The sequence below is a fragment of the Ramlibacter aurantiacus genome (assembly GCF_016722895.1).
Classification (GTDB): domain Bacteria; phylum Pseudomonadota; class Gammaproteobacteria; order Burkholderiales; family Burkholderiaceae_C; genus Ramlibacter; species Ramlibacter aurantiacus.
Genome location: NZ_JAEQNA010000005.1, coordinates 1 through 54,696 on the forward strand (window position 1 = coordinate 1; position 54,696 = coordinate 54,696).

At 70.8% G+C, this 54,696-nt stretch carries 56 protein-coding genes (1 of these 56 only partly in view); 36 read left to right on the forward strand and 20 right to left on the reverse strand.

Going from position 1 to position 54,696, the window contains the following annotated elements; all coding sequences use genetic code 11:
- The first annotated feature begins 231 nt into the window (after positions 1-231).
- The 7 genes from motA to JI739_RS13880 all read left to right on the forward strand — a co-directional run bounded on the left by motA (position 232) and on the right by JI739_RS13880 (position 8,341).
- A complete protein-coding gene (gene motA / locus JI739_RS13850) occupies positions 232-1,095 on the forward strand; it encodes a flagellar motor stator protein MotA (RefSeq protein WP_201684520.1) in 864 nt (287 codons plus the stop codon).
- A 14-nt stretch (positions 1,096-1,109) separates the two neighbouring features.
- Positions 1,110-2,114 carry a flagellar motor protein MotB gene (gene motB, locus JI739_RS13855; protein ID WP_201684521.1) on the forward strand — a complete coding sequence of 335 codons (1,005 nt, stop codon included), beginning with the start codon at positions 1,110-1,112 and terminating at the stop codon, positions 2,112-2,114.
- A gap of 107 nt (positions 2,115-2,221) precedes the next feature.
- A complete protein-coding gene (locus JI739_RS13860) occupies positions 2,222-3,355 on the forward strand; it encodes an EscU/YscU/HrcU family type III secretion system export apparatus switch protein (protein ID WP_201684522.1) in 1,134 nt (377 codons plus the stop codon).
- A complete protein-coding gene (flhA, locus tag JI739_RS13865; protein WP_201684523.1) occupies positions 3,352-5,421 on the forward strand; it encodes a flagellar biosynthesis protein FlhA in 2,070 nt (689 codons plus the stop codon). The genes JI739_RS13860 and flhA overlap by 4 nt, the downstream gene beginning before the upstream one ends.
- Positions 5,418-6,860, forward strand: a complete 1,443-nt coding sequence (flhF, locus tag JI739_RS13870; protein WP_201684524.1) for a flagellar biosynthesis GTPase FlhF — start codon at positions 5,418-5,420, stop codon at positions 6,858-6,860. The genes flhA and flhF overlap by 4 nt, the downstream gene beginning before the upstream one ends.
- The gene (locus JI739_RS13875) at positions 6,853-7,587 is read left to right on the forward strand and encodes a MinD/ParA family ATP-binding protein (RefSeq protein WP_201684525.1); all 735 of its coding nucleotides are present in this window, start codon (positions 6,853-6,855) and stop codon (positions 7,585-7,587) included. Before flhF ends, JI739_RS13875 begins: the two co-directional genes overlap by 8 nt.
- Before the next feature lie 37 nt (positions 7,588-7,624).
- On the forward strand, positions 7,625-8,341 hold the full coding sequence (locus tag JI739_RS13880) for an RNA polymerase sigma factor FliA (protein ID WP_201684526.1): 717 nt from the start codon (positions 7,625-7,627) through the stop codon (positions 8,339-8,341).
- 1,290 nt (positions 8,342-9,631) lie between these two features.
- Here JI739_RS13880 and flhC read toward each other — a convergent pair.
- Together flhC and flhD are read right to left on the reverse strand one after the other, a co-directional pair.
- Positions 9,632-10,168, reverse strand: coding sequence for a flagellar transcriptional regulator FlhC (flhC, locus tag JI739_RS13885; RefSeq protein WP_201684527.1), 537 nt, complete (start codon positions 10,166-10,168; stop codon positions 9,632-9,634).
- Positions 10,169-10,190: 22 nt separating this feature from the next.
- Positions 10,191-10,529 (reverse strand): flagellar transcriptional regulator FlhD, encoded by a 339-nt coding sequence (gene flhD, locus JI739_RS13890; protein WP_201684528.1) that lies wholly within the window; start codon positions 10,527-10,529, stop codon positions 10,191-10,193.
- Between the two features lie 265 nt (positions 10,530-10,794).
- Here flhD and JI739_RS13895 point away from each other — a divergent pair, with 265 nt between their 5' ends.
- The 4 genes from JI739_RS13895 (at position 10,795) to JI739_RS13910 (ending at position 14,311) form a co-directional block, all read left to right on the forward strand.
- Positions 10,795-11,934, forward strand: a complete 1,140-nt coding sequence (locus JI739_RS13895) for a flagellin (protein WP_201684529.1) — start codon at positions 10,795-10,797, stop codon at positions 11,932-11,934.
- Between the two features lie 132 nt (positions 11,935-12,066).
- Complete coding sequence (gene fliD, locus JI739_RS13900; RefSeq protein ID WP_201684530.1) at positions 12,067-13,500, forward strand: flagellar filament capping protein FliD; 1,434 nt, start codon at positions 12,067-12,069, stop codon at positions 13,498-13,500.
- Between the two features lie 59 nt (positions 13,501-13,559).
- The gene (gene fliS / locus JI739_RS13905) at positions 13,560-13,979 is read left to right on the forward strand and encodes a flagellar export chaperone FliS (RefSeq protein WP_201684531.1); all 420 of its coding nucleotides are present in this window, start codon (positions 13,560-13,562) and stop codon (positions 13,977-13,979) included.
- The gene (locus JI739_RS13910; RefSeq protein WP_236589635.1) at positions 13,976-14,311 is read left to right on the forward strand and encodes a flagellar protein FliT; all 336 of its coding nucleotides are present in this window, start codon (positions 13,976-13,978) and stop codon (positions 14,309-14,311) included. Before fliS ends, JI739_RS13910 begins: the two co-directional genes overlap by 4 nt.
- Positions 14,312-14,372: 61 nt before the next feature.
- Here JI739_RS13910 and fliE read toward each other — a convergent pair whose 3' ends face one another.
- A complete protein-coding gene (fliE, locus tag JI739_RS13915; RefSeq protein ID WP_201684532.1) occupies positions 14,373-14,717 on the reverse strand; it encodes a flagellar hook-basal body complex protein FliE in 345 nt (114 codons plus the stop codon).
- A 159-nt stretch (positions 14,718-14,876) separates the two neighbouring features.
- On the opposite strand from fliE, the gene fliF reads away from it, so the two are divergent.
- The 15 genes from fliF to JI739_RS13990 all read left to right on the forward strand — a co-directional run bounded on the left by fliF (position 14,877) and on the right by JI739_RS13990 (position 28,064).
- Entirely contained in the window at positions 14,877-16,592 is a 1,716-nt protein-coding gene (fliF, locus tag JI739_RS13920) for a flagellar basal-body MS-ring/collar protein FliF (RefSeq protein ID WP_201684533.1), read from the forward strand.
- A 96-nt stretch (positions 16,593-16,688) separates the two neighbouring features.
- Positions 16,689-17,696, forward strand: a complete 1,008-nt coding sequence (fliG, locus tag JI739_RS13925; protein WP_201684534.1) for a flagellar motor switch protein FliG — start codon at positions 16,689-16,691, stop codon at positions 17,694-17,696.
- Complete coding sequence (locus JI739_RS24470) at positions 17,677-18,393, forward strand: flagellar assembly protein FliH (RefSeq protein ID WP_201684535.1); 717 nt, start codon at positions 17,677-17,679, stop codon at positions 18,391-18,393. The genes fliG and JI739_RS24470 overlap by 20 nt, the downstream gene beginning before the upstream one ends.
- A complete protein-coding gene (fliI, locus tag JI739_RS13935) occupies positions 18,390-19,775 on the forward strand; it encodes a flagellar protein export ATPase FliI (RefSeq protein WP_435531611.1) in 1,386 nt (461 codons plus the stop codon). Before JI739_RS24470 ends, fliI begins: the two co-directional genes overlap by 4 nt.
- A 14-nt stretch (positions 19,776-19,789) precedes the next feature.
- Complete coding sequence (gene fliJ / locus JI739_RS13940) at positions 19,790-20,239, forward strand: flagellar export protein FliJ (protein ID WP_201684536.1); 450 nt, start codon at positions 19,790-19,792, stop codon at positions 20,237-20,239.
- The gene (locus JI739_RS13945; RefSeq protein WP_201684537.1) at positions 20,239-21,801 is read left to right on the forward strand and encodes a flagellar hook-length control protein FliK; all 1,563 of its coding nucleotides are present in this window, start codon (positions 20,239-20,241) and stop codon (positions 21,799-21,801) included. The genes fliJ and JI739_RS13945 overlap by 1 nt, the downstream gene beginning before the upstream one ends.
- Positions 21,802-21,883: 82 nt before the next feature.
- Positions 21,884-22,414, forward strand: a complete 531-nt coding sequence (locus JI739_RS13950) for a flagellar basal body-associated FliL family protein (RefSeq protein ID WP_201684538.1) — start codon at positions 21,884-21,886, stop codon at positions 22,412-22,414.
- A gap of 14 nt (positions 22,415-22,428) precedes the next feature.
- Positions 22,429-23,433, forward strand: coding sequence for a flagellar motor switch protein FliM (locus JI739_RS13955; protein WP_201684539.1), 1,005 nt, complete (start codon positions 22,429-22,431; stop codon positions 23,431-23,433).
- 14 nt (positions 23,434-23,447) lie between these two features.
- Positions 23,448-23,873, forward strand: a complete 426-nt coding sequence (fliN, locus tag JI739_RS13960) for a flagellar motor switch protein FliN (RefSeq protein WP_201684540.1) — start codon at positions 23,448-23,450, stop codon at positions 23,871-23,873.
- Between the two features lie 32 nt (positions 23,874-23,905).
- Positions 23,906-24,238: a flagellar biosynthetic protein FliO gene (gene fliO / locus JI739_RS13965; RefSeq protein ID WP_236589637.1), complete on the forward strand. Its 333-nt coding sequence runs from the start codon at positions 23,906-23,908 to the stop codon at positions 24,236-24,238.
- The gene (gene fliP, locus JI739_RS13970) at positions 24,235-24,990 is read left to right on the forward strand and encodes a flagellar type III secretion system pore protein FliP (RefSeq protein ID WP_236589639.1); all 756 of its coding nucleotides are present in this window, start codon (positions 24,235-24,237) and stop codon (positions 24,988-24,990) included. The genes fliO and fliP overlap by 4 nt, the downstream gene beginning before the upstream one ends.
- The gene (gene fliQ, locus JI739_RS13975) at positions 24,991-25,260 is read left to right on the forward strand and encodes a flagellar biosynthesis protein FliQ (protein WP_201684542.1); all 270 of its coding nucleotides are present in this window, start codon (positions 24,991-24,993) and stop codon (positions 25,258-25,260) included. It abuts the gene before it with no gap.
- Positions 25,261-25,270: 10 nt separating this feature from the next.
- Positions 25,271-26,029, forward strand: coding sequence for a flagellar biosynthetic protein FliR (gene fliR, locus JI739_RS13980; protein WP_201684543.1), 759 nt, complete (start codon positions 25,271-25,273; stop codon positions 26,027-26,029).
- 110 nt (positions 26,030-26,139) lie between these two features.
- Entirely contained in the window at positions 26,140-27,081 is a 942-nt protein-coding gene (locus JI739_RS13985; RefSeq protein WP_201684544.1) for an amidohydrolase family protein, read from the forward strand.
- Positions 27,078-28,064: an NAD-dependent epimerase/dehydratase family protein gene (locus JI739_RS13990; RefSeq protein WP_201684545.1), complete on the forward strand. Its 987-nt coding sequence runs from the start codon at positions 27,078-27,080 to the stop codon at positions 28,062-28,064. The genes JI739_RS13985 and JI739_RS13990 overlap by 4 nt, the downstream gene beginning before the upstream one ends.
- A gap of 24 nt (positions 28,065-28,088) precedes the next feature.
- Here JI739_RS13990 and JI739_RS13995 read toward each other — a convergent pair whose 3' ends face one another.
- Positions 28,089-28,601: a MarR family winged helix-turn-helix transcriptional regulator gene (locus JI739_RS13995; protein WP_201684546.1), complete on the reverse strand. Its 513-nt coding sequence runs from the start codon at positions 28,599-28,601 to the stop codon at positions 28,089-28,091.
- 78 nt (positions 28,602-28,679) lie between these two features.
- Here JI739_RS13995 and JI739_RS14000 point away from each other — a divergent pair, with 78 nt between their 5' ends.
- A complete protein-coding gene (locus JI739_RS14000) occupies positions 28,680-29,645 on the forward strand; it encodes a Bug family tripartite tricarboxylate transporter substrate binding protein (protein ID WP_201684547.1) in 966 nt (321 codons plus the stop codon).
- 5 nt (positions 29,646-29,650) lie between these two features.
- Positions 29,651-30,958, forward strand: a complete 1,308-nt coding sequence (locus JI739_RS14005; RefSeq protein WP_201684548.1) for a sulfatase family protein — start codon at positions 29,651-29,653, stop codon at positions 30,956-30,958.
- Between the two features lie 24 nt (positions 30,959-30,982).
- On the opposite strand, the gene JI739_RS14010 is transcribed toward JI739_RS14005, so the two are convergent.
- From JI739_RS14010 to JI739_RS14020, 3 genes are read right to left on the reverse strand one after another with little or no spacing between them, the layout of a single operon-like run.
- A complete protein-coding gene (locus JI739_RS14010; RefSeq protein ID WP_201684549.1) occupies positions 30,983-31,408 on the reverse strand; it encodes a PaaI family thioesterase in 426 nt (141 codons plus the stop codon).
- Positions 31,401-31,859 carry a MaoC family dehydratase gene (locus tag JI739_RS14015; protein WP_201684550.1) on the reverse strand — a complete coding sequence of 153 codons (459 nt, stop codon included), beginning with the start codon at positions 31,857-31,859 and terminating at the stop codon, positions 31,401-31,403. The genes JI739_RS14010 and JI739_RS14015 overlap by 8 nt, the downstream gene beginning before the upstream one ends.
- A complete protein-coding gene (locus JI739_RS14020; protein WP_201684551.1) occupies positions 31,859-33,046 on the reverse strand; it encodes a CaiB/BaiF CoA transferase family protein in 1,188 nt (395 codons plus the stop codon). Before JI739_RS14020 ends, JI739_RS14015 begins: the two co-directional genes overlap by 1 nt.
- A gap of 247 nt (positions 33,047-33,293) precedes the next feature.
- Here JI739_RS14020 and JI739_RS14025 point away from each other — a divergent pair, with 247 nt between their 5' ends.
- Positions 33,294-34,733, forward strand: coding sequence for an aldehyde dehydrogenase family protein (locus JI739_RS14025; RefSeq protein WP_201684552.1), 1,440 nt, complete (start codon positions 33,294-33,296; stop codon positions 34,731-34,733).
- 40 nt (positions 34,734-34,773) lie between these two features.
- The gene (locus tag JI739_RS14030) at positions 34,774-35,757 is read left to right on the forward strand and encodes a Bug family tripartite tricarboxylate transporter substrate binding protein (RefSeq protein ID WP_201684553.1); all 984 of its coding nucleotides are present in this window, start codon (positions 34,774-34,776) and stop codon (positions 35,755-35,757) included.
- Between the two features lie 12 nt (positions 35,758-35,769).
- Here the strand turns inward: JI739_RS14030 and JI739_RS14035 are convergent, their stop codons facing one another.
- From JI739_RS14035 to JI739_RS14055, 5 genes are all read right to left on the reverse strand, one after another.
- Positions 35,770-37,419, reverse strand: coding sequence for an AMP-binding protein (locus JI739_RS14035; protein ID WP_201684554.1), 1,650 nt, complete (start codon positions 37,417-37,419; stop codon positions 35,770-35,772).
- Between the two features lie 53 nt (positions 37,420-37,472).
- Entirely contained in the window at positions 37,473-38,585 is a 1,113-nt protein-coding gene (locus JI739_RS14040; RefSeq protein WP_201684555.1) for an iron-containing alcohol dehydrogenase, read from the reverse strand.
- 17 nt (positions 38,586-38,602) lie between these two features.
- Positions 38,603-39,574 (reverse strand): Bug family tripartite tricarboxylate transporter substrate binding protein, encoded by a 972-nt coding sequence (locus JI739_RS14045; protein ID WP_201684556.1) that lies wholly within the window; start codon positions 39,572-39,574, stop codon positions 38,603-38,605.
- A gap of 84 nt (positions 39,575-39,658) precedes the next feature.
- Positions 39,659-40,687, reverse strand: a complete 1,029-nt coding sequence (locus JI739_RS14050; RefSeq protein WP_201684557.1) for an aromatic ring-hydroxylating dioxygenase subunit alpha — start codon at positions 40,685-40,687, stop codon at positions 39,659-39,661.
- Positions 40,688-40,849: 162 nt separating this feature from the next.
- Positions 40,850-41,788, reverse strand: coding sequence for a LysR family transcriptional regulator (locus JI739_RS14055; protein ID WP_201684558.1), 939 nt, complete (start codon positions 41,786-41,788; stop codon positions 40,850-40,852).
- Between the two features lie 151 nt (positions 41,789-41,939).
- Between JI739_RS14055 and JI739_RS14060 the strand changes: the two genes are divergently transcribed.
- Complete coding sequence (locus JI739_RS14060) at positions 41,940-42,545, forward strand: nuclear transport factor 2 family protein (RefSeq protein ID WP_201684559.1); 606 nt, start codon at positions 41,940-41,942, stop codon at positions 42,543-42,545.
- Between the two features lie 7 nt (positions 42,546-42,552).
- Here JI739_RS14060 and JI739_RS14065 read toward each other — a convergent pair whose 3' ends face one another.
- Complete coding sequence (locus JI739_RS14065) at positions 42,553-43,965, reverse strand: MFS transporter (protein WP_201684560.1); 1,413 nt, start codon at positions 43,963-43,965, stop codon at positions 42,553-42,555.
- A gap of 251 nt (positions 43,966-44,216) precedes the next feature.
- Here JI739_RS14065 and JI739_RS14070 point away from each other — a divergent pair, with 251 nt between their 5' ends.
- Entirely contained in the window at positions 44,217-45,665 is a 1,449-nt protein-coding gene (locus tag JI739_RS14070; protein ID WP_201684561.1) for an iron-containing redox enzyme family protein, read from the forward strand.
- 48 nt (positions 45,666-45,713) lie between these two features.
- Here the strand turns inward: JI739_RS14070 and JI739_RS14075 are convergent, their stop codons facing one another.
- Positions 45,714-46,664, reverse strand: coding sequence for a hypothetical protein (locus JI739_RS14075; RefSeq protein ID WP_201684562.1), 951 nt, complete (start codon positions 46,662-46,664; stop codon positions 45,714-45,716).
- Positions 46,665-46,844: 180 nt separating this feature from the next.
- On the opposite strand from JI739_RS14075, the gene JI739_RS14080 reads away from it, so the two are divergent.
- Positions 46,845-47,099 carry a hypothetical protein gene (locus JI739_RS14080; RefSeq protein WP_201684563.1) on the forward strand — a complete coding sequence of 85 codons (255 nt, stop codon included), beginning with the start codon at positions 46,845-46,847 and terminating at the stop codon, positions 47,097-47,099.
- A gap of 148 nt (positions 47,100-47,247) precedes the next feature.
- Positions 47,248-47,499 (forward strand): c-type cytochrome, encoded by a 252-nt coding sequence (locus JI739_RS14085; RefSeq protein ID WP_236589641.1) that lies wholly within the window; start codon positions 47,248-47,250, stop codon positions 47,497-47,499.
- A 44-nt stretch (positions 47,500-47,543) separates the two neighbouring features.
- On the opposite strand, the gene JI739_RS14090 is transcribed toward JI739_RS14085, so the two are convergent.
- Both JI739_RS14090 and JI739_RS14095 read right to left on the reverse strand, forming a co-directional pair.
- On the reverse strand, positions 47,544-48,521 hold the full coding sequence (locus JI739_RS14090; protein WP_201684565.1) for a Bug family tripartite tricarboxylate transporter substrate binding protein: 978 nt from the start codon (positions 48,519-48,521) through the stop codon (positions 47,544-47,546).
- 13 nt (positions 48,522-48,534) lie between these two features.
- Positions 48,535-49,518, reverse strand: a complete 984-nt coding sequence (locus tag JI739_RS14095; protein ID WP_201684566.1) for a TAXI family TRAP transporter solute-binding subunit — start codon at positions 49,516-49,518, stop codon at positions 48,535-48,537.
- A 138-nt stretch (positions 49,519-49,656) separates the two neighbouring features.
- On the opposite strand from JI739_RS14095, the gene JI739_RS14100 reads away from it, so the two are divergent.
- Positions 49,657-50,280 carry a TetR/AcrR family transcriptional regulator gene (locus tag JI739_RS14100; RefSeq protein ID WP_201684567.1) on the forward strand — a complete coding sequence of 208 codons (624 nt, stop codon included), beginning with the start codon at positions 49,657-49,659 and terminating at the stop codon, positions 50,278-50,280.
- A 3-nt stretch (positions 50,281-50,283) separates the two neighbouring features.
- Here JI739_RS14100 and JI739_RS14105 read toward each other — a convergent pair whose 3' ends face one another.
- The 3 genes from JI739_RS14105 to JI739_RS14115 are packed head-to-tail and all read right to left on the reverse strand — an operon-like array spanning position 50,284 to position 53,419.
- The gene (locus JI739_RS14105) at positions 50,284-51,189 is read right to left on the reverse strand and encodes a glycoside hydrolase family protein (RefSeq protein ID WP_201684568.1); all 906 of its coding nucleotides are present in this window, start codon (positions 51,187-51,189) and stop codon (positions 50,284-50,286) included.
- Positions 51,186-52,430: a hypothetical protein gene (locus tag JI739_RS14110; RefSeq protein WP_201684569.1), complete on the reverse strand. Its 1,245-nt coding sequence runs from the start codon at positions 52,428-52,430 to the stop codon at positions 51,186-51,188. Before JI739_RS14110 ends, JI739_RS14105 begins: the two co-directional genes overlap by 4 nt.
- 8 nt (positions 52,431-52,438) lie before the next feature.
- Positions 52,439-53,419, reverse strand: coding sequence for a Bug family tripartite tricarboxylate transporter substrate binding protein (locus JI739_RS14115; RefSeq protein ID WP_236589643.1), 981 nt, complete (start codon positions 53,417-53,419; stop codon positions 52,439-52,441).
- A 126-nt stretch (positions 53,420-53,545) separates the two neighbouring features.
- Here JI739_RS14115 and JI739_RS14120 point away from each other — a divergent pair, with 126 nt between their 5' ends.
- Positions 53,546-54,529, forward strand: coding sequence for a LysR family transcriptional regulator (locus JI739_RS14120; protein ID WP_201684570.1), 984 nt, complete (start codon positions 53,546-53,548; stop codon positions 54,527-54,529).
- Between the two features lie 16 nt (positions 54,530-54,545).
- Here the strand turns inward: JI739_RS14120 and JI739_RS14125 are convergent, their stop codons facing one another.
- Positions 54,546-54,696: the final stretch of a hypothetical protein gene (locus JI739_RS14125; RefSeq protein WP_201684571.1), read on the reverse strand. 170 nt of this gene lie beyond the right edge of the window; the window shows 151 of its 321 coding nt (coding positions 171-321); the start codon falls outside the window, past its right edge; its stop codon occupies positions 54,546-54,548.

Below are 54,696 nucleotides of genomic sequence, written 5' to 3' on the forward strand. Positions count from 1 at the left end.
CCCTTCGACAGGCTCAGGGCGAACGGGGGGGGGGGGCGGGCTCAGGGCGACCGGAGCGGGGGACGGCTCAGGGCGAACGGTGAGGGGGGCGGGCGGCGAACGGAGGGGGAGCGGCTCAGGGCAAACGGTGAGGGGCGGCCCCAGGAGCGGGGGGGCGGACAAGCCGAGGACCCCATGTCGACCGATGCACGGCCGCCTCAAGCTTCCCGCCGCGCTGCCGATAGTGGGGGCATGTTCGTCATTGCCGGTTATGTCGTCGTCATCGCGTGCGTCTTCGGGGGCTATGCCCTGGCGGGGGGGCATTTCGGGGTGCTCGCCAAAGCCGCGCCGGTCGAAATGTTCATCATCTGCGGCGCCGCGCTGGGCGCTTTCCTGGTGAGCAACAGCGCCAAGACCATCAAGGCGACCTTCAAATACCTGCCGCAATTGCTCAAAGGCTCCAAATACACCAAGACGCGGTATATGGAATTGATGGCGCTGCTTTACGACGTGCTCACCCGCGCCCGCAAGGACGGCCTGATGTCCATCGAGCGCGACGTGGAGAACCCGGCCGAGAGCGAATTGTTCGGCAAGTACCCGCTGATCGCCGCCGACCACCACCTGATGGAATTCATCACCGATTACCTGCGCATGATGGTCTCGGGCAACCTCAACGCGCACGAGATCGAAAACCTCATGGACAACGAGATCGACACCCACCACCACGAGGCGCTGGTGCCGGCCGGCGCCATCCAGGCGGTCGGCGACGGCCTGCCCGCCTTCGGCATCGTGGCCGCGGTGCTCGGCGTGGTGAAGACCATGGCCTCGGTGGGCGCCGCGCCCGCGGTGCTGGGCCAGATGATCGCGGGAGCGCTGGTGGGCACCTTCCTGGGCATCCTCATGGCCTATGGCTTCGTCAGCCCACTGGCGAACCTGGCGCAGCAGAAGGCGGACGAGTCCACCAAGGAACTGCAGTGCGTCAAGGCGACGCTGCTGGCCAGCGTGCAGGGCTATGCGCCGGCCGTGGCCCTGGAGTTCGGTCGCAAGGTGCTGTTCTCCTCCGAGCGGCCCGGCTTCGTCGAACTCGAAGGCCACGTGCGGGGCAAGCGGGCTTGATGGAAGGCTGACCCGTGGCCACCTCCAACGCCAAGCTGCAGCCCATCATCATCAAGCGGGTGAAGAAGGGCGGCCACGGCGCCCACCACGGCGGCGCCTGGAAGATCGCCTACGCCGACTTCGTCACGGCCATGATGGCCTTCTTCCTCCTGATGTGGCTGCTGGGCTCCACCGCGCAGGGCGACCTGCAAGGCATCGCCGACTATTTCCAGAGCCCGCTGAAGGTCGCCATGTCCGGTGGATCGGGCAGCGGCGACAGCTCCAGCGTCATCAAGGGCGGCGGTCCGCAGCTCACGCGCACCACCGGCAACGTGCGGCGCGGCGAGATCGACGCCGAGCGGCGCAGCTACAACCTGCAGGCCCTGAAGGCCGAGGTGCGCAGCGCCGACGAGCGGCGCATGGCCGAGATCCGCGGGCGCATCGACAAGGTGCTCGACACCAACCCCGCGCTGGGCGCGCTGCGCAACCAGCTGCGCATGCAGCTCACGCCCGACGGCCTGCGCGTGCAGATCGTGGACGACCAGGGCCGCCCCATGTTCGACACCGGCAGCGCGCGCGTGAACCCGCACATGCGCGAACTGCTGCGAAGCCTGGGCCGCGTGCTGCAGGACGCCGACAGCCGCGTGGTGCTGTCGGGCCATACCGACGCCTCGCTCTATGCCGGCGGCGAGCGCGGCTACTCCAACTGGGAGCTGTCGGCCGACCGGGCCAACGCCTCACGGCGCGAGCTGGTGGCCGGCGGCCTGGGCGAAGACCGCATGGTGCGGGTGATGGGCCTGGGTTCCTCGGTGCCGTTCGAGGCGAGCGATCCACTCAGCGCCTCGAACCGGCGGATTTCGCTGCTGGTGCTGGGCCGCCTGGGGCAGGAGCGCTGGTCCGCCGGGGGCGACACGCCCATCTCGGAGGCCGAGGCGCTGGAGCGGATGCTGCAGCGCCGCGAGGCAGGCGGAGCCCCCGCCGCACCGGTTCCCGCCATGGCCGCGACGCCGACACAGGCACCCGCGCAACCGCGCAACTGACGCACGGCGCCTGCCGCGCGAGATGAGGGCGTTTCCCGGCGCTCATCGCAGCTTCGCCGACAGGCGCGCGCGCGAACAATCGGCCGGATCACCAGCCGCGCGCCCGCATGTCCGCTTCAGAAACCAGCCGCGAAGACCGCGAGCTACCAGCCACCGAACGGCGGCTGGAGAAGGCGCGCGAGCAGGGCCAGGTGCCGCGCTCGCGGGACCTGGCGCACCTGGCCTCCATCGGCCTGCTGCTGGCGCTCCTGGCGGGCCTGGGGCCATGGATCGGCGGCCAGGCCCTGCGCCTGGTCGGCGGCGCTCTGCGCTTCGACCGCGACGCCGCGTTCGCCACCGCCGACCTCACCCATCGCCTGGGGTCCACCGGCGTCGACGCCTTGCTGTGGCTCGCGCCCCTCTTGCTGCTGTTCGCCCTGGCGCTGGGCGCGGCGGGCATCGCGCTGGGCGGCTGGAACGTGAGCACCGAAGCCTTGGCCCCGCGCCTGGACCGGCTCGATCCCGTGGCCGGCCTGCGCCGGCTGGTGCAGCCGCAGCAGATGCTCACGCAACTGCGCCTGGCGCTGCTGGTGGCGGCGCTGCTCGGGGCCGCGGCCTGGTTCCTGTGGCGCCACGCGCAGGGGCTGGACCTGCTCGCGCGCATGTCGCTGGGCGCCGCCGTGGCCAGCGGCTTCGACTGGCTGGCCGGTGGCCTGGCCGTGCTCGCCGGCACGTGCCTGGTGGCCGCGCTCATCGACGTGCCCATGCAGCTGCTGCGCCACCGGTCCGACCTGCGCATGACGCGCGAGGAAGTGCGGCGGGAGCACAAGGAAAGCGACGGCGATCCGCACCTCAAGGGTGAGCGCCGGCGGCGCCAGCGCGAGCTGTCGCGCGGCCGCATGCTCGCCGCCGTGCCCGCCGCCGACGTGGTGGTCACCAACCCGACCCACTACGCCGTGGCCCTGCGCTACGACCCCGCGACCATGGGGGCGCCGCGCGTGGTGGCGCTGGGGGCCGACCACCTGGCGCTCAAGATCCGCCAGGTGGCCGCAGCCGCCGGCGTGCCGGTGCTGGAGGCGCCGCCGCTGGCGCGGGCGCTGTGGCGGCACGGCAGCCTGGACGCCGAAATCCCCGCGCCGCTGTACGGCGCGGTGGCGCAGGTGCTGGCCTGGGTGATGCGCCTGCGAACCTCGGTGCGGCCGCCGCCCGCGCCCGTCTTCGAGCTGCCGCCCGGGCTTGACCCGCTGGAGTCGACAGAGTGACCACCGCCGCGACCGACTGGCGCGGCCGCCTGCCCGAGCTGCGCGCGCTGGCCGCGCCCCTGCTCATCGTGCTGATCCTGGCGATGATGCTGGTGCCGCTGCCGCCGCTGGTGCTGGACCTGCTCTTCTCCTTCAACATCGCGATGTCGCTGGTGGTGCTGATCGTGGCCAGCTACACGCGCCGCACGCTCGACTTCGCCAGCTTCCCCAGCGTGCTGCTGGTCACCACGCTGCTGCGCCTGGGGCTGAACGTGGCCTCGACCCGCGCGGTGCTGCTCAATGGCCACACCGGCACCGGCGCGGCCGGGCAGGTGATCGAGTCGTTCGCGCACTTCCTGATCGGCGGCAGCCTGGCGGTGGGCATCGTGGTGTTCGCCATCCTGACCATCATCAATTTCGTGGTGGTGACCAAGGGCGCCGGCCGCATCGCCGAGGTGTCGGCGCGCTTCGCGCTCGATGCCATGCCGGGCAAACAGATGGCCATCGACGCCGACATGGCCTCGGGCAGCATCGACGAGAAGGAAGCCCGCCGCCGCCGCAACGAGGTCACGCAGGAGGCCGAGTTCTACGGCTCCATGGACGGCGCCTCCAAGTTCGTCCGCGGCGACGCGATCGCCGGCATCCTGATCCTGTTCATCAACATGCTGGGCGGCCTGGCCATCGGCGTGTGGCAGCACGGGCTGCCGCTGGCCCAGGCAGCCAACAATTACGTGCTGCTGGCCATCGGCGATGGCCTGGTGGCGCAGGTGCCTTCGCTGGTGATCTCGGTGGCCGCCGGCCTGGTGGTTTCGCGAGTGGGCGAGGAGGACATCGGTCGCCAGATCGGCGTGCAGCTGTTCTCGATTCCCCGCGCGCTCGGACTGGCCGCCGGCGTGCTGGCGCTGCTCGGCCTGATCCCGGGCATGCCGCACCTGCCCTTCCTGCTGCTGGCCGCGGTGTTCGGCTGGGCGGCCTGGATGCTGTCGCAGGTGCGGGCACGCGCCGCCGCAGCACCGGCCGAAGCCGCCGCGACACCGGCGCCGCGCACCGATGCCAGCTGGGACGACGTGGCCCCGGTGGACGCCCTGGGGCTGGAGGTCGGCTACCGCATCATCGCGCTGGTCGACACCAACCAGGGCGGCGACCTGCTGCAGCGGATCAAGGGCGTGCGCAAGAAGTTCGCGGCCGAGGTCGGCTTCCTGCCGCCGGCCGTCCACATCCGCGACAACCTCGACCTGCACCCTGCCTCCTATCGCATCCTGCTGCGCGGCGTCGTGGTGGGCGAGGGCCAGGCCTTCAGTGGCATGTTCCTGGCCATCAACCCCGGCCACCTCAGCCTGGTGTTGCCCGGCACCGCGACGCGGGACCCGGCCTTCGGCCTGCAGGCCACCTGGGTCGAGGCCGGCGTGCGCGAGCAGGCGCAGGCGGCCGGCTTCACCGTGGTCGACGCCGCCACGGTCGTCGCGACGCATCTCAATCATGTGATGCAGACGCATGCGGCGGCGCTGCTGGGACGCACCGAGGTGCAGGAGCTGCTGAACCACGTCAAGCGCCACGCGCCCGAACTGGTGGACGAGACCGTGCCCAAGCTGGTGCCGGTCACGCTGCTGCAGAAGGTGCTGCGCAACCTGCTGGAGGAGTCGGTGCATATCCGCGACCTGCCCGGCATCCTGGAGCGGCTGGCCGAATCCGCCGACGGTTCGCAGGACGCGGCAACGCTCACGCGCGAGGTGCGCATCGGCCTGGCTTCGGCCATCGTGCAGGCCCTCTATGGACCGGTGCAGGAGCTGGGGGTGCTGGCCGTCGAGCCGGGGCTGGAGCAACTGCTGATGCAGTCGCTCGTGCCCGAGGCCCAGGTCCCGCTCGATCCGCAGCTCGGCCAGCTGCTGGCAGACCAGGCCGCACAGGCCGCGCAGGCGCAGGAAGAGGCCGGTCTGCCCGCCTGCCTGCTGGTGCCTGACCGCATCCGCGCGCCGCTGGCCCGGTTGCTTCGGCGCAAGGCGCCCCGGCTGCACGTGCTGGCGCACTCCGAGATTCCCAGAACCCATTCCATCCAGATCCATCACCTGATCGGAGCCGCTTCATGAACGTCAAGCGATTCATCGGACGCAATGCGCGCGATGCCATGGCCAAGGTCCGCGCCGCCTGGGGCGACGACGCCGTGGTGCTGTCCAACCGCGCGACCCACAGCGGCGTGGAGATCATGGCCATGCCGGGCATGCCGAGGCACTCGCAATTCGGCCCGGAGCTCGAGGCCGATTCGCAGCCACCTTCGCAGCCGGCCCCGCAGGCGTCCGACGCCATGAGCACGCTGTCCTTCGAGCGCTTCGTGCGCGAGCGGCAGCAACGCTGGACGAAGGAAGAGGCGCCTGCGCCGGTTCCGGCCGCCGCGCCCGTCGCGCGGCAGCCTCAGGCCAGGCCCTTCGAGGTCCCGGCTCGTCGTGCGCCGGTCGAGCCCGGGCGTTTCGCGGCCGCCGAACTGCAAAAGGAGATGGGCCTCGTGGCCACGGACACGGCGCCCACCGTGTCCGACCCCATGCCCTCGGCGGCGACGATGCCGGCGAGCGATCCGCCGCCCGCGCTGGGTGAAGCCGTCATGAGCGAGCTGCGTGCCCTGCGCACCATGATCAACACCGAGCTGTCGGGCCTGTCGTGGTTCGACAGCGCGCGGCGCAGCCCCCTGCACACGCGGCTGATGCGCCTCTTGATCGGCAACGGCTTCTCGCCGGCCCTGGCGCGCCACCTGCTCAAGCGCCTGCCCGACGGCGACGAGGCGCGTGGCGAGCGCTGGCTGCGCGAGGTGATCACGCGCAACCTGCACTGCGTGGGCAAGGATTCGATCGTCGAACGTGGCGGCGTGTTCGCGCTGGTCGGCCCCACCGGCGTCGGCAAGACCACGACCACCGCCAAGATCGCGGCCGGATTCGCGCTGCGGCACGGCGCCGAGTCGGTGGGCCTGGTCACGGTGGACACCTACCGCATGGCGGCCTCGGCGCAGCTGCGCGCGTTCGGCAACATCCTCGGCATCCCGGTGCACACCGCGCGCGATGCGAGCTCGCTGCTCGACCTGCTGAAGCTGCACGAGCGCAAGAAGCTGCTGCTGGTCGACACCGTGGGCCTGGGCCAGCGGGACGGCCGCATCGGGGAGCTGCTCGACGCGCTGCCCACCGGCCGGGTCGAACGCCTGCTGGTGCTCAACGCGTGCGCGCAGGCCGAGACGCTGGAGGAAGTGGCGCGCAACTACGGCGCGCGGCCCGGCCAGCGCTGCGTGGTCTCCAAGCTGGACGAAGCCGTGAAGGTCGGCCCCCTGGTCGACCTGCTGGTGCGGCACCGGCTGCTGGTCGAGGGCATCGCCGCCGGCCAGCGCGTGCCCGAGGACTGGAGCGCCCCCCATGCGCGCTGGCTGGTCGAGAAGGCGCTGGCCGAACCGCGGCCCAGCGTGTTCACGCCCGACGAATCGCAGCTCGCCTTGCTGTTCACCGGCGCTGGCGTGGCCATGCCGGGCGCGCAGGCCGGCCATGCTTGACCACGGCCTGGACCAGGCCGCGGGGCTGAGGCGATTGCGCGGCGCCGCCCCCAGCCTGCTGGCCTTTCCGGTCGGCGAGAAGGACGACGACGCCTGGATCGCCCAGCTCGCGGGCGGGCTGAGGCAGCTGGGCCGCCGTCCGCTGCTGGTGGACGCCAGCCGCGGGCGGGTCTCGGGCGCGCTGGGCCTGCGCGTGCGGCACGACCTGCTGGACCTGCTGCAGGGCCGGCGTTCCTTCACGGCGGTGGCCCGCTCCACGCGCGAGGGCATTCCGGTGGTTCGAGCCGATCGGGCGCTGGAGGCGTTCGCGGCCACCGGAGCCCGCCCGCGCGAGCTGTTCGCCGCCTTGCTGAATCTCGGCGACGGCTTCGATGCGCTGCTGCTGGCCATGCCCGCGCGTGAGCTTGCCTGCCTGGCCAGCCCGGCGCAGGTGGTGCCCGTGGTCTCGCCCGAGGCGTCGGAGGCCGGGCTCACCGAGGCCTACGCCACCATCAAGCAGTTGGCCTGCGATTTCGGCTACCAGCGCTTCGCGGCGGTCATGCGCGAGACCAGCGCCGCCGCCGCCGCCCAGCTGCACGGGCGCCTGGCCGACGTCGCCCGCAGCTTCCTGCGCGCCGAGGTTCGATGGGCGGGCTGCGTGCCCGCGCCGGGCGCCGGTGCCGCGGCCCTCGGTGACCTGGCGCGGCGTCTGCTGGACCACGCCGCCACGCCGGTGACCCTGCATTGACGCGCGCCCATGAACCGTACTTGATCCCGGAGACACGATGTACACCGCCAAAGGCACCCTGGTCACGCGCCACGCCATCGAGCCCTACCTGCCGCTGGTGCGCCGCGCGGCGGCCCGGATGATCGTGGGGCTGCCAGCCAGCGTGGAGATGGACGACCTGATCCAGGCCGGCGTGATGGGCCTGATGGACGCCATGCAGCGTTACGAGCCCGGCCAGGGCGCGCCCTTCGAGTCGTTCGCCATGCAGCGCGTGCGCGGCGCGATGCTGGACGAGCTGCGCGGGGCGGACTGGGTGCCGCGCTCGGTGCGCAAAGGGCAGCGCGACATCGCCGCGGCGGTGCATGCCCTGGAGCAGCGCCTGCAGCGCGCACCACTGGACGCCGAGATCGCGCAGCACCTCGGGCTGGCATTGGAGGAGTACCACGCCCTGCTGACCGACGTGCGCGGCGCGCAGCTGGTTTACGCCGACGAATACGAAGGCGATGAAGGCGAGGGCAGCTACCTGGATCGGCACGTCGCTCCGGACGACAAGGCGGACCCTTGGGCCCAGCTGTCGGACCGGCGCTTCCGCGAAGCGCTGGTGGGCGCGATCGAAGGCCTGCCGGAGCGGGAGCAGTACGTGATGGCGATGTATTACGACGAGGACATGAACCTGCGCGAGATCGCGGCGGTGCTGGGCGTGACGGAGTCGCGGGTATGCCAGCTGCATAGCCAGGCGGTGGCGAGGTTGCGGGCGAAGTTGAAGGGGTGGTGATTCGTTGCCGTGAGCCCGCCCCTCACCGTTTGCCCTGAGCCCGCCCCCCCGCTCCGTTCGCCCTGAGCCCGCCCCCCCTCCGTTCGCCCTGAGCCTGTCGAAGGGCCCCTGAGAAGGTGTTGCCGGAGCAGACCTATTTGAACCAGGTTTTGTAGCAGTCGTGGCAAGCCGGGTCTCGCCCCGGCGGGCGAGTCACTTTCTTTTGCTTCGCCAAAAGAAAGTGACCAAAGAAAAGGCGACCCCACTGTCTGCGTCCCTCGTCGCCCTGCGGCCGCCGAGGGCAACCTGCGGTGCTCGGGCGGCGGGGGAAGCGCAGAAACTCGCCCCTGCGGGGCTCAGACAGTCTGCGCTTCTTTTTCCCCGCCGCCCTGCGCTCCTCGGCGCAGCCACAGGGGTTTTTCTTCACGGGCCATCGCTGCGCTCGGCCTGGTGAGGCCATCGCTGCGCTCGGCGCTGGAGCCGGGCAAGGTTGTTTGTACGCGCACCCTTCGACGCGCTCAGGGCGAACGGGTGGGTGGGCTCACGGGGGTGGTGCGGCCCCCCCGCTCCGTTCGCCCTGAGCCCGCCCCCCCGCTCCGTTCGCCCTGAGCCTGTCGAAGGGCCCCTGAGAAGGTGTTGCCGGAGCAGATCTCTTTGAACCAGGTTTTGTAGCAGTCGTGGCAAGCCGGGTCTCGCCCCGGCGGGCGAGTCACTTTCTTTTGCTTCGCCAAAAGAAAGTGACCAAAGAAAAGGCGACCCCACTGTCCGCGTCCCTCAGCGCCCTGCGGGCGCCGAGGGCAACCTGCGGTGCTCGGGCGGCGGGGGAAGCGCAGAAACTCGCCCCTGCGGGGCTCAGACAGTCTGCGCTTCTTTTTCCCCGCCGCCCTGCGCTCCTCGGCGCAGCCACAAGGGTTTTTCTTCACGGGCCATCGCTGCGCTCGGCCTGGTGAGGCCATCGCTGCGCTCGGCGCTGGAGCCGGGCAAGGTTGTTTGTACGCGCACCCTTCGACGCGCTCAGGGCGAGCGGGTGGGTGAGCTCACGGGGGTGGTGCGGCCCCCCCCACTCCGTTCGCCCTGAGTCCGCCCCCCCCCCGTTCGCCCTGAGCCTGTCGAAGGGCCCCTGAGAAGGTGTTGCCGGGGAAGACCTCTTTGAACCAAATTTCGTAGCAGTCGTGGCACGCCGGGGAGAGACCCGGCACGCTACGACCGCCGCAGAACTCGATACGAAGAAGTCACCCCCATACCCCCGGCGACCCTTCGACTCACCCGCACAGGACAGACAAGCTCAGCGCGAATCGAGGTGGGAGGACATCAATGAATGGTGCCGCTTCGCTGGCTCTTGCCCGCCCGCGCCGGCGGCTCGCACAAGCCGCAGACGAACTCGCGGTGCGTCCAGTCGTGCGGATGCGTCACGAAGCGGCCGCCGCAGGCGCTACAGCGCGTCAGGGCCAGCATGTCGTTGTCGACGAACTTCACCAGCCGCCAGGCGCGGGTGATCGACAGCATGGGCTCCACGCCCATCGCCTGCACCTCGCATTCATATAAACGCCACGACTTGACCAGCAATTCAATGCGATCGAGCGAGCAACCACGCGACAGCCGCTCCCGGATGTTGAGGAACAGGGACGCGTGGATATTGGGCTGCCAGCCGATGAACCAATCGGTCGAATACGGCAACTGCCCTTTGGAGGGCGACTGGCCCGTCACCTCGCGGTACAGGCGCACCAGCCGCTCGTAAGACAACTCCGTCTCCGACTGCAGCACGGCCATTCGGGCGCCCAGTCGGATCAATTCGACGGCCTGGTTGAACTGGTGGTTCTCGGTGAGCAGGCTGCGGTTGGAGGCCATGGGCGACGCGCTCCCGCCGGCCTCAGGCCTTGGCCAGCGACGGCTCGCGGCCGCCGGCCATGAGCACGCTGGCATGCAGCTGGCCGGCATTGCCCTCCTGCCCGGCGCGCGGCTGGTGGCTGTCGGTCAGCAAGCCCCAGATCAGCTCGTCGTCGAAGCGGAACGAGAACAGCACCTGGTTCCTGGCGGCAATTCGCACCATTTGCTGCGGCGACAACTCGGCCAGCATGTCGGCGATCGGCTCCGACATCCCCAATTGAAACATTGCGACCGCCTTGTCCGTCCGAATGGCCGATTGCGCCATCACGAGATACGAAAGGTTTAATTCGCGGATTTCTTCGTGGAGTCGAATGTTGCTCATTTACGCGCAGTGAGAATTCGTGCAACGGAGTGTAATCGCTACGGATGGGCTGTCATCAGGATTTTCACAGCTAATTAACAGGTTCTGCACCGAGTTGTTACTTCGCCACCGGATGGCGCGGCGATCGAATTGGCGCCATCGCCCTAAAGCCGGGCCGTCCGCTGCCGATACAGCGGTCACGGGGACTGCCCCGCGGCGGCCGCGACGATCCGCGGTTGTGTCCAACAGGCCTGGGAACGGGCCAAGCCGATCACGAGGAATCGACATGCCATCCGTCATCAATACCAACATCGCATCGCTGAACACCCAGCGCAACCTGGGCGCGTCGCAATCGGCGCTGAACGTTTCCATCCAGCGCCTGTCCACCGGCCTTCGCGTGAACAGCGCCAAGGACGACGCGGCCGGCCTGGCCATTGCCGAGCGCATGACATCGCAGGTGCGCGGCCTGAACGTCGCCGCCCGCAACGCCAACGACGGCGTGTCGCTGGCGCAGACGGCCGAAGGCGCCCTGGGCAAGCTCAGCGACATGATCCAGCGCATCCGCGAACTGGCCGTGCAATCGAGCAACGCCACCAACAGCACCGAAGACCGCGCCGCGCTGCAGGCCGAAGTGGCGCAGCTGAAGGACGAAATCACTCGCGTCGCCAACACGACCAACTTCAACGGCACCAAGCTGCTGAATGGCAGCTTCACCGCGCAGACGTTCCAGGTTGGCGCGGATGCCGGCCAGGGGATCACGGTCGACAGCATCACCGACGCCCGGCTCACCGGCATGGGTGCCATCTCGACCGCGACCCGCACCGGCAGCGCGATCACCACGTTCACGGGCCTGGCAGCCGGTGAACTCAAGATCAACGGCGTTGACATCGGCGCCGTGGCCGCGGGCACCACCGCCGCCACGCAGGCCGACCTCCTCGTCAGCGCGATCAACGCCAAGTCGGCGCAAACTGGCGTCACCGTCGCCAAGTCCGGCGCGGACGTGCTGGTCCTCAGCTCCAACCTGAACGACATCAAGGTCGAGATCAGCGGCACGGACACCGGCACGGATACCGGCCTGTCCACCCTCACCACCTCCCTGTCCGGCACCAGCGGCAGCCTCGACACCCTCGACATCGGCACCTACCTCGGCGCGCAGGAAACCATCCGCCGAGTCGACTCGGCCCTGAAACAGGTGAACACCGCCCGCGCCAGCCTCGGCGCGCTGCAAAGCCGCTTCGAGAACGCGGTGGCCAACATCCAGATCTCGGCCGAGAACGCCACCGCCGCGCGCTCGCGGATCATGGACACCGACTTCGCCGCGGAAACGGCGAACATGACCCGCGCGCAGATCCTCCAGCAGGCCGGCAACGCCATGCTGGCCCAGGCCAACCAGCTGCCGCAGCAGGTGCTGTCGCTGCTGCGCTGATCGCCTGCGCAACCCGCGGCGAACAGGCGCCGCACGACGAAAAGGGCCCGGGCGGGCCCTTTTCTCGTGGCTTTGCCGGCGCCGCGGCGGCGCCATAGTACGCAGCCCGGCCGCCATCGAAAAAGGATTCCCATGCCCAGCATCACCAGCACCGGCGTCGGCAGCGGCCTGGACGTCAACAGCATCGTCACCTCGCTGATGGCGCTGGAGCAACGGCCGCTGGCGCTGTTGCAGCAGCGCGCCAGCAGCCTGCAGACGCGGCTGTCTGCCTTCGGCACGCTGCAAGGCCAGGCGGCGGCCTTGGGCGACGTGGCCAAGCGGCTGGCCACCGCGAGCAACTGGAACCCGATGCGCCTGGACAGCTCCCGGCCCGAAGCCCTCACCGCCACCGCCAGCGGCGCGGCGGCAGCCGGGCGCTACCGCATCGAGGTGCAGCAGCTGGCGCAGGCCCAGAGCCTGGCCTCGGCGGCATTCGCGGGCAGCGACACCGTGGTGGGCACCGGCACCCTCACCCTGGAACTGGGCAGCACGGTCGGCGGCGTGTTCACGCCGGCGAGCGGCGCCACGGCGATGCGGATCGCCATCGGCCCGGGGCAGCAGACGCTGGCCGGCGTGCGCGATGCCATCAACGCGGCCGACGCCGGCGTGCAGGCGAGCATCGTCACCAGTGCCGGCCAGGCCAGACTGGTGTTGCGCGGGCCGCAAGGCGAGCAGGGATCGATGCGCCTCACGGCCGCCGACGAAGACGGCGGCGACACCGACACCGCCGGGCTTTCGGCCCTGGCCTTCGACCCGGCCGCCACCGCGGGCGCCGGCCGCAACCTGGTGCAGACGCAGGCGGCGCAGGACGCGCTCTTCACCGTGGACGGCCTCGACGTGCGCAGCGCCAGCAACGAGGCCGCCAACGTCATCGAGGGCGTCACGCTGACGCTTCGGCAGGTGACCACCACACCCCTGGAGCTGACCGCGTCGGTGGACACCGGCGGCGTGCGCAAGAACCTGAACGACCTGGTCAACGCCTACAACAGCCTGGCCAAGGTGCTGGCGCAGCAGACGCAGGCCGACCCCAGCGGCCGCAACCGGGGAGCGCTGCAAGCGGACTCCACGGCGGTATCCATGCAGAACGGGCTGCGCGAATTGCTGCGGGGCGTGGTGCAGGGCCTTCCCGAGCCGGCCAGCCTGAGCGCGGTGGGGCTGGAGATGCAGCGCGACGGCACCCTCACGATCAAGGAGGCGACGCTCGCGCCGCTGCTCGAGCAACCCGGGCGCCTGGCCGCCCTGTTCACCCAGGCCGGCTCCGACGAAGCGCCCGCCGCGCGAGGCCTGGCGGTGCGCCTGAAGGCCTGGGCCCAGGCCGTGACGGGCGACGACGGCACGCTGTCGTCGCGCCTGCAGGGCCTGCGCGGCTCGGCCACCGCGAACCAGAAGCAGCAGGACGCCCTGCAGGACAAGCTGGCCCGCACCGAGGCCAGGCTGCGGGCGCAGTACCAGCGCCTGGACTCGGACATGAGCCGCCTGTCGGCACAGATGGCGCAGCTTCGCTCCAGCCTGGGCCTGGGCAGCTGACGCACGAAACCCTCAAGAGTGCGAACCGCCTGCCGAAGACAAGGGTGAGGAAAACGCACATGTTCACCGCACGCCTTTCGATCGACCAATACCGGCAAGTGGGTATCGCCACCGACGTGGCGCAGGCCAGCCCGCATCAACTGATCGTGCTGCTGTTCGACGGCGCGATCGCCGCCTTGCAGCAGGCCCGCCACGCCATCGCTCACCAGGACGCCGACACGCGCCGGCGCGCCACGTCCAAGGCCATGCGCATCATCGACGAGGGCCTGAAGGCGGCGGTGTCGAGCCGGGGCGACGCCGCGCTGGCGGCCAACCTGAACGCCCTGTACGACCACATGGTCGGCCGGCTGTTCCAGGCGAACGCGCGCGGCATCGAAGCGCCCCTGGCCGAGGTCGGCCAGTTGCTGGAGCAGTTGCGATCGGCCTGGGTGGCGATCACACCGCGCCCCCTGCCGCAGTCGCAGGCGGTGCGGGCATGAAGAGTTCGCGCGCCATGGCCTCCGGCGACAAGGAAAGCCCGCTTCGCTACTACCTGGCCCTGGAAGGGGCCAGCCGCGAAATGCTGGAAGCCGCGCGCTCGGGGGATTGGGACACGGTGTGCCGGCTCGAAGGAGCCTGCGCCGTGGTGATCGCGCGGTTGCGCCGATTGAACGAGTCGCAGCCGCTGTCCGATGGCGAGCAGCCGGAGCGGCTGCGCATCCTGCGGGCGATCCTGGTGAACGATGCGGAGATCCGGCGCATCGCGGGGCCCGGGGCGGAATCGATGGAGCGGGAGCGGGGCTGGCCGGGGCCGAATATCACCTTGCACTAGCGCGAGGGCCGGCCCGCGGCGAACGCTACCGGGCCCAGGACGAAAGGTAAGCCGGCTGCGCCTATACCTGCATGTTCATGATGTCGCTGTACGCCGCCACCAGCCGGTTGCGCACGTGCAGCGCCGACTGGAAGGCGATCTGCGACTTCTGGGAAGCCACCATCGCGGCTTCCAGGCTCACGCTGCCGGGGTCGCGCAGGAAGGCTTCGGTGAGCTGGTTCGACTGGGCCTGCGATGCGCTCACCGCGCGCAAGGCGCTCTCGAGTGCACCGCCGAAGGACGGCGCCGGGCTGGCGGGCTGGACCGCGGCCACGCCGGCGGCGGCTTCGGTGGCCTTGGCGGCGGCGTTGCGTCGCAAGGCGTCGACCAAGGTGGTGGGCAGTGCGGATCGCGCGTTGACTTCCATGGCGGGGCTCCTGCGTATTTGGCCGAATGTAACCGCATGTCCACCGGCCGCAGCCGCGAATAAGGGCGGAATTGCACCGCATATCGGCGCAAGGCGTGGCGCGGCCGCCACCCACAATCGGCGCCGACACGCCCCCCGCCCTTGCCACGCCCCTCCAGGATGGACACCACCCACCCCGCCGCCGCGCTCCCTACCGCCGGCGCGCCCGCGCTGCCGCGACTGGGCGCGCTGCCCGGGCGCACGCAAGCCACGCTGGCCGTGGGCAGCGTGTTGCTGGCCGGACTGATCGCGGCCGGCGTGTACCTGGGCAACCAGCCCGAGTGGCGCGTGCTGTATGGCAACCTGGGCGACAAGGACGGTGGCCAGGTCATCGCCGCGCTGTCGCAGATGAACGTGCCGCATCGCTTCAGCGAAGGCGGCGGTGCCATCCTGGTGCCCGCCGCGCAGGTGCACGAGGCGCGGCTGCGGCTGGCCTCGCAGGGACTGCCGCGTGGCGGCACGGTCGGCTTCGAGCTGATGGAGAACCAGAAGTTCGGCACCACGCAGTTCCAGGAGCGCCTGAACTTCCAGCGCGGGCTCGAAGGCGAACTGGCGCGATCGATCATGGCGCTGTCGGCGGTGCAATCGGCCCGCGTTCACCTGGCGCTGCCGCAGCAGACCGGCTTCATGCGCGAGCAGCAGCGGCCCTCGGCCTCGGTGCTGCTCACGCTCTTCGGCGGTCGCACGCTCGATCGCGGGCAGATCGCCGGCATCGTGCACCTGGTGGCCTCCAGCGTGCCGCAACTGCACCCGGGCGCGGTGAGCGTGGTCGACCAGACCGGCGCGTTGCTGTCCCAGACCAGCGACAACGCACCAGGGCTGGACGCCGGGCAGCTGCACTACGTGCGGCAGATGGAGCAGGGCCTGGCCGCGCGCATCGTGGCCATCGTCGAGCCGCTGGTCGGCCCCGGCAACGTGAAGGCGCAGGTGACGGCCGACATCGACTTCACCCAGGTCGAGTCGACCGCCGAGACCTACGGCGCCAACCAGGGCGCCTCCCCCGCCGCAGTGCGCAGCCAGCACTTGTCCGAGACGCCGCAGCCAGCCGCCGCGTCCGCCGGCGGCATTCCCGGCGCGCTGAGCAACCAGCCGGCACCGGCCGCTGCCTCGCCGGTGAACGGCCCGGCTCAGGCGCTCTCCGCCGGTCCCGGCGCCTCCGCGGCCGCGGCGGCCGCGCGGCGCGATGCGGTCACCAACTACGAGGTCGACAAGACCGTCAAGGTGGTACGCAATCCCGCCGGAACCCTGCGGCGCCTGAGTGCCGCCGTGGTGATCAACGACACCGCGGGCCCGGACGCGCCGGCCGGCTCGCCGGCCCTGAACCCCCAGCAGGTCGAACAAGTGCGCTCGCTGGTGCGCGAGGCCATCGGCTTCAACACCGAGCGCGGCGATTCGGTGAACGTGGTGAACGCACCGTTCAAGGTCGCGGCGATCACGCCGCCGCCGACCCTGCCGCTGTGGCGCCAGCCCGAGACCCGGCAGCTGGTGCAGGCGGTGGCGCCCTGGATCGCCCTGCCCCTGCTGGCCCTGGCGGTGCTGTTCGGCCTGGTGCGCCCGGCCCTGCGTTCGGCCCAGCGCGTGGCGGCCGAACCGGTGCCCACACCCCGGCTGGTGGACACCACGCTGCGCGACGCGGTGCCACTGCCCGAGCCCGGGAAGCAGCAAGCCCAGCCCGCCGCCCCCGGATTGCCCCACACCGATCCCATCACCCTGCTGCCGCCTGCCGAAGCCGCGGCGCAGCAGCAGCGCACGCGCCAGCTGGAGAACATCCGCAGCCTGGCCAAGCAGAACCCCGCGACGGTCGCGAACGTCGTGCGCAGCTGGAGCACCGGATGACCCCCCCGAAGCGGCTTCGCCGTTCCCTTCGGGGTCGCCCGCTTTGGCGGTTTCCCGCGCCACGGGCTGGGCTGTTGCGCTTCGTGGAGAACTGAGATGTCCAGCACCGCCACCGACGACGGCACCCAGGCGGGCGCGATCCTGCTGCTCGCGCTGGGCGAGGATTGCGCGGCCGAGGTGTTCAAGCACCTGCACCCCAAGGAGGTGCAGCGCCTGGGTGAGCGGATGGCCAGCCTCACCAGCGTGAGCGACGCGCAGTTCGACGAGGTGCTGGCGCGCTTCGAAAGCAGCGTGGAGACCCAGCGCGCGCTGGTGGGCGACACCGGCCAGTACGTGAGCAAGGTGCTGCGGCTGGCCCTGGGCGAGGACCGCGCCGGCCCGGTGATCGATCGCATCGTGCAGACCCGCGACGGCGGCGGGCTGGAGGCGCTGCGCTGGATGGATGCGACCACCGTGGCCAACCTGATCCGCAGCGAGCACCCGCAGATCATCGCGTCCATCCTCGTCCACCTGGAGCGTGAGCAGGCCTCTGGCGTGCTCGGCGCGCTCGGCGAGCGACTTCGCAACGACGTGATGCTGCGGATCGCGACGCTGGACGGCATCCAGCCTGCGGCGCTGGAGGAACTCAACGAGGTGCTGTCCGCGGCGCTGGCCAGCGGGCAGCACCTGCGCCGCGCCGCGCTGGGCGGACCCAAGGCCGCCGCCGAAATGCTCAACCGCCTGGGCACGCCGGTCGAATCCGCCGTCCTGGGTGCCCTGCGCGAGCAGAACCCGGAGCTGGCCCAGCGCATCGAGGACCAGATGTTCGTCTTCGGCGACCTGATGAAGCTGGACGACAAGGCGATCCAAGTGCTGTTGCGCGAGCTGTCGACCGACACCCTGGTGGTGGCGCTCAAGGGTGCCGAGCCGGCCCTGCGTGATCGCGTGCTGGGCAACATGAGTTCGCGCGCGGCCGACATGCTGCGCGACGACATGGAAGCCAAGGGCCCGGTGCGGGTGTCCGAGGTGGAGGCGCAGCAAAAGGAAATCCTGGCCCTGGTGCGGCGCCTGGCCGACGAAGGCCAGATCGTGATGGGAGGCGCCGGTGGCGAAGGATTCGTCTGACTGGCCCTCCGACACCGCCGAGGCACCGCCGCCTGCGGCACGCATCATCGCGGCCGAGGCGCTGCACGGGGTCGTGCCCTTCCCCCTGGGCGAGCTGTCGCAGGGTGCCCGCGCACCGCTGCCGCTGCGCGCACGGGACCTGGACAACGAAGTCGGCCGCACCGCGTACGCGCTGGGCCGCCGCAGGGGCCTGGAGGAAGGCCACCGCCTGGGAATGGAACAGGGCCGGCAGGACGGCGTGCGGCAGGTGGAGGCCAGCCTCGCGGGCAGCGCTGCGCAGGCCGCGCGCCACCTGCAGGCCATCGCGCAGGGGCTGCAGGGCGAGCTCGCGCGCATGGAGCAGGTGCTGGCCGACCAGGTGGTGGGCCTGGCCATCGGCATCGCGCGCCAGGTGCTGCGCCGCGAGGTCGCCCTGGACCCGCAGGCGCTGCTGCCCGCCGCCGGCGAGGCCTTGCAGCAGCTGGCCGAAGGCGCCGGCCGGATCGAACTGCAGGTGAACCCGCAGGATGCGCACGTGCTGCGCGGCCACCTGGAACGCCAGACGGGGCTGCCGCCGTGGCAGCTGCGCGAGGACCCAGCGCTGCCTCGCGGCGGCTGCCGCGCGGTGGCAGACACCGGCGAGATCGACGCCACCCTGGCCGGCCGCTGGGAGGCGGTGATGGCCTCCCTGGGGCGCGCGGCGGAGACGGCGCCGTGAGCACGGGGCTGGCGAGCCGCCTCGCCGAGCACCTCGACACCCGCTCCCGGCAGCTGCAAGCCGGCGTCCCGCTCGCCGGCACGGGGCGCCTGGTGCGCGTCTCCGGCCTGGTCATGGAAGCCACCGGCCTGCGCCTGCCCCTGGGCAGCGTGTGCGAGGTGCAGGACGGCAGCCGCCGCACCGAAGCCGAGGTGGTGGGCTTCTCGCGCGGGCGCCTGTACCTCATGCCCACCGGCGACATCGAGGGCCTGTCGCCGCAGGCGCTGGTGCGGCCGCTGTCGCATCCCGCCGCCCTGGCATGCGGCACGTCGCCGGGCCATCGGCACGCGCGCCATCTGCCGATGGGGGATGGGCTGCTGGGTCGCGTGGTCGATCCTGGCGGACAGCCGCTGGACGGACGCGGTCCGCTGCAGGACAGCGCCGCCGAACCGCTGGCGCGCGAGCCGATCAACGCGATGGAGCGCGCACCGGTGCGCGAGCCGCTGGACGTGGGCGTGCGCGCCATCGACGCCCTGCTCACCGTCGGGCGCGGCCAGCGCCTGGGTCTGTTCGCCGGCTCGGGCGTGGGCAAGTCGGTGCTGCTCGGGATGATGGCGCGCTTCACGCAGGCCGACGTCACCGTGGTGGGTCTGGTGGGCGAACGCGGCCGCGAAGTGAAGGAGTTCATCGAGGAGATCCTGGGCGAGGCCGGCCTGCGCCGCGCGGTGGTGGTGGCCGCGCCCGCCGACCTTCCGCCGCTGATGCGCATGCAGGGCGCGGCCTATGCCACCGCATTGGCCGAACACTTCCGCGACCGCGGCAAGCACGTGCTGCTGCTGATGGATTCGCTCACCCGCTACGCCATGGCACACCGCGAGATGGCCCTGGCCCTGGGCGAACCGCCGGCCACCAAGGGCTATCCGCCATCGGTCTTCGCGCGCCTGCCGCGCCTGGTGGAGCGCACCGGCAACGGGCTGCACGGCGTGGGTTCGATCACGGCCTTCTACACCGTGTTGACCGAGGGCGACGACCAGCAGGACCCGATCGCCGACAACGCCCGCGCCATCCTCGACGGACACCTGGTGCTGTCGCGCCAGCTCGCCGAGCAGGGCCACTATCCGGCCATCGACATCGAGCAGTCGATCTCGCGCGTGATGCACAACGTGACCCCCGCGCGCCAGCAGCAGTGGGCGCGCCACCTCAAGGCGCTGTGGGCACGCTACCAACGCAACCGCGACCTGCTGGCCGTGGGCGCGTACGTGCCCGGCAGCGATCCGCAGGCCGACCTGGCGATCCGGCTGCAGCCGCAGATCGCGGCCTTCCTGCAGCAGGACATGCAGGCCCCGGCCGACCGCGCCAGCAGCCTCGCGGCGCTCGAGGCCTTGCTGGCCGGCGCCGGCTGAAGGGACTTGCAACGATGCAGGCGAGCCTGGCCGTGATCATCGAGCGCAGCCGCGAGGCGCGTGACCAGCGCGTGAGCCAGGCGCACGCCGCCGGCATGGCCGTGCAGCAGGCGCAGGCGGTGCTGCAGCAGTTGCAGGGCTACAGGCTGGACTACCTGCGCCGCTCACCCTCGGCGCCCGGGCTGCGGGTGCGCGTGGAACAACTGGTGGAGTTCCAGCGCTTCGTCGCCAAGCTGGACGAGGCCATCGGCCTGCAAGGCCAGGAGCTGGCGCTGCGCCGGCAGCGGGAACTGGAGAGCCAGCGCCTGCTGGCCGAGGCGCAGCGACGGCTGCTGGCGTTCGAGGCGCTGCTGGCCCGCCACGCCGACGAACGCGCACGCCTGGCGCGCCGCCGCGAGCAGCGCGACACCGACGAATTCGCGGCGCAGGCGGCCCGCCGCATGCCCGCCCACGAAAGAAGCTGATGACTGCCACGACCTCCCTGACCTCCCTGGCGCCGAGTGCGCCCGCGCACGAACTTCCGTCCAGGCAAGCCAAGGCCGGGGGGCGCGGCGGCTCGCCGGATGGATTCGCGGAGTTGCTGCAGGCCATCGCGCCCTCCGAAGGTCCGGCGGGTGATGCCGCGTCGCCGGCGAAGCCGGCCGACGGCGGCGCGACCGCGGCCGACGAGGCCCTGGACCCGGCAGCCGTGCCGGTCGCGATGCCGGTGCCCATGCCCGTGCCCATGCCGATGCAGGTGGCGGTCCCGGTCCAGGCGCATGCCGCCGCGCAGGGCCTTGCGAGCGTGGCCGATGCGGTTCGCGGGAGTGGCACGCGGGCGTTCGCGACGGCCGCCGCGCACGCGCCGGAACCGGCGCAAGCCCCAGGGGCCGCGCCGTCTCGGCAAACCGACCCGGTGGTCGAGCCGCCGACCGATGCACCTCTTCGCGGCTTGCCGTCGCACGCTGCGCCCACGGCGCAGGCTCGGGCGAATGCCATGGCCCACGGCACGGCACGGCCGGCAACGCCCGACTCCGATCAGTCGCCGGACGAACCGACGATCGGACCGCCGAGCGGCACCACACCGGCGACACCGGCGACACCGGCGACACCGGCGACACCGGCGAATCGGACACCCTCTGCGGCATCTGGAAGTCCTGCAACGCCTGCCGAACCCGCGGCGGCGGCCTCGCCCGCCCCGATCCGCGAGCCGGCGCAGGCGCATGCAACACCCGCTGCGCCGGCCACGCCGGCCGTGCCCGCCACGCCTGCAAGGCCGTCGGCAGAGGCGACGCCGGCCACCCCGGCAACGCCCGCATCACCCGCCGCATCGGCCCTGGCCCGCGCCAGCGAAGGCCCCTCCGATCCTGCCGCGACCTCCGCCTTGCCGGCACGCGCCGCGGATCCCGCGGCTTCGCGCCCGGCCCGGCGGGAACCCGCACCGCCGGTCACCGCCGCGCCGCCCACCGCCGAAGCCGCCCAGGCGGCCGCATCGGCCGACGAGCGGCCGCACCCCACGTCCTCCGGCCATGCCCACGGCCTGGGCTTCGACAGCGCGCTGTCCGCCATGGCCCGACCCGGCGCGTCGACGCCGCCGGCCGTGCTGCACGCCGACATCGCCGCGCCGGTGCACACCCCGGCGTTCACGCGCGAGCTGTCGGCGCAGGTGAACCTGATGGTCGCCGACGGCATCCAGTCGGCCGAGCTTCGCCTGAACCCGGCCGACCTCGGCCCCATCCAGATCCAGCTGCAGCTGAAGGACCAGGTGGCCGAATTGCGCTTCGAGGCGGCCCACGCCGCGACGCGCGAGAGCCTGGAGCGCAGCCTGCCCGAGCTGCGGGAGATGCTGGCGCGCGAAGGCCTGTCGCTGCAGCAGGCGCTGGTGGGCGGCGGTGCGTCCCAGGGCAGCCCGCAGGACTTCGGCCGTCCCGGCGAGGCGGGCCGGCAACGGAACGCGCCGGACCTCGACCGCGCAGCCGGCGCGACAGGCGCGCCGCTCGCGCCGACCGCGGCACGCCCGCGCGGCCTGCTCGATCTCTACGCCTGAACAGCGGCGCTTTGCCTGGGCTTATCGGGGCTTCGCCGCGTGCGGACGCTCCGCACAATCGTGCGAGTCCCCTGGAGTTCCCATGTCTGCCGAAGCCGCCGCCCCGACCAAGAAGTCGTCCAAGACATTGACCGTGGTGTTGCTGGCGGCGCTCGTGCTCGGCGCCGGCGGCGGTGGCGCGTGGTGGTTCCTCGGCGGCGGTGCGGGCGGCGCGAGCGCACCGCGCGAGGCCAAGCCCATCTTCAGCAGCCTGGAGCCCTTCACCGTCAACCTGCTCGATGACCGCGGCGAGCGCTTCGCCCAGATTGGCGTGATCCTGCAGGTCGAGGACTCGAACGTGGACGTGCAGATCAAGGAGCGCCTGCCGGCGCTTCGCAACGCCATCCTGCTGCTGATCACCTCCAAGCGCCTGGAGGAGCTGATCACGCCGGAGGGCAAGCAGCAGCTGGCCGACCAGGTGCAGATCAAGGCCGGCGAAGCGCTCGGCTGGGTGCCGCCGGGCGCCCATGACGAGGTGCAGCCCGGTGCGCGTGCGCCGGAACGCACCCGAGCGACAGCCGCCGCGCCCAACCCCGTGCGCAAGGTGCTGTTCTCGCAGTTCATCGTCCAGTAGGCGGAAGGCGCCGCGTGTCCCAACCCCTGTCCCCGGCGGAAGTCGAGGCGCTGCGGACCGGCGCCCTGAACGCCGCGGTGCAGGCACCGCGCACGCCGGTGCACGACGACGGCGTGCGCGCCTTTGCCCTGGGCAATGCCGACGGCGCCGTGCGCGCGCCCATGCCGGCGCTGGACGCGATCCACGAGCGCCTGGCCCGCCACCTGCGCAGCGGCCTGGGCCGCTTCCTGCAGCGGCCCGTCGAGGTGGTCGTGCGCGCGCCGGCGGTGTTGCGCTTCGACGCCTTCATGCGCCAGCTCGGCACGCCCGTGACCATGCACCTGCTGCGCGTGCGGCCGCTTCGCGGCATGGCGCTGATGCTGTGCGACCGCACGCTGGTCGCCGCGGTGGTGGACACGCTCTTCGGCGGCCCCTCCACGCCTGCCGCCGAGGCCAGCCCCCAGCGAGAGCTGTCGGCCACCGAGCAGCGCATCGTGCGGCGGCTGGTCGAAGCCATTTCGGCGGAGGTGGCGCGCAGCTGGCTGCCGGTGCATCCGCTGGCGCTCGAATACGCGCGCGCCGAGGGCGACCCACGCTTCGCACAGATCGCCCTGCCGGCGGAGATGGTGGTCACGACCGCCATCGACATCACGCTCGGAGAGACGACGGCCTGTGTGCTTCTGGGCATCCCGCTGGGCAGCTTCGATCCGATCCGGGACCTGCTGCAGGCCAGCGCCGCCGGCGAGCCGGGCGCCTCCGACCGCCGCTTCGTCGACCTGCTGATGCAGCAGATCAAGTCGGCCACGGTGGAACTGGTCGCCGAGCTGGCGCACGGCCAGGCGACGGTCGGCGAGCTGCTCGCGCTCAAGCCCGGCGACTTCATCGCGCTGGACATCGAACCCACGCTGGTCGCCAAGGTGGACGGCGTGCCCGTGCTCGCCTGCGACTACGGCACGCTGGGCCACCGCTACGGCCTGCGCGTGCGCGAGTTCATCGCGCAGCCTTCGCAGGCGCCGTCGTCAACCAAGGATTCCCGCTAACCGGACGAGACGCTGTGAACGACTCCCTTCCTCCCCACGCGGGCGACGTCCCGCCCGGCGACTGGGCCGCGGCCCTGGCCGAAGCCGACGCGCAGGCCGCGCAGGCGCGCCCCGCCGGCAGCGCCTCCAACCTGTTCCCGCCCCTGGGCGCGGGCGCGGGCGCGACCGCGGCGGCCCGTGAAGACATCGACCTGGTGCTGGACATCCCGGTGCAGCTCACCGTGGAACTGGGCCGCACCCGCATCCCGATCAAGAACATCCTGCAGCTGGCGCAGGGCTCGGTGATCGAGCTGGAGGCCATCGCCGGCGAACCCATGGACGTGCTGGTCAACGGCTACCTGATCGCGCAGGGCGAAGTCGTGGTGGTCAACGACCGCTTCGGCATCCGCCTCACCGACATCGTCACGCCCTCCGAGCGCATGCGCCGGCTCGGCCGCTGAACCCGGAACCGCGCGCGATGGCGAACACGTCGATGACCTGGTCCCTGCTGATGCTGCTGCTGGTCGCGGCGCTGATCCCCGCCAGCCTCTGGCTGGTCAGGCGACTGCAGACGCTGCAACCCTCGCGCGGCCCGCGCGTGATGGAGGTGGTGGCGCAACTTCCGCTCGGCCCGCGCGAACGCGTGACCGCCGTGCGCGTGGGCCGGCAGGTGCTGGTGCTGGGCGTGACCGCGCAGCAGATCACGCTGCTGGCCGAAGCGCCCGAGGGCAGCCTGGAGCTGCCGCAGCCGTCCGGCCCGCGGCAAGACTTCGCCAGCGTGATGCAGTCGGTCGCCGGGCGCTTCCATCCAGGACGGCCGCGATGACCCCGATCCCGTCGATGGCGCGCCGGCTCGGCGCCGCCAGCCTGCTGCTGGCCGCCGGCAGCGCGCTCGCGCAGGCCAGCCCCCTGAGCGTGGTGGCCCAGACCAGCGGCAACACCACCACCTATTCGGTGCCGGTGCAGACGCTGCTGATCTTCGGGGCCCTGAGCTTCCTGCCGGCGGTGCTGCTGCTCATGACCAGCTTCACCCGCGTGATCATCGTGTTGAGCCTGCTGCGCCAGGCGCTCGGCCTGCAGACCACGCCGCCCAACCAGGTGCTGGTGGGCCTGGCCCTGTTCCTCACCTTCTTCATCATGGGCCCCACGCTGGAGGCCATCCACGCCAACGCCTACAAGCCGTACAGCGAGCAGAAGCTCTCGTTCGAGGAGGCGGTGCAGCGCGGCGCCGACCCGCTGCGTGCGTTCATGCTGCGGCAGACGCGCGAGGCCGACCTGGCCTTGTTCAACCGCATCGCCGACGCGCCGCCCGCGCAGGAAGCCGCCAACGTGCCCCTGCGCGTGCTGGTGCCGGCCTTCGTCACCAGCGAGCTGAAGACCGCCTTCCAGATCGGCTTCATGGTCTTCATCCCCTTCATCGTCATCGACCTGATCGTCGCCAGCGTGCTCATGTCCATGGGCATGATGATGTTGTCGCCGGTGCTCGTCGCCCTGCCCTTCAAGCTGATGCTGTTCGTCCTGGCCGATGGCTTCAACCTCCTCATGGGCTCCCTGGTCGCCAGTTTCGGAACGCGCTAGATGTCGCCTGAAGCCGTCCTCGATTTCGGCCGCGTCGCCATGCACATGCTGGTGCTGGTCTCCACGCCCGCCCTCCTCACCGCCCTGGTCATCGGCCTCGGCGTGAGCCTGCTGCAGGCGGTGACGCAGATCAACGAGGCCACCCTGTCCTTCCTGCCCAAGCTGCTGGGCGTGCTCGCGGCCCTGGCGCTGGCCGGGCCCTGGATGGTGTCGATGCTGGTCGACTGGCTGCGCCAGGTGATCACGGGGATCCCCGGCGCCATCGGGTAGCGGCGCGGCGGTGATCACCTTCACTCCGCAGCTGCTGGACGCCTGGCTGGCCAGCTGGCTGCTGCCGTTCCTGCGCGTGCTGGCCCTGTTCAGCGCCGCCCCGCTGCTGTCGAGCCGGGCGTTCCCGGTGCGCGCGCGCATCGCCGCGGCCATGGCCATCGGCGTCGTCGTGTCCCCCTTCGCCAACGTGCCGGCGGGCGTCACGCTGGGCTCGGCCACGGGCTTGCTGCTGGTGCTGCAGCAGGTGCTGATCGGCGTGTCCCTGGGCTTCGCCGCGCGCCTGCTGTTCGCCGTGTTCGAGACGGCCGGCGAGATCATCGGGCTGCAGATGGGCCTGTCCTTCGCGGGCTTCTTCAACCCGCAGGGTGGCACGCAGTCCGCGGTGAGCAGCTGGCTGAACGTGCTGGCCATGCTGCTGTTCGTCTCCATCAACGCCCACCTGGTCCTGATCGAGGCACTGGTCGCCACGTTCGAGACGCTGCCCATCACCGCCGATCCGCTGGCCAGCCTGGCGCGGCTTCGGCTGGAGCGGCTCGGTGCCGACGTCTTCCAGCTGGCCCTGGCCCTCGCCCTGCCGGCCACGGTGCTGCTGCTGTTCGTCAACGGGGTGCTGGGCCTGGCGTCCCGCGTGGCGCCGCAGATGTCGATCTTCGCGGTGGGCTTTCCCATCACGCTCGCGCTGGGCATGGTGGCCCTGCTGCTGGGCGTCGATCACCTGGCGGGCGTGATGACCCAGGGGCTGGAGCGGTTCATCGGGGCGGTGCGGTAGGCGCGCGCCGGCACACCGGCGCCATACCCACCATGCACGGGCTGCATAGAGGCAGACAGGCGGCGCCCGGCTTTCCAGAATGGGCGACTCTCCCCCGAAGCGAGCCCTGCATGAGCGACAACTCCCGAATCGACGTCCACCACCACACCGTTCCCGCTTTCTGGGCGGACCAGCTTGCCCGCTACGGAGGCGATCCCAGCGGGTGGGGCGTTCCCTCCATGACCGTGGCGCAGGACCTGCAGGCGATGGACCGGCATGGCATTGGCAAGGCGTACCTGTCGCTCACCTCGCCCGGCATCAGCGGCTGGCCGACCGAGCTGCAGCCGGGCATGGCGCGTCGCGTCAACGAGTACACGGCCGAGGTGAAGGACAGGTACCCGGAGCGCTTCGGCTTCTTCGCCACCCTGCCCCTGGCGACCATCGAATCCGCGCTGGCGGAGCTCGCGCATGCGATCGACGCGCTCGGTGCCGGCGGCGTGGTGCTTCCGAGCAATGCCGATGGCATCTACCTGGGAGAGGAACGTTTCGAGCCCCTGTGGGCCGAACTCGACCGACGGGCCACGGTGGTGCTGATCCATCCGACCATGCCACCCGCGGCCCCGATCCCCGGCATTCCATCCCCGCTGATCGATTACCCGTTCGACACCACGCGCGCGGCCCTGAGCATGATCGACCGGGGCGTGTTCTTGCGCCACGCCCGGGTGAAGGTGATCCTCTCGCACGGCGGCGGCTTCCTGCCGTACGTGGCCTACCGCGTCTCGGGCGCCATTGCGGCGCGGCAGCGCCATCGCACGCCCGGCAGCGTGATCGCGGAGATGAAGCGCTTCTACTACGACACCGCGCTGGCCAGCGGCGCGCCCACGCTGCGCTGCCTGCTCGACTTCGCCCCGGCCGAGCACGTCCTGTTCGGCAGCGACATCCCCTATGCACCGGAGCCCAGCGTCGCCTGGTTCACCCGCAGCCTCGATTCGTTCGAGGGCATCGCCCCTGAACAGAAGCGGCAGATCGACACGGCCAATGCCCTGCGGCTATTCGCCGAGGTGCAGGCGTGAGGACGGTCCTGGTCACCGGCGCCGGCACCGTCGGCGCCGAGATTGCGCGCCAGCTGGTGCGGCGCGGGGACCGGGCCGTGATCGTCGATCTCCGACTCGACGAGCGGCGGCTCGCCGCGACCGGCCCGAACCACGCCATCGAACGGGTACGCGCGGACGTTCGAGACCTGGCCGCGCTGGAGGCTGCGGTACAGGCCCACGGCGCGCAGTCGGTCATCCACACCGCGGCGCTGCTCACCGGAGCATGCCGCCAGGACCCGAAGGCCGCGGTGGACGTGAACATCGGCGGCGCCCTCAACGTGATGGAGCTGGCGCGGCGCGGGCTCGTGGGGCGCGTCGTGCTGTGCAGCTCGACGACGGTGACCTACCAGTCCTTCGACGACTACCCGGGCGGCAGCACCATCCCCGAGGACTTCACGATGAAGGCGCTCTCGCAGGCGCCGGGCTCGTTCTATGCCGCGACCAAGCTTGCCGCCGAGCACTTCGCAGGCCTGTACCGCAGCGAGCTCGGCGTTGATGTCGTGTGCGTCCGGTATGGCGCGGTGCTCGGCCTCCACGCGGACGATGCCGGGCTGGTGGCGCGCATGCTGCGTGAACTGCTGGTGCCCGCGCAGCAGGGCCGGGAGGCGGTGGTCTCGCAACCCGCTCATGCGTGGCTCGGCATCGAGGAATTCATCGACGTGCGCGACTGCGCCGCCGGCACCCTGGCCGCGCTGGATGCCCCGGCGCCGAAGCAACTGGTCTACACCCTTTCGAGCGACCAGGGATGGACGCTGGATTCGCTCACGTCGCTCATTCGAGAGCTCCACCCCGACTTCCGCGTGCGCTACGACGTGGCGCCTGCTGGCGGGTTCGCGAACTTCTCCAAGGTCCGTCGCGCCCCGTCGGACATCAGTGCCGCCGCTCGTGACCTGGCCTGGCGTCCGCGGCACAGCTTGAAAGAGAGCATCGCGGCTTTTGACGAGGCCTTGCGCCGCGGGTGATGCCGTCCGCCGGCGAAGCGGGTCTCAGGGCTTGGCCGCGTGCCCCCCGAGGTACCGCCGGGCCCGCAGGCCCTCGCCTTCCTCGCACAGCAGATGCGCCCTGTGCTGCAGGCGCTGCAGGTAGTCGTCCAGCGCCTGCAACTCGGCGTCGCCCAGGACTGCGAGCAACTGGCGATTCTGGTCCGCCACGAGCGGCAGCAAGGCCTGGTACAGGCCCTCGCCCGATGGCGTGAGACACACGCGTGCCTGGCGCCTGTCGCCGGGCAGCTGCCGGCGTTCGACCAGGCCTTTGCGGATCAATTGCTGCAAGACGCGGGAGGTGCGCGCGCGGTCCAGCGTCATCTCGCTGGCCAGCCTGGAGGGCGATAGCTCGCCGGCGTGGCCGAGCACGGCGAGCAGCCCCCACTCCCGGCGCGAAATGCCGTGCATGGCTTCGCAGGCGCGGACGATCGGCAATCCCGCCACGCCCAGCAGCCTGCCGAGCCGGTAATTCAGCAGCTCCTGCAGGCTGGCGGCGTCGCGAGATATTCGGGTCATTCCGGGTTTCAGTTGTTTAGAACAATCGCGCAGGCCAACTCTAAACTGCCCCGCACACGGTCAGAAGGAGACACAGCGATGCAGTGGAAATTGGCACTCGCCTTCGCGGCGGCAGTCCTGCAACCCCCGGCGCAGGCGCAGGCAGGCGCGTCCGGTTGGCCCGAACGGCCGGTGCGCATCGTCGTTCCGGCGCCGGCCGGCTCCCCGTCGGACCTCATCGCGCGCCTGGTCCTGGAGCACGCGCGCCCCCGCTTCGGCCAACCGCTCATCGTCGAGAACAAGCCCGGGGCCGGCGGCTCGCTGGGCAACGCCGAACTGGCTCGTGCGGGTGGCGACGGCTACACCTGGATGTTCGGGCCGGACACCGTCTACACGGTCAACCCGCACATCTATCGCAACCCGAACGCCAAGGCGGACCACGTGGTTCCGGTCCTGGTGGCAACCCGGTTCAACCAGACGCTCGTCTGCCACCCGGCGCTGGGCGTCAAGACCTTGCCGCAGCTGCTGCAGATGGCCAGGCTCAGGAAACTCGACTACGCCTCCGGCGGCGCGGGAACCCCCGGCCACCTGGCCTCGGAGATGCTGTGGTCCGCCGCAGGCGTCGAGATGCAGCACATCCCCTTCAGCGGCCCGGCACCGGCCACGCAAGCCGTGCTGGCGGGAACGGTCCCCTGCGGCTTCCTGGCCGGCCCCACCGTGCTGCCCCATGTGCGCGAAGGCCGGCTCGTCGCCCTGGCGGTGTCCGGCACGGCGCGATCGCCGAGCCTGCCCGATGTGCCGACCGTCGCCGAAGCCGGCGTCGCCGGCTACGCAGCCGACTTCTCCATGGTGTTGTACGCCCCGCGGGGAACGCCGCAGCCGATCGTCCAGTCGTTCACCACGACCATGGCCGCCGCGCTGCAGACGCCGCAGGTCCGCGAAAGTCTCAAGCGGACGGACCAGGAGGTGGTCGCCCTGCCGCCGCGCGAGGCCGGCGACCTGATGGCGGACATCTCGGCCAAGTGGGGCGCGCTGGCCCGCAAGATCAACCTGCAGATCGACTGAGGCCCATGGACCGAAGGCCCAATTTCATCTTCATCCTCGCCGACGACCTGGGGTACGCGGACCTGGGCTGCTTCGGTGCCCGGGACGGTGCGTCCACGCCCCACCTCGACCGGCTGGCGGCCGGCGGGGTGCGCTTCACGGACGGCTACGCCAACTCCGCGCTGTGTTCGCCCTCGCGCTTCGCGCTGATCACCGGCCGCTATCAATACCGGCTGCGCGGCGCCGCCGAGGAGCCGCTGCCGCCCAGCGCGAAGGGCCAGGCCCACCTGGGCCTGCCGCCCTCGCACCCGACACTGCCTTCCCTGCTGCGCGACGCCGGCTACGACACGGCGCTGGTGGGCAAGTGGCACCTGGGCTATCCGCCGCACTTCGGCCCCCTGAAAAGCGGCTACGACGAGTTCTTCGGCACGCTGGGGGGTGGCATCGACTACTTCAGCCACATCGACCACACCGGCACGCGCGACCTCCATGACGGAGAGGTGGCGTGCCACGAGCGGGGCTACGTCACCGATCTCCTCACCCGGCGCGCCGTCGACTACGTGAGCCGCCGGCACGACCGCCCGTTCCTGCTCAGCCTGCACTACACGGCACCGCATTGGCCCTGGGAAGCGCGCGATGACGAGGCCGAGTCCGCGCGAATCGGCCGCGCCCTGCTGCACTACGACGGCGGCTCACCGGCGACCTACCGGCGCATGGTCAGCCACATGGACGAGGGCATCGGGAAGCTGCTGGCATCCCTGCAGCGCCACGGCCTGGACCAGAACACCTTCATCGTCTTCACCAGCGACAACGGCGGTGAGCGCTTCTCCGACGTGTGGCCCTTCGTCGGGGCCAAGATGGACCTGCTGGAGGGCGGCATCCGCGTGCCGTTGATCGCTCGCTGGCCCGCAGGCATGGCCGCGGGCGCCAGCACGCCGCAGGTGGCGGCCACCATGGACTGGATGCCGACCTTCCTGTCGGCCGCCGGAGTGGTCCCTGACCCCGAATTCCCGCCCGATGGCATCGACCTGATGCCGGTGTTGCGCGAGCCGGGCCGCGTGCTCGAACGTGCCCTGCATTGGCGCATGAAGCACCGCGGCCAGCGGGCCCTGCGCCTGGGCGACTGGAAATACCTGGTGCAGGACGGACACGAGTACCTGTTCAATTTGGCGGCCGACCCGCGCGAACGTGCCAACCTGGCCCGGCGCTCTCCCGGCATCCTGGCCGACATGCGCAGGCAGTTCGACGAATGGGAGCAGCGGATGCCGTCCATTCCGCCGGACGCGTACGTCGGGCGAACGGCCACGGGGGAAGACATGGCGCGGCCCGGCTGAAACGTTCGAGCCGCTACGAAAGGATCAGGAAGAGGGCAGCTTGAACACGGCACTCGCCGTCATCACCAGGCGCCCGCCGGCCTCGATACGTCCGCTGGAAAAGCCCACCGAGCGCGCCAGCCGGTCCACCCGTGCTTCGGCGCGGACGAGGTCACCGAGCCGGGCCGCCCCGACCATGCTGCAGGACAGCTGCATCGTGACCGGATGGCCGGCGCCTTGGCCCTGCATCGCCGCCTGGAGCGCCGAACCGAGCGCCACGTCGATCAGCGTCATCAGAACGCCGCCATGCACGCTTGCGTTGGGGTTGGTGTGCTGCGGCCCGATGCGAAGGAGCACCACCGCGCCGTCGGCGTCCGCGCGCGACCACACCGGCCCGACATGGTCCATGAAGGTGCCGCCCTGCTCCATCAGGGTGAAGCCCGCCTCGGGCGCCTGCGAGAACTCATTCATAACCCAGCATCCCGAAAGTGGCAGCCAGCGCGGGGCGTTCCCCGCCTTCGATCTCCATCGTGCACTGGCATGCCAGGCGCGCCCCGCCGTCCTCCCGCATCTCGAACGATGCAAGCACCAGCCGCAGGCGGATGCGGTCACCCGGCTTCACGGGCGTGGTGAAGCGGACCCTGTCGAGCCCATAGTTCACCCAGCGCTTGGCGGCCGTGACATCGAAGCATTGCTTTAGCAAGCCGGTGAGCAGGGACAGCGTGAGGAACCCATGCGCGATGGTTCCGCCGAAGGGCCCCTCGGCCCGTGCCCGCGCCGGGTCGAGATGGATCCAGTGCTGGTCGCCGGTCAGGGTGCCGAATGCATCGATGGTCGGCTGCTCGATGCGGACCCAGCCGCTGACACCGAGTTCCTGGCCCACCCAGGGGGCCAGTTCCGCGAAGTGCTCCACCCGCACCATCAGTCGTTCCCCTCGTTCACGGCCACCACGCCCGAACGTGCCAGCGCGGCGATCTCCTCGGACTGGAATCCCATCTCGGTCAGCACCTGCGCCGAGTGCTCGCCCAGGTCGGGCGGCGGCCGCACCTGCTGGCCCCGCTGGCCGTCGATGCGAACCGGACGGCGGATGCTGCGCACCGTGCCGTAACGCGGATGCTGCAGCTCGTGCAGCACGTCGAGGTGACGCACCTGCGGATCGTCTTGCAGCTCCTGCATCGACAGCTCGGGAGCGAACGGCACGTCGTGCGGCTGCAGCAGCGACACCCATTCGTCGCGTGGGCGGGTCTTGAACACATCGGCCAGCTTGCCGGCAAGGTCTTCATAGGCGCGCACCCGGTCCATGCGCGTCGGGTAGTCGGCGATCCACTCCGGGCGGCCGATCGCGGTGCACAGCTCGCGCCAGAACTTGTCGGGCGAGGACAGGTGCAGGCCGATCCGCTTGCCGTCAGCACACGCCAGGGTGTAGGCCTGCGACATGGCGGCACGCTGGAACACCGGCACCTCGCCGCCGGTGGCCAGGTGCTGCGTCAGCGGCTCCACGCCGAGCGCGATGGTGCTCTCGATCATGTTCACCTCCACCTGCGCGCCCTGGCCCGTCACGGTGCGGCGGTACAGCGCGGCGATCATGCCCATGGCGGCGTGCATGCCGGTGGCCGCATCCGAAACGGCGGGCCCCACCACGCGGGCGTCGTCGTTGGTGCGGAAGCGGCTCATCCAGCCCGACAGCGCCTGCCCGACGTTGTCGAAGGCAGGACGCATGGCGTAAGGCCCGCTTTCGCCGAAGCCGGTGATCGAGCAATGGACGATGCGGCCGTTGATCGCGCGGACCGATTCGTAGTCGAGCCCGATCCGGGCTGCGACGCCTGGCCGGGTGTTGATCAGCACGACGTCCACCGCCGGCAACATCCTGCGCAGCACGGCGCGGCCCGCATCGCCCGCGTAGTCGAGGACCAGCGAGCGCTTGTGCCGGTTGTGCGCCTGGAACTGTGGGCTGTAGCGGCCGTCGGCGAAACCTCGGAACGGGTCGCCCGCCGACGGCCGCTCGACCTTGATCACGTCCGCGCCCAGCTCGGCCAGCATCATGGCCGCATACGGCGCGGTGATGAAGCTGCCGAAATCGAGAACGCGTATGCCTGCAAGTGGGTCCATGGTGCCTTCCATCGCAAGTTCCAGTGGCCAGGCGCCGATGGAACGGGTCGGGCCATGCTAGGGGGCATCGGCCGCCGTCCCAATCGAAGCGACACATGGGGCCTATGCGCCTTGCGCATTGCGGTTCGCTTGCCTGCGGGTCCGCGCGCATGCCGGCCCCGCATGGGCCGTATGCGCCGGATCGATAGGTCGGCATGGAGCCGGCTCGTATGATTTTTTTCCTTCCCTATCTGCCGAGACACACACCATGGCCGCTGCCGAGGACCGCCTGCCGGTGCGCAACCCGCGCACCGGGGACAACGACTACTGGATCACGCCGCCATCACCGAAGCGCCTCCACGAGATCTGCCAGGAGTTGCGCGCGGCGCAGGTGGCCTGGGGCGCGCGGCCCCTGGCCGAGCGCATCGCGGTGATGCTGCGCTGGGCCGACGCGATCGAGCGGCACGCCCAGGCCATCGGCGATGCCGAGGCCATCGACACCGGCCGCTGGAAGCTGTCGCACCAGGTGCCCCACATGGTGGTGGACGGAATCCGCGGCTGGTGCAAGAGCGCGCCGGCCCTCATCGACCGCGCCCTGCTCAGCGGTACCAGCACGATCTATCCGAACGTGAGTTTCCAGTCCCAGCTCAAGCCGATTCCGCTGCTGGGCGTGATCAGCCCCTGGAACCATCCCTTCCTGCTCGCCACGCTGGACGCCATTCCGGCGCTCATCGCCGGCTGCGCGGTCGTCGTCAAGCCCAGCGAGATCGCGCCGCGCTTCGTGGAGCCGGTCCAGCGCACCGTGGACGACGTGCCCGAGCTCGCCGCCGTGCTGCGCTTCATCACCGGCGACGGCCGCACCGGACAGGCGCTGATCGAGGAGGTCGATGCGCTGTGCTTCACGGGCAGCGTCGGCACCGGGCGCAAGGTGGCGGTCGCCTGCGCGAATCGATTCATCCCGGCCTTCCTGGAGATGGGCGGCAAGGACGCGGCCGTGGTCACCGCCACGGCCGACCTCGACCGTGCCGCGACGGCGGTGCTGCGCTCGTCCGTGTTCGCGACCGGCCAGATCTGCTTCTCGACCGAGCGCGTGTACGTGCACGAGTCCGTCCACGATGCCTTCGTCCAGAAGCTGGTGGAGAAGTCGAACCAGCTGGAGCTGAGCTATCCCGATCCGCGGCGCGGCCACATCGGCCCGTTCACCTTCGTCCGCCAGGCCGCGATCGTCGACGCGCACATCGACGATGCCCTGGCGCAAGGCGCCCGCCTGGCATGCGGCGGCAAGAGCGAGCAGCTCGGTGGCGGCCACTACATGCGGGCCACGGTGCTCACCGAGGTGACCCACGCCATGAAGGTCATGACCGAGGAAACCTTCGGCCCGGTGACACCGGTGATGCGCTACCGGACCGAGGAGGAAGCCATCGCGCTGGCGAACGACAGCGATTACGGGCTCTCGGCCGCGGTGATCGCGGGCGACGTGGAAGAGGCGCGCCGCATCGGCGAGCGGCTGGACGCCGGGGCCGTGGCCCTGCAGGACGCCGGCATCACCATCGCCATCCTGCGCGACGCGGAGAAGAATTCCTTCAACCTGTCCGGCATGGGCGGATCGCGCATGGGGCCCAACGGGCTGCTGCGCTTCTATCGCAAGAAGGCGCTGATGGCCAACCACGCGGCGCCGGCGGACATGCTGGCGCTGGGTGAGGCTTGAGTGCCGACCGCCACCCATCCCTGAAAACGGAGGTCACCTGATGCAACGTCGCCCGCTCCTGTTCGCCGCAGTCGCCGCCAGCGTGGGGCTGCCGGTCACTCGCCTGCACGCGCAGCCCCGGCCATGGCCCAGCCGCCCCGTGACGATCACGGTCATGTTTCCTGCGGGCGGGGTGGCGGACATCATCGCGCGCAGCGCCGGGGCCGATCTGGCGGAAGCGTTCGGGCAGCCCTTCATCATCGAGAACCGCCCCGGTGCCAATGGACAGATCGCGGCGGAGCACGTGGCACGGTCCGCCGCGGACGGCCATTCGCTGCTGCTCGGCTCGGACGCGCTGACCTCTCTCAATCCGCTGATCTACGCCAGGCTTCGATACGACCCGGTGAAGGACTTCGCGCCCGTCACGCAGCTGGTTCGCGGGATCAAGGCGCTGCTGGTGAACAGCTCGGTGCCGGCATCCGATGTGGCGCAGTTGATCGCGTACGCCAAGTCCAACCCGGGAAAGCTGAACTACGCGTCCTTCGGGATCGGCAGCAACCCGCACCTGGACGGAGAGATGTTCAAGGCCCTGACGAACACCTCGCTCACGCATGTGCCGTACAAAGGCGTGGCCGAAGCCGTCCCGGCGCTGGTGGCTGGCGACGTGCACGTCCTTTTCTCCGCACTCGGGCAGGCCGCACCGCACATCCGCGCCGGCAGGTTGAAGGCCCTGGCCGTTTTTTCAGCGCAACGGCAGTCCACGATGCCGGCGCTGAAGACCGCCGCCGAACAGGGCCTGAGCGGGATCGCCGGTGGCGCCTGGTTCGGGCTGCTGGCGCCAGCCGCGGTGCCGCGCGAGGTCATCGACCGGCTGGCCAGCGCCTGCGCCGGTGCGATCGGCAAGGAGGCGTTCCGCAGCCGCGTGATCGAAGGCCTGGGCATGGAGCCCATGGGGACCGACCCCGAGCAGTTCGCCCGCAACCTGGAAGCGGAACGCAGGCTTTACGCCGCCATGGTGAAAGCAGCCGGCATCGAGCCGCAGTGAGCGGCTCCTTCGTCAGGCGGCCGGGCCCCGCGCGTAGAGCCGGTCCGCTTCGGCCGCGCGCAGGTCCCGCGCCCGCGCCTGGTTGACGTAGCCCTTGTCATTGATCTCGCCTGCCTCGGGGTCTGGCCCTGATGGCAGCACAGCCGCGGCGACGATGCGCTGGGCGGCACCGCCTGCGCTGGCGTTGTGGCGCGCCACCGCATCCTCCAGCTGCCGCGCGGCATCGGGCGCGAGCGGGTCGCGCATCCAGGCCAGCGCACCCAGCCAGGGGCGATTCGGGCCGACCAGCACCAGGTCGTGGATGCTGCCGTCTGCGCAGGCGAGCAGGGACGCCCGCACCGCCGAAGCGTTCACCCAGGTGCCGCTTTGCAGCTTGAAGTCCTCTGCCACGCGACCGTCGTACAAGAGGCCGGCAGCCGGCTGGTCCGGGTCGGCCAGCCGCAGGGCATCGCCGGTTCGGAAGAAGCCTTCATCGTCGAACTGGGCGCGGCTCGCCTCGGGCGCACGCCAGTAGCCCGAGGCGACACTGGGACTGCGAACCCATGCCTCGGTCTTGCGGCCGTTGGGCACCAACCGCAGCGTGACGCCCGGTGCCGGGGTGCCGACCTGGCCCGGCCCGCCGTCGGGCGTCTGGAGCAGCGTGGCACTCGGACCCGTTTCCGTGGCGCCCCAGCCCGTGAGGACAGGGATGTCACGCCCCTGGCTGCGCGCCAGCACCTGCAGCCGTTCGAACAGCGGCTGGGGCATGGCGGCGGCGGCGAAGAACATCGCGTCCAAACGTCGGAAGAATTGCCGGCGCAGGGCCTCGTCCGCTTCCAGGGCACCGGCCAGCCTCGCATAGCCTGCCGGCACATTGCAGTAGAAGGTCGGCGACACCTCGGCCAGGTTCGCCAGGGTGGTGGACATGCCTTCCGCAGTGGGGGCGCCGGCATCGATCACCAGCGTGCCGGCGAGGCGCAGCACGAGGTTGATGTTGTTGTTGCCCCCGAACACGTGGGTCCAGGGCAGCCAGTCGACCATCACCAGCGGCTGCTGCCGCAGGAACGGCCAGACCTGCAGGACCATCTGGGCATTGCTGGTCATCATGCGTTGCGTGTACGGAACCGCCTTGGGGGACCCGGTGGAGCCCGAGGTGAAGTACAGCTTGGCCTGTGTGTCCGGCTCCGGCAGCGCGAGTGTCTCGTCGACTGCGCCGTCCGCGGTCGCCTCCAGGACCGGCACTTGCGGCACGCCACAGGCGCGCAGGAAATCTTCCGCAGCCGGATCGTCCGACCAGCAGGCCTGCGGCCGCAGCGTCGCGACCATCGAGCGCAGCCTCTCGCGCCCGGCGACCGAGGCCGCATAGCGCGGATTCACCGGGGCCACCGGGATGCGCGCCAGCATGGCGGCCAGCGTGATGCGGGCCTGGGAGATCGAGTTGCGCGCGAGCAGCACCATCGGAAGACCCGGCTGCAGGCCGGCTGTGCGAAGGGCACGAGAGAGCCGGCGCACCTCCGCCCAGGCCTGGCCGTAGGTCCAGCACGTCCAGCCGGTGCCGGCACGCTCCATCAGGAAGGCTCTTGCCTGCGCCTGCTGCGCCGCGTCCTGCAGCCAGTGCAGCACGCTGGGCGCGGTGGGCTGCAGGGGCTGGCGGTTCGCCAGCAGCAAGGTACCGTCCGGCATGCGCTCCAGGGTCAGCTCGCCCGCGGCCGGGGCGCACGGGGCGCTGCACGGGTTCAGAACACCGCCTCCAGCATCGCGAAGTAGTCCTGTGCCTGTCCAGGCCGGATCGTGGTGCGGTTGAACACGCTGGCCGCGGCGGCCGCGGCGATCCCGGGCAGCGCGTCGCGTGGAACACCGAGCGCCTGCAGGCTGGCGGGCAGGCCGATGCGCCGGTTCAGTTCGGCCAGTCCGTCCTCGGCAGGCTTGCCGAAGATCGCATCCAGCGGCGCGAGCTTGTCCGCCGCGACCGGTCGCGCGAAGCGCAGGGCCGCCGGCAGCAGCATGCCCACCAGGGTGCCGTGGTGCAGGTCGTAGGCGTCCAGCGGAATCGACAGTGCATGCGCCGCGCCCAGTCCCTTCCAGAAGCACATGCCGCCTTCCAGCGCGCCCATCATGGTGTTCCAGCGCGCCTCGCGGTCACCCGGTCGTTCGACGGCCGTGGCCAGGCTGCCCGCCAGGCGCCGGATGCCGTCGAGGGCGGTGGCATCGACCGGCGGATTGATCGCCGGGGAAAGGTAGGCCTCCAGGCAGTGGCCGAGCGCGTCGATGCCGGCGCCGGCGGTCATGCCCGGGGGCAGGCTCAGCGTGAGCCCGGGGTCGCAGATGGCCACCTTGGGCACCAGGTTGACGCTCAGGAAAACGGCCTTGATCCCGCCATCCCCAAGGGCCACCCCGGCGCCACGGCCGATCTCGCTGCCGGTGCCGGCCGTCGTGGGAATCGCCACCACGGGTGCCACGTCGGGCCGGATGCGGGCACTGCCGCCCTGCTCGCTGCTGTAGGTCCCGAGGGGGCCTGCGTGCGTATGCAGCAGCGCCACCGCCTTGGCCAGGTCGATGACGGCGCCGCCGCCCACGGCCACGATCGCGTCGCAGCCTTCGGCCCGGTACATCGCCAAGGCCGCCTGCGCGGCCGCCTCGGTCGGATGCCGTGGGCAGTCGAGGTACGAGCTGGCGGGAAGGTCCTGCAGCGCCGATCGCACCCGGTCGAGCAGTCCGGCGGCAACGACGCCGCCGTCGGACATCAGCAAGGGCCTGCGGGCGCCCAGCGCCTGCAGCTCCGCAGGCAACGTGCCGATGGCGCCGAATCCGAACTGGATGCGGTTGATGTACTGGATGAAGCTGACCATTCGGGGGCGACTTCGCTTCAGTCGAGCTTCACGTTGGCGGCCCGCACATAGCGCGTGTAGCGCTCCACGTCGGCCTTGAGCACCTGCTGGAAGTAGGGGCGACCGGTGGGGGCAGGTTCCAGCGCGAAAGGCGTCAGTCGCTGGCTGCGGAACGCCGGGTCGGACACGATCTTGTCGATGTGGTCGGCCAGGGTCTGCAGGACTGGGGCCGGGGTCTTGCCGGGCGCGAACAGGCCGAACCAGACGTTGGTTTCCAGGTTCTTCACCCCCTGCTCCTCGAAGGTCGGCACATCGGGCAGTTGCTCCATGCGCTTGGGCGCGGTGGTGCCCAGTGCCTTCAGCTTGCCCTGGCGGATGAAGGGGATGCCCTGGTTGGGCGACGTGAAGACCGCGTCGATCTGGCCGCTGATGATCGCGGGGATGACTTCGGCCGCGCCCTTGTAAGGCACGTGCGTGAGGTTGACGCCGGTGGCCACCTTGAAGGCCTCGCCGGCCAGGTGCGCATTGCTGCCGATGCCGAAGGAGCCGTAGCTGACCTTGCCAGGGTTGGCCTTCGCATACGCGATGAACTCCTGCAGGTTGCTGGCCGGCAGGTCCGAGCGAACCATGAGGTACTCGGGCAGATGGGCCACCGCGACGATCGGTGCCAGGTCGGTCTGAGGGTTGTACGGCAGTCGGTTGTAGAGCAAGGGGTTGATGGAGTACGTCGCGTCGGTGGCGATCAGCAACGTGTGGCCGTCCGGCGCAGCCTTGGACACGAAGTCGGCGGCGATGATGGTGTTGGCACCCGGCTTGTTCTCGACGATGACCGGCTGGCCGAGGGCGCCGCCAAGCTTCTCGCCGATGGCCCGGCCGAGGTTGTCCATCGGGCCGCCAGGCGGGAAGGGCACGACCAGCCGGATCGGCTTGTTGGGAAAGGTCTGGGCGATGCCGGTGGTCGCGGCGCACAGCGCGGCGATGGCCAGCAGCAGTCGGGGCAGCAAGGTCATGGGGATGTCTCCTGTCGTCTTCGGTGAAGGGTTGTCGAATGGGGTGGAAGGAAAGCGCAAACGCGGGGCAGGCGCGCGCGGCGCTCAGGGCGGGCCGGCCTCCTCGGCGATCATTCGGTCGAGCCGCCGGCGAACCCGCACGGCCGGCGCGTCGCTCGCCAGCAGCACGGGCTGCAACGACCAGAAGTCGGCGCCGTCCATGCTTTCCTGCTGCGCCTCCAGGATGGGCTTGTCCTCGAACTCGAAGGCGTGCGCGAAACCTTCCTGGATGCGGCGCGACAGCGACTCGTCGTCGGTGGCGAACGCGCGGGCGTTGGCCCAGAAGTAGTGGTTGGTGCTCGCCGTCTCCGGCGTGATCAGGTGCAGCGCAAAGGAGGTCTTGCCCTGGGAGCGCGGCGTGCCGGGCTCGGCCAGGCAGGTCTCCATCTGCAGGTAGCTGGGCGGGTACCAGCGCGTGTCCATGTAAGCGTCCGCGGGCCGGTCGGCGAAGCCGCGCGAAGCCGCCGTCAGCGGCGCCTGGATGCTGTTGCGCATGGTCCGGCGCACGTCCACGCTGCGCTCGTGCTCCACCACCTCGCTGCGGGCGCGCGCCAGCGCCTCGCAACCCAGCGTGTCCGCGTGCAGGTACTGCGTGTGCGACAGGTCCAGGATGTTGTCGACCATCAGCAGGTATCCCGACTTGCCGTGGATGTAGCCGTGGGTCGTGGCGAACGCCGGATCGTCCATGAAGCCGAAGTCCGGCACCAGCGCCGCGTCGGCACGGTCGGTGTCACCCATCCAGACGAACAGCAGGCCGTGCCGCTCGATCACCGGGTAGCTGCGCACGCGCGCGGCCTTGGGGATCTGCTCGTTGTTCGGGCTCAGCACGCACCGCCCGCTGGCATCGAAGCGCAGGCCGTGGTAGGCGCACTCGATCACGTCGCCGTGGCGCTTGCCCATTCGCAAGGGCACGAAGCGGTGGGGGCAGCGGTCGGCCAAAGCAGCCACCGCGCCATCGGCGCGCCGGAAGAACAGGATCGGCTGGTCGAGCAGGCGGCGCGCCAGTTGCCCGCCGGCGAGTTCGTCGCTCCAGCCGGCCACGTACCAGGTGTTTCGGAGATAGGCGTTGGACATCGGGGCGTGCGGGGGCGGCTGGGGCGCCGCTGCGTTGCATTCGGATAGCGGCAACTCTAGGAGCCATGCGATGCCCGACCAATCGAGGGCCGGCATAGGCACTATGCGCAAGCGCCATAAGGCGTCCGCGCACGGGCTGCTGGCCCGCGGCGCCCTCGCCGCCTACACGGCCGACGAGATCGCCTCAGGCTCGGGGGCGAAGAGTTCGCTGATGACGCCCCGCAGCCAGACCAGCCCCGGGTCGGCATGCTTGCGGGCATGCCAGAACTGCCGCACCACCACGCGTGGCGCGGGGTACGGAAGGGGGTACATGCGGATGTTGCCGCTGCCGCGCATGGCCAGGTAAACCCGGTAGGGCACCGCGGCGACCAGGTGCGTCGCCGACAGGATCGGCAGCAAGGCCAGGTATTGCGACACGGTGACCATGACCTGCCGCGAGCAGTTCATGTCGCTCAATGCCTCGTCCACCGCGCTGTAGGGGCGGCCTGGCAGCGACACGCGCACATGGCGCTCATGCAGGTACTGCTCCAGGGTCGGCTTGTCGCGGATGCGCGGATGGTCGGCCCCGACCACGCAGACGAACTCGTCCTCGAAGATGCGCTGCTGGTAGAAGCCGGCTTCGATCGGCGGCATCTGCCCGATGGCCAGGTCGACCGCGCCCTCCTGCAGCGCGGTCTTGTACTGATCGATCGGCCATTGCACGGTCTCGAGCTGCACGTCGGGCGCGTGGACCTGCAGGTGAGCGATGAGCGCCGGCAGGAAGTTGACGGTGCCGATGTCCGTCAACAGCACCTTGAACAGCCGCCTGGCCTGCGACGGCTCGAAGCTGTCGCGTCGCTCCAGCGTGCCGCGGATCAGCTCGAGCGCGGCCCGCACCGGCTCGGCCATTTCCTGCGCGTGCGCGGTGGGCTGCATGCCCCGCGACGTGCGCACGAACAGCTCGTCTGCGCACATCTTGCGCAGGCGGTTGAGCGCGTGGCTCAGCGTCGGCTGCGTGAGGCCCAGGGCATGTGCGGCGCTCGTGACGTTGCGCTCGGCCATGAGCGCTTCGAACACCAGCAACAGGTTCAGGTCCGTGTTCTCGTACTGGACGGTGCGCATGACACGTTCGGAGGTGGAGGTGCCGCTATTTTGCGCGCCGGACCTCGTGCAGCCCGCATGCAGGCGGTGACACGGCGGACAAGCTGCCGGTATGCTGGACCGGCTCGCGCGGCCGGAAAGCCCGGCACGCGTTCAACTTCACACAGATCCCATGACCCAAGACCTGATCGAAGAACTGAAGATCCGCCGGCTGGTGGAGAACTGGGCCGTCTGGCGCGACGCCGGCGACTGGGAGCGGTTCGCCACCGTGTGGCACCCCGACGGCATGATGATGGCCACCTGGTTCCAGGGGCCGTTCCGCGAGTTCATCCGCGTCACGCAGGAGGGCTGGTCCAAGGGGGTCAGCATCCTGCACTTCCTCGGCGGATCGGCCATCGAGATCGCCGGCGACCGCGCCATCGCGCAGACCAAGATGACCATCTCCCAGCGCGGGCCGGTCGAAGGCGTGCCCTGCGATGTGGTCTGCACCGGCCGCTTCTACGACTTCATCACCCGGCATGAAGGCGAATGGAAGCTGCTTCACCGCCAGCCCATCTACGAGAAGGACCGCATCGACCCCCTGGACCCGGCGGCCACGCTGGCCCTGGATGCGCAGCGGCTGGCGCAGATGCCCGAGGGCTATCGGCACCTGGCGTATATCCAGAGCGGCATCGGCTACACCGTGAAGATGGACATGCCCATGCTCAAGGGGCCGCAGGTCGAGGCGCTCTATGCGCGCGGGGCGCGCTGGCTGGCCGGTGGGCCGCTCGAGCGCTGAGAACGCCCTATCGCTTGGGCCGCCCGCGCAGTTCGTCGCCCGCTTCGGGTCCGAGCGAGCGGAACGCCCAGGCCGACATCCAGGCCAGCAGCGCGACCGCCACGAAGCTGGGCAGGAAGTCTTCGGCGGTGATCCGGTCCGTGCTGCCCCGGTGCACGAAGGCGAACAGCGACACCAGCGCCGCGCCCATCACCACGCCGATGGCGGTGGACAGTTGCTGGGCCATGCTGGAGATGGCCGTGGCGTGCCCGGTGCGGTTCGCCGGAATGTCGGAGAAGCCCAGCGTGCTGAGCGACACCATGGTGAGCGAGGAGCACAGGCCGCCCAGCACCAGCACGCCGGCCATGAGCCAGGTGGGCGTCTGCGGCGTGAAGAGGCCATAGCCGAGATAGAACAGGCCGGCCAGCGCGGCCGAGCCCACCATCACCGTGCGAAAGCCCAGCCGCCTGATGACGCGAGCGACGACGACCCGCGTGCTCAGGGCGCCGACGGCGGTCGACACCACCACCAGGCCGGCGTGCAGCGGCGACAGGCCGAAGCCGACCTGGAGCATCAGCGGCAGCAGGAAGGGCGCGGCGCCGATGGCCATGCGCAAGGGGAAGCCGCCGATGATGGACACGCGGAAGGTGGGAAAGCGCAGCACCGCGAAGTCGAGGATGCGTTCCTGCTCGGGCAGCCGGCGCTGGAAATACGCCCACAGCGCGACCGCCCCGACGGCCATGGCCAGGCCGATGGCCCAGCCGGGCAGCAGGCCCTTGCCCAGCATCTGCAGCCCCCCCAGCAGCCCGAGCAGGGCCAGGGCCAGCAGGACCCCGCCGCCGCCGTCGAAGCGCGTGCCGGGTGCGTGCTGCGGTGGATCGGGCTCCACCAGCCACCAGGCCAGCGCCGCGCCCAGCACGCCAAAGGGAATGTTCACCAGAAAGATCCAGCGCCAGGAGCTGAAGGTCACGATGGCGCCGCCCAGCAGCGGGCCGGCCAGCCGGCCGATGACGCCGGGGATGGTGAACCAGACCATCGCTCGCACCAGCTGGTCGGCCGGCACGCTGCGAAGCAGGATGGTGCGGCCCACCGGCACCATCATCGAGCCGCCGATGCCCTGCAGCAGCCGGTAGGTGACCAGTTCGCCGAGGCTCTGGGCCAGCCCGCACAAGGCCGACGCGGCCGTGAACACCAGCACCGCCGCACAGAAGAGGCGCCGGGCGCCCACCCGGTCGGCCAGCCAGGCGCTGGCGGGCAGGAACAAGGCCAGGCTGAGCAGATAGGCGGTGATCGCCAGGTTGAGGTCGAGTACCTGGACCTGCAGCGACTCGGCCATGCGCGGCAGGGCGGTGGCCATGGCGGTGGTGTCGATGTTCTGCAGGAAGATCGGGCAGGCGACGACGATCGGCAGGGCGCGCAGGCTCCGGGCGGATGCGGTCATGAAGGTTGGTGCAGCAAGCCCGTCGATTCAGCCGGGCCGGCTGCGGGGCCGGGCGATGGTACTTCGGCAGGCTGCTGCGCGGCTCATGGGCACATCGGACGATTCCCGGCGCGACGACGCCCCGGTCCGGCAGGGGTAGGAGGTCGCGCACGGGGATCCGAGCCCGTGCCGGATACCCAACGCAGCCGTGCTCCGCCACCCTGTGTTCCAAGCTCCGGCCCGCGAAGGGCCCGGCAGACACAAGGAACCTCATGCATATCGGACCCCAGGAGTGGAAGCAGTTGCAGGGCGCGCACCGCCCCGCGGCACAACTGCCCACCACGGCCCCCGGCCCCTTCGCCAGCCTGTACCAGCGACTGGGCAGCACGATCCCCGACGAGGGTGTGCGCCAGCAAGCCGCGCAGTTCCTGCGCGAGCAGATCGGCCACGTCGAGCATCAGCCATCGGAGCTGCCCGAGCATCCTGCCGACCTGCTGGGCTGGATGGAAGCCAACACCGCCGACGTGCATGCGCGCTACGCGGACTACCTGGCCGAGCGCAAGGCAGGGGCGCCGCGCCGCTACTTCGGCACGCGCGCCCATGCCCTGTTCGTGCTGCGCGGGATCGCGCCCACCAAGCTGGTGGACGGCGCCTGGCTCTACGGGCTGGTGGCCCACTGGCGCAATCCGCGCCTGGCGGACCTGGTGCGCACCTATGTCGAGGAACTGGGCGAAGGCCAGCCGGACAAGAACCACGTGCTGCTGTACCGGACCCTGCTGGCCCGGCATGCGCTGGACCCGCTGGACGACCTGCCCGACGAGCTGTGGCTGCAGGGCGCGATCCAGCTTTCATTGGGCTGGAATGCAGAACAGTTCCTGCCCGAGGTGATCGGCTTCAACCTCGGCTACGAGCAATTGCCGCTGCACCTGCTGATCACCGCTTACGAGCTGAACGAGCTGGGGCTGGACCCGTACTACTTCACCTTGCACGTGACGGTGGACAACGCCGGCACCGGGCATGCGCGCCGCGCCTGCCAGGCCGCGCTGGACCTGCTGCCGCGCATCGATGGCGCGGGCGAGTTCTGGCGCCGGATGCGCAATGGCTGCAAGCTCGCCTGCACCGGCCCGGGCACCACCGCCGTGATCGGAGCTTTCGATGTCGAGCAGGAAGTGCTTCGCATCCTGGCCCGCAAGTCGGTGGCGGGCAACGGCGCGCACTCCGATTACTGCCGGGTGGCGGGCCGCAGCGTCAACGACTGGCTCAGCGATCCGGGGCAGATGCCCGGCTTCCTGCAGGCGCTCGAAGCGGCGGGCTGGATCATGCGGGGCCAGCCGCCGGCGCAGAGCCGCTTCTGGCGGCTGCTGCAGGGTGACCGCGCCGAGATGTTCGGCGTGTTCTCCAGCTACGAACTGCAGGTGATCCACGACTGGATCCGGGGCGACGCGGCAGTCGATGGCCGGGCATGGGACGAAGGCGGCGGCGACCCGGCCACGCCACCGCGGCGCCGGCCCACCTTCCGCGCGATGGCCCGCCACTCGCCCCACCCGCCCGTGGACTCGGGCGCAGACCTCTTGGACCCCGACCTCGCCGTGCTGCGCGAGCGGCTGGCGCGCAGCGACTCGGCCGAACGGACCCGCCTGCTGGTGGACGCGATGTCCCCCGCGACGCACTGGTCGCCCGCCGGACTGGAAGCGACGCGGCAGTTCTGGGCGACGGTCTAGGCGCGACGTTCCTAGGGGCGACGCCCCGAGGCGACGCACGGCCCGCGCTCAGTCATCGTCATCCCTGTCCCGGTCCCGGTTGCGGCCGCGACCGCCACCCCCTCCCCCGCCTCCGCCGTCGTCATCGTCGAGGTCGATCGGCGGCAGCGGGATCGGACTCGGGGCCGGCGCGGGAGCGGGTGCGGGTGCCGGACTCGGTGCCGGTGCCGGTGCCGGGCTCGGGGCCGGCGCAGGTGCCTCGCCCTGCGCGTCCTGCAGCTTCACCGCGCGCGAGATGAAACCCACGCCGCCGTCGTCGAGCAGCGCCAGCGACACCAGGCGGGGAGACGCCGTGCGCATGTCGAGGTAGGCGACGCCACTCACCCGCGAGCCGTCCGGATGCGGGCAGCCCAGGCCGGCATAGGTGGCCGTGAGGTTGAACACGTTGCGCCCCGAAGCCCGCGGCACCACGGAGCCGGCCAGGGTGCAGTCGGCCGACGCGACCCAGTTGAACGCACCATCGAGTCCGATCGACAGCACCGTGCGCTGGTCCAGCGCGTACTGGCCGGCGATCGCACGCATCGAGGCGGTGCCCCCGTAGGCCGGGTCGTAGCTCACGGTCCAGCCCCGCCCGCCGGGCCCGGTGGCATCGATGCGCGACTGCGGCGTGCCGGTGCCGCCGTACGTGATCAGCGGGGCGGTGGCATCCGCGAAATTGAATTCGGTGAGGGCCGCCGTGAAGCGACCCTGGTCGAGGCTGCTGCGGCCCTGCAGCGCGCCGGTGATCTGCACCGGATCGGCCAGCACGCCCCAGGTGCTGCCGTCCTCCAGGATGATGAGGTCGATCCAGCCCTGCGTCACCGTCCGGCCCGACCAGTAGCCTTCGGCGGCGACTTGCGGACGCAGGTCCGCCGAGACGAGGTCCCCGCCGGTCGAGTCGCCGCCGCCGCCCCCGCATGCAGCCAGCAGGCCGAGGACACAGGGCAACGACAGGGTGGTGCGCAGGTGGATGGGCTTCATGCAAGCACAGCCTATTGCAGGCGCGGCTTGCGGTGGTGCCTGGGTTACGCGTCTTTGCACTTCATACCGCTGGGCCGTTTTCCGACGTGCGGCACGCCACGCCTATGAGATCGTTCATGGAGAATCGCCCGTGGCCGCGTGTGTAGGCTGAGCCGGGTGATCGTGAGCAAAGGATCCATCATGAAATCCCTGTCCCTGCCCGCCTTGTCCGCCGTGCTGCTGCTGTCCGCCATGACCCTGCACTCGGCCGCCGAAGCACCGCCGTCGGCACCCGCGCCCCAGTACCCCACCTGGCTGGAGATGAAGCCCGGCTATGCCGAGGCCTGCATCAAGGCCGGCGGCTGCGTGCCCATGACGCAAGCCGAACTGCACAACCTGGCCGTGCAGGTGATGCAGCGCACGCTGCAGTTCTGCCCGCGCTCGCAGAGCATCTGACGACGACCCGCTGGCCGCCTTTCGTGGCAAGCTGCGGGCATGCGACCTGCCCACGCGTCGAAGCTGCCTCTGCCATCACGGGCCAGGCCGGCGCTGGGCGGGCCTCTTGCTGGCGGCGTGCGCCACCGTCGCGGCTTCGCAGACGAGGGTGCCCAGCCGTGGCGAGCTCCTGTACGACAACCACTGCATCGAGTGCCATTCCACCCAGATGCACTGGCGCGACCAGCGCCTTGCCACGGACTGGTCCTCGCTCAAGGCGCAGGTGCGGCGCTGGCAGGCTACGGCGCACCTGGGCTGGAGCGAGGAAGACATCGACGCCGTGACCCGGCACCTCAACGAGACGATCTACCGGTACCCGCCACCCCGGCAATCGGCCCGGCTCGATTCCCGGCATCGGTGAATGGCCGGCCGGCCCGGCACGCGGGGTCGCCCGGCCGGGAATGATCACTCGGGCTCGATGCCGGCGGCCTTGATCAGTTGCCCCCATCGGGCCGAGTCCTTGTCGACCAGGGCCTTCAGGCTCTCGGGGCTGCCGGGGAATGGCAGCGCATACATCTTGGCCAGGTACTCCTGCATGCCCGGGCTGCGAACCACCTTGTTGACGGTTTCGCTCAGGCGGCTGACCACGGGGGCCGGTGTCCTGGCGGGCGCGAACAGCGCCAGCCAGGCCGTGAACTCGTAGCCCGGCAGGCCGGCCTCCGCCATGGTGGGCAGGTCGGCGATGGCCGGCACGCGCTGGGCCGAGCTCACGCCCAGCGCCTTGACCTTGCCGCCGCGCCACTGCGTCACGCCCAGCCCGGCGTCGGTCACCAGGAAGTGCAGCTGTCCGCCCACCAGGTCGGTGATGGCCTGGGCCGAGGTCTTGTAGGGCACGTGCACGGCGTCGATCCCGGCCATCTGGCGGAATGCCTCGGAGGCGACACGGCCGGTGGCGCTGGAGCTGCCGTAGTTCAGCTTGCCGGGCTCCTTCCTGGCCAGCGCGACCAGCTCCTGCAGGTTGTTCACGCCCAGCGACGGCGACACCACCAGCACCTGCGGAATGGTGGCCAGCGTGGTGATGGGCGCGAAGTCGGCGACCGGGTCATAGGGAATCTTCTTGAACAGGTGCACGTTGGCCGCGTGCGTGGAGTTCGCGCCGAACAGCAGCGTGTGCCCGTCGGGCTGCGCCCTCGCCACGTACGACGCGGCCACCCCACCCAACGCACCCTGCCGGGCCTCGATGATGACCGGCTGGCCCAGCTCCTCGCGCAGGCGGTCGGCCAGGTAGCGCGCCATCTGGTCGTAGGCGTTGCCCGGCCCGAACGGCACCACGATGGTGACGGTGCGCGAGGGAAAGCCCTGGGCATGGGCGAACGGCACGAGGGCCGCGGCGGCGGCGCCGAGCAGGGCGCGGCGCCCGATGTGCAAGCGAGTCGAAGCCATGGTCGGCCTTTCTTCAGAGATACCCGTGTTCACGGTAGTAGCGCTGCGCCCCCGGGTGCAGCGGCGCGTCCACCCCGTGCGGCATGCGCCGGGGATCGATGGGGTAGGTCAGCGGGCTCTGGTGCACCGGGATGTGCCGGAACCTGGCCTCGAATTCGGCCCGCTCCTCCACCATCACCGCCGTGACCCGGTAGGCCACGTCCTCGGGCATGTCGTCGCGGCACAGGATGCCCCAGTTCGACCAGTCCAGGCAGGGCACCTCCTGCTCGTTGCGCAGGCGTCCCTTCTCCAGCACCGCCGCGCGCAGGCCGTAGTCCTGCGTGAGCACCCGCATGGCCTCGGGCTCGATGGGGATGAAGTTCATCGGGTACGCCTGGACCAGGTCGCTCCAGTTCGACACCATGATGGCTTCGTTGAACACCGCGTTGCAGTGCCCGGCCTGTGCCATCTTGATCGTGGCACGCGGGTTCTCGTGCTCGAAGTACGAGCCGCCCCAGCGCACGATATCCATCGGTTCGATGCCGTGCGCGCGCAGGATCAGGTCGATGACGTAGCTGCACAGGCAGTCGTCGGCGCGCGGCGGCATGGCGATGTGCAGCACGGGCTTTTTCTCGCGGATGTCGGCGAAGCTGCGGATGCCGGTGTCGGCGCGCACGGCGAAGGTCAGGCGGTCGTCCTGCGGCAGGTGGCCCAGGGTGCACAGGTTGGGGTAGGCGCGGCCGGCGTAGAAGTGCCGGCCCTCGCGCGCCCAGCGGATGCCCATGTGGATGGGCGTGGTGACGGACAGGTCCGCCTCGCCCATGCCCACCAGCTCCACGCTGTCGCGGTACGCACTGCCGATGCGCACGCTGAACTTCGACAGCGGGGCCGAGCGCCACCGCAAGTGGGCCGAGACCCAGCCCCAGATGGTGTGGAAGTTGGCGGTACCCCAGTCACCGACCATGGTCAGGTCGAGCCGTGATCCCCTGGGTGTTGCCGGGTCGTTTCGAGCGTCCATCCGTGCGGCCTTCCGGGCGATGCAAATTGGCAGTATGGATTTACGGCGAAAGAATGGCGCATGGTGTTTTCCCCAGGACAGCGCACCTGTCGGATGTACGGTGAAGCCCGGACATAATGCGCGGCGACAGGTGGACGTGTGCCCCAGACCGCAAGAACGCAGAGAACCGACCAGAAAGACGCCACCCGCGAGCACATCCTGGGTGCGGCGACGCGGCTGCTCGCCGAGCACGGCTATGCCGCGCTGCGCGTCGCGGCCGTCGCCAAGGAGGCCGGCGTGTCGCTGGGTGGGCAACTGCACCACTTCCCCAGCAAGGACTCGCTGGTCGTCGCCGTGCTGGAGCGGCTGTGCGCGCGGGCGCTGGACCTGGCCGTGCAGGAGGCCTCGCGCACGCGGGCGCAAGACGATCCCTTCGAGTCCATCGCCGCCAGCGCGCAGCGGTTCTTCGCCGCGCCCGAGTTCCTGGTCTACCTGGACATCTTCCTGTCGGTGCGCCGGCACACGCTGGTGGGCGATACCGCCATCCGGCTGCTGCACGCGCAGCGCGTCGCGACAGAAGCCCTGTGGTTGCCGCACTTCACGAGCCGCGGCATGGCGGCGGAACGGGCCACCTTGGTCATCCGGTCCATCTGGGCCCTGGCGCGCGGGCTGGCGATCTCGTCGTCGGGCGCCGAAACCGGGCAGATCAACCAGGCGACGATGGCGTTCGCCATCGATGCCTTGCGGGCGCAGGCCGCTTCGACTTGGGAAGCGGCGAGATAAGCGTCATTCGAGCTGCGCCAGCCCGATGGCCTGTTCGCCGGCCCCCGCATAGAGCAGGTAGCGACGCCCGTCCTCCACGTACAGCGCCGGATCGCGCAGCTGCCGCACGGGCGTGAACACGGGTCCGCGTGCCGATGGCAGCAGTTCCTGGTCGGCGCCCTCCCAGGCGAGCTCGGGCGCGAGGATTTCGCTCACCGCGCCGTGCGACCAGTCGCGCCAGTCGGGCCGCAGGTCGATGGTGGTGTGCAGGATGCGTTCGGGCGCGTCCCCGACCCGCGTGAAGAACACGTGCAGCCGCTCGCCGATCACCTCCACCGCGCAGTGGCGGAAGCGGCTGTCGAAGGGCATGGCGCCGATTTCCCAGCGCCCGCCCTGCTGCCGGTAGAACACGCCCGGCATCGCCAGCGCATGGGGCTGACCCTGCCACGCGAAGGCGCGCCAGTAGGACGCCCCGAGGTTCGCGGGCTGAGCGTCGAAGCGAAGCCCGTCCGGCGACTGCGCCAGCTTGGTGCGCTGGTTGCCGACCCAGCGCGAGGCCTCGCCGAATTGCCGCTCGTGCCCGTCGGTGGGCGAACCCGGGGCAAAGGCCACGCCATGGAAGTACATGCGGATGCAGCGCCGCTCGTGGTCCACGTGCACGTCGGGCGAGGCGATGTGGTCGAAGCAGGTGGACTCATGAAGCGAGAGCACGCCGGGTTCATGCACGGTCCACGGCCCGTCCAGCGCGTCGGCGTACGCCAGCCGGATGTGGCGGCCGTTGTGGTGCGCGAAGTAGAGGTAGTAGCGACCCAGCGGCGACACCACCCAGTCGGGCACGCGGATCAGCGACGGTCCGTCGATGTTGTCACCCAGCGATGCATGCAGCGCGCGGTCGACGATGGGCCGATCCAGCAGGCGGCGGGCCTTCATGCGAGGGCCGCCTGGGGGGTGACGGCGTCCATGCCGAGCGCGGCCTCGATCAGGCGGGCATGCGCCTGCACCACCGGGGCCAGCAGCGCGGCGTCCACCGCCGGCAGGTCATCCTGCGGGGTGTGGAACACGCGGGGCAGGCCCAGGACGGCAAAGGCGCGCCCGTAGCCTCGCTCGACCACGGCGCCCAGCTCGCTGGCCGTGCCCACCGGGGCCCGCACCAGTTCCAGTCCGGCCAGCCCTGCGAAGGCCTGCTCCGCGGCGGCGTGCAAGGCCGGCGTGGCCATGGTGAAGCGGTTGCTGTCCGCCGAAGGCAGCGGGTGCGACTGGCCGCGAAACTCGAGCCGGTCACGCGCGGCGAGCCCCGCCCCCAAGTGCGCCCAGGCGGCCACGTCGGCCGGCGGTGGCGCGCTGGCGAGCACCGCGTGGGCACCCGCGAAGTGGTATTCGTGCGCACCGGTGTTCATCGCGAACAAGGAGTGCTCGGGGAAGCGGCGCACCGCCCACGCGGCCAGCGCCAGGAAGGCCGCGGTGCCGGTGCCGCGCTCGCTGGCGCAGGTGAACCAGCCGGTGCGCGGCGTCGACAGGCACAGCCAGCGCGGGCCGCGCCTCAGGCGTGCGCACAAGGTGTCGGTGCTGCCGGCCTGCACGCGGCCATGCAGCAACAGGCGAACGGCCAGGCCGGTGGTCGCCTGCGCCAGGAAGGGAGCGGCCAGCCTGGGCGCGAGCACCGCCAGCGGCAGGGCCGCCGGCGCGTCCAGCCGCGCGTTGAAGGCGACCACGTCGTCCGTGGGCCCCGTGGGCACGATCACGGCGGCCCGGGCGCCGGCGGCCTGCACCGCCTGCAGCAGGGGCGCCACCGGCGGCGACGCCAACGACGCATGGCGGCCGTGCGGCAGCACGATCATGGCTATGGCGCCGCGCGCACCGGGCGCGTCGGCGGCTGTTCGCACCACGACCAGCGGCGCGCTCCATCCCTCCGGCCCCGTGGTGGCATAGGGTGCCTGCGCGTACACCGGGGCCTGCGCGTGCTCGCCCTGCAGCCGGCAGTCGATGGGCTCGAACACCGGCACCGGCGTGGCGTGTCGTTCGATGGAAAAGCCGAGCGCCGCCAGCCGCTCTTCGATCCACGCCGCGGTGGCCGCATCCCCCCGGCTTGCGGACACCTTGACGCCGAAGCCGGCATGGCGCGCCAGGTCGGCCTGCAGCGTTTCGACGGCGAACGGCGAAGGCATGCCCATCGGGAATTTCAGTCCTTCTGGATGCCCAGGTCGGCGGCGATGCGGCCCCATTGCTCGTACGACTCGCGCACCGTGGTGGCGAAGGCCTGCGGGGTGGACGAGACGGCTTCGTAGGCGCCCTTGGCGAACTCCGATTTGACCTGCGGCTCGGCCAGCACCTTGACCAGCGCCGCGTTGAGGCGCGCCACGGTGGCCGGCGGCATGTGGGCGGGCCCGAAGAAGCCGACCCAGCCTTCGATGTCCAGCCCCTTGGCACCCTGCTCCGCCAGCGTGGGCACACCGGGCAGCAGCGGGCTGCGCTGGGGTGCGACCACGCCGATCATGCGCACGTTGCCGCTGCGCACGAACTGCACGGCGCCACCGGCGGCGGCGAACATCAGCTGCACGCGGCCCGCGATCAGGTCCTTCTGCACGTCGCCGGCGCCCTTGTAGGGCACGTGGACCATGTCGATGCCGTACTGCTTGGCCATGAGCTGCCCGAACAGGTGCGAGGAGCTGCCCTGGCCGAACGATCCGTAATTGAGTTTGCCGGGGTTGGCCTTGGCATAGGCCACCAGCTGCTGCAGGTTGTCGCCGGGCACGGACTGGTGCGCCACCAGCACCAGCGGGCCGACGCTGCCGACGCTGATCGGCGTGAAGCCCTTGAGCGGGTCGTACGGCAGCTTGGCGAAGGTGTGCGGGTTCTGGGCGAACGGGGTGGACGGGCTGTACAGCAAGGTGTGGCCGTCGGCCGGTGCGCGGGCCACTTCGGCGGTGGCGATGGTCATGCTGGCGCCGGGCCGGTTCTCGACGACCACGTGGGTATTGAGCTCGCGCCGCAGGTGCTCGGCCACCACGCGGGCCTGCAGGTCCGTGGGACCGCCGGGCGCCAGGCCCACCAGGATGCGCACCGGCTTGTCGGGCACGGGGAAGTTCGACGCGCCGGCGCTGCCGGAGGCGAACGCGGACAGGCTCAGAAGCAAGGGAAGCAGGGCAATCACGTGGCGCATCAGGTGTCTCCAGTTCGGGGCTCGGGCAAGCCGGCGGATCTTCGATCGTTCATCGACACGTCGAGCGTAGGCCCTGGTCGGCGGGTTGAAAAGTGATATGTTCTGATAGCGTCATAACCTAGTGGAATGGAAGATCAACCACCACCCCCGTCCGATCCGCTCAATGCCCTGGTGAGCCGGCTCCGGTTCCGCCACCTGCGGCTGCTGGTCACGGCCCAGGCCTGCGGCAGCCTGAGCCAGGCGGCCGCCCGGCTGCATGTGACGCAGCCCGCGTTGAGCAAATCGCTGTCGGAGATCGAGCAGGCCTTCGGCGCGGAGATCTTCGAGCGCAGCAAGCGCGGCCTCACGCCCACGCCGCGCGGCGAGGCGGTGCTGCAGGGGGCGCGGGTGCTGCTGGCGCAGCTGCAGCACCTGCAGCAGTCGGTGGAGCACAGCGACGAGCCGGTGCGGGTGCTGCGCCTGGGCGCGCCACCGGCCATCGCGGCCGGCGGCGTGCTGCCGGGGGTGCTGGCTCGCCTGGCCCGCGCCGACGAGCGGCTGCGCGTGCAGCTGACCGAGGCGCCCGTGCCGAGCCTGTTCGAGTCCCTGCTGGCCGGCCAGCTCGACGCCCTCCTCACCTCCTACAACCAGGCCGCCTTCGCGGCCAAACGGCCGGAGCGGCTGGTGTACGAGCCCTGCGGCGAGCACAGCTACGTGGTCATCGCCCCACCCCGGCACCCGCTGGCCCGCAAGCGCCGCATCCGATGGAGCGAGCTCACCGACGAACGATGGGTGATGCCCGGGCCGGCCCTGCTCTCGCGACAGTCACTCGAGAGCCATTTCCTGCGCGCGGGCCAACCCGTGCCAGCCCCCTTCGTGGTGGCCGACAGCCCCGCCACCAGCGTGCACCTGGTGGTGGCCGGCGTCGGCATCGCGATGGTGCCCTGGGGCCTGGCGCAGCCCTATCACCAATTGAAGCGCGTGGCGCGCCTGGCCGTGGATGCGATGCCCTCGCAGGTGACCTCGGCCCTGGTGTACCGGGCAGCAGCCTCGGCCGACCCGGTGTTGCAGCGCCTGAGGGCGGCGGTGCATGCGCCGCCGCGCGCGGCCAACAACGGCGGCCGCGGCTGACGACGCGGCGCCGGTGTCAGGCACCGGAGGCAGGTGCGGGCGCGGGCCAGTCGAGAAGCTCGGCCAGCCGGCTGATGACCCATGCGGCTTCGGCCGGCTGCACCGGCGATTCGCCCGCCGCCAGCGTCGCGCCCATCTGGCCCAGCACCTCGGCCGGCGACCGGTGC

What these genes read in the sequence shown, in the direction of transcription:
- JI739_RS14090 (WP_201684565.1), bottom strand. Translation starts at nt 48,521, where the DNA reads ATGGCTTCGACTCGCTTGCACATCGGGCGCCGCGCCCTGCTCGGCGCC.
- JI739_RS14040 (WP_201684555.1), bottom strand. Translation starts at nt 38,585, where the DNA reads ATGGTCAGCTTCATCCAGTACATCAACCGCATCCAGTTCGGATTCGGC.
- fliG (WP_201684534.1), top strand. Translation starts at nt 16,689, where the DNA reads ATGTCCAGCACCGCCACCGACGACGGCACCCAGGCGGGCGCGATCCTG.
- JI739_RS14080 (WP_201684563.1), top strand. Translation starts at nt 46,845, where the DNA reads ATGAAATCCCTGTCCCTGCCCGCCTTGTCCGCCGTGCTGCTGCTGTCC.
- JI739_RS14025 (WP_201684552.1), top strand. Translation starts at nt 33,294, where the DNA reads ATGGCCGCTGCCGAGGACCGCCTGCCGGTGCGCAACCCGCGCACCGGG.
- JI739_RS14115 (WP_236589643.1), bottom strand. Translation starts at nt 53,419, where the DNA reads ATGCGCCACGTGATTGCCCTGCTTCCCTTGCTTCTGAGCCTGTCCGCG.
- JI739_RS13880 (WP_201684526.1), top strand. Translation starts at nt 7,625, where the DNA reads ATGTACACCGCCAAAGGCACCCTGGTCACGCGCCACGCCATCGAGCCC.
- fliJ (WP_201684536.1), top strand. Translation starts at nt 19,790, where the DNA reads ATGCAGGCGAGCCTGGCCGTGATCATCGAGCGCAGCCGCGAGGCGCGT.
- fliD (WP_201684530.1), top strand. Translation starts at nt 12,067, where the DNA reads ATGCCCAGCATCACCAGCACCGGCGTCGGCAGCGGCCTGGACGTCAAC.
- fliS (WP_201684531.1), top strand. Translation starts at nt 13,560, where the DNA reads ATGTTCACCGCACGCCTTTCGATCGACCAATACCGGCAAGTGGGTATC.
- JI739_RS14030 (WP_201684553.1), top strand. Translation starts at nt 34,774, where the DNA reads ATGCAACGTCGCCCGCTCCTGTTCGCCGCAGTCGCCGCCAGCGTGGGG.
- JI739_RS13860 (WP_201684522.1), top strand. Translation starts at nt 2,222, where the DNA reads ATGTCCGCTTCAGAAACCAGCCGCGAAGACCGCGAGCTACCAGCCACC.
- JI739_RS14120 (WP_201684570.1), top strand. Translation starts at nt 53,546, where the DNA reads ATGGAAGATCAACCACCACCCCCGTCCGATCCGCTCAATGCCCTGGTG.
- flhC (WP_201684527.1), bottom strand. Translation starts at nt 10,168, where the DNA reads ATGGCCTCCAACCGCAGCCTGCTCACCGAGAACCACCAGTTCAACCAG.
- fliE (WP_201684532.1), bottom strand. Translation starts at nt 14,717, where the DNA reads ATGGAAGTCAACGCGCGATCCGCACTGCCCACCACCTTGGTCGACGCC.
- JI739_RS14070 (WP_201684561.1), top strand. Translation starts at nt 44,217, where the DNA reads ATGCATATCGGACCCCAGGAGTGGAAGCAGTTGCAGGGCGCGCACCGC.
- fliF (WP_201684533.1), top strand. Translation starts at nt 14,877, where the DNA reads ATGGACACCACCCACCCCGCCGCCGCGCTCCCTACCGCCGGCGCGCCC.
- JI739_RS14015 (WP_201684550.1), bottom strand. Translation starts at nt 31,859, where the DNA reads ATGGTGCGGGTGGAGCACTTCGCGGAACTGGCCCCCTGGGTGGGCCAG.
- JI739_RS14005 (WP_201684548.1), top strand. Translation starts at nt 29,651, where the DNA reads ATGGACCGAAGGCCCAATTTCATCTTCATCCTCGCCGACGACCTGGGG.
- JI739_RS14020 (WP_201684551.1), bottom strand. Translation starts at nt 33,046, where the DNA reads ATGGACCCACTTGCAGGCATACGCGTTCTCGATTTCGGCAGCTTCATC.
- flhF (WP_201684524.1), top strand. Translation starts at nt 5,418, where the DNA reads ATGAACGTCAAGCGATTCATCGGACGCAATGCGCGCGATGCCATGGCC.
- JI739_RS14035 (WP_201684554.1), bottom strand. Translation starts at nt 37,419, where the DNA reads ATGCCGGACGGTACCTTGCTGCTGGCGAACCGCCAGCCCCTGCAGCCC.
- JI739_RS14095 (WP_201684566.1), bottom strand. Translation starts at nt 49,518, where the DNA reads ATGGACGCTCGAAACGACCCGGCAACACCCAGGGGATCACGGCTCGAC.
- JI739_RS14065 (WP_201684560.1), bottom strand. Translation starts at nt 43,965, where the DNA reads ATGACCGCATCCGCCCGGAGCCTGCGCGCCCTGCCGATCGTCGTCGCC.
- fliP (WP_236589639.1), top strand. Translation starts at nt 24,235, where the DNA reads ATGACCCCGATCCCGTCGATGGCGCGCCGGCTCGGCGCCGCCAGCCTG.
- fliQ (WP_201684542.1), top strand. Translation starts at nt 24,991, where the DNA reads ATGTCGCCTGAAGCCGTCCTCGATTTCGGCCGCGTCGCCATGCACATG.
- JI739_RS13910 (WP_236589635.1), top strand. Translation starts at nt 13,976, where the DNA reads ATGAAGAGTTCGCGCGCCATGGCCTCCGGCGACAAGGAAAGCCCGCTT.
- JI739_RS13950 (WP_201684538.1), top strand. Translation starts at nt 21,884, where the DNA reads ATGTCTGCCGAAGCCGCCGCCCCGACCAAGAAGTCGTCCAAGACATTG.
- fliO (WP_236589637.1), top strand. Translation starts at nt 23,906, where the DNA reads ATGACCTGGTCCCTGCTGATGCTGCTGCTGGTCGCGGCGCTGATCCCC.
- JI739_RS13945 (WP_201684537.1), top strand. Translation starts at nt 20,239, where the DNA reads ATGACTGCCACGACCTCCCTGACCTCCCTGGCGCCGAGTGCGCCCGCG.
- JI739_RS13985 (WP_201684544.1), top strand. Translation starts at nt 26,140, where the DNA reads ATGAGCGACAACTCCCGAATCGACGTCCACCACCACACCGTTCCCGCT.
- JI739_RS14060 (WP_201684559.1), top strand. Translation starts at nt 41,940, where the DNA reads ATGACCCAAGACCTGATCGAAGAACTGAAGATCCGCCGGCTGGTGGAG.
- flhD (WP_201684528.1), bottom strand. Translation starts at nt 10,529, where the DNA reads ATGAGCAACATTCGACTCCACGAAGAAATCCGCGAATTAAACCTTTCG.
- JI739_RS13895 (WP_201684529.1), top strand. Translation starts at nt 10,795, where the DNA reads ATGCCATCCGTCATCAATACCAACATCGCATCGCTGAACACCCAGCGC.
- JI739_RS14010 (WP_201684549.1), bottom strand. Translation starts at nt 31,408, where the DNA reads ATGAATGAGTTCTCGCAGGCGCCCGAGGCGGGCTTCACCCTGATGGAG.
- JI739_RS13995 (WP_201684546.1), bottom strand. Translation starts at nt 28,601, where the DNA reads ATGACCCGAATATCTCGCGACGCCGCCAGCCTGCAGGAGCTGCTGAAT.
- JI739_RS14045 (WP_201684556.1), bottom strand. Translation starts at nt 39,574, where the DNA reads ATGACCTTGCTGCCCCGACTGCTGCTGGCCATCGCCGCGCTGTGCGCC.
- JI739_RS13875 (WP_201684525.1), top strand. Translation starts at nt 6,853, where the DNA reads ATGCTTGACCACGGCCTGGACCAGGCCGCGGGGCTGAGGCGATTGCGC.
- JI739_RS14050 (WP_201684557.1), bottom strand. Translation starts at nt 40,687, where the DNA reads ATGTCCAACGCCTATCTCCGAAACACCTGGTACGTGGCCGGCTGGAGC.
- JI739_RS14105 (WP_201684568.1), bottom strand. Translation starts at nt 51,189, where the DNA reads ATGAAGGCCCGCCGCCTGCTGGATCGGCCCATCGTCGACCGCGCGCTG.
- JI739_RS14000 (WP_201684547.1), top strand. Translation starts at nt 28,680, where the DNA reads ATGCAGTGGAAATTGGCACTCGCCTTCGCGGCGGCAGTCCTGCAACCC.
- motA (WP_201684520.1), top strand. Translation starts at nt 232, where the DNA reads ATGTTCGTCATTGCCGGTTATGTCGTCGTCATCGCGTGCGTCTTCGGG.
- JI739_RS14055 (WP_201684558.1), bottom strand. Translation starts at nt 41,788, where the DNA reads ATGCGCACCGTCCAGTACGAGAACACGGACCTGAACCTGTTGCTGGTG.
- JI739_RS14110 (WP_201684569.1), bottom strand. Translation starts at nt 52,430, where the DNA reads ATGGGCATGCCTTCGCCGTTCGCCGTCGAAACGCTGCAGGCCGACCTG.
- JI739_RS14075 (WP_201684562.1), bottom strand. Translation starts at nt 46,664, where the DNA reads ATGAAGCCCATCCACCTGCGCACCACCCTGTCGTTGCCCTGTGTCCTC.